The following is a 52,486-nucleotide window of genomic DNA, read 5'->3' on the forward strand; positions in this document are numbered from 1 at the left end:
GAGGTCTTCGAGCAGTCCATGACGTTCGTGGACGGGTACCTGCACCCGGGCGACAAGCCCGGGATCGGCGTCGAATTCAACGAGGAAGCCGCCGCAGCCTACCCCTACCAGCAGGCCTACCTGCCCTACAACCGCCTCGTCGACGGCACGGTGCACGACTGGTAAATCGTCTAGTCGCCGGCCAAATTTACAGGCGCAACGGTGTCGTGTTCTACCTTTGCCCCAAGTGTCTGTCGCTGTGCTCTGGGGTGTGCGGTGATACTGGCTGCGATGACTTCTCGGTTCACCACCGGTCCACAACGGTGGAACCAATTTTCTTGAATTCCGACGTACTATCCCTTGCTCTACTGCTGCTGGCAGAGCTCGTGCACCTAAAAGCTTTTGGGGTGACGTAGGACCTGGGTTGAAGACCACCAGGTTCATGACGTGGGCAGATATTCATTCTCGAAGAGAGCGGCGCGGCCGCGATCTCCGGCATACTGGAACGCATGACCATTCAGGGGGACCAGACCACAATGAGCGAATTGGCACAACAATTAGGAGCCACGAGACCGGCATTTGCCGCTTACAACGCCCGCGAAGACCTTCATGCCCACGATCCCAATGCACTTTTACTTTTCGTTGCGGAACTGCGTCTTGGCGTCGATGACATTGGCGTATTTGCGTCAAATGCCCTGACCGATCACTCGAATGATAAAAAATGTGACATGGTGGCGGTTACCCCAGAGCGCAACAAAGTCGTTGTGGCCCAAGGGTTTGAGGCGCTGGCCGAAAAGAACGGGGCTCCTGCAAATAAAGCCTCGGACCTGAACACTGCCGTTTCGTGGCTGCTCACAGGGCCGTTGAGCGAGGTTCCAGAAAAGTTACGGAGCGCCGCCACCGAGGTGAGAGCGGCGCTGAATGATAAAAAGGTCTCTGAGTTCGAGATTTGGTACGTCCACAATCTGCCGACATCGAAAAATGTCCAAGGTGAACTGAATCAAGCAGTCAAGTCGGCTGAAGCTGCACTGTCCCGATATTTTCCATCAGCGGACGTCGATGTGCGCGCGTTAGAAATCGGCCGCGATCAAATTGACGCCGACTATCAACAAAGCAATGCGCCTATTTTGGTGAGTGAGAGCCGGTCCTTCTCGATTCCGGGAGGTTTTGAAGTCCAGGGGGCCGGATGGAAGGCATACTCCACTGCTATCAGGCTCGTGGACATTAGAGACCTTTGGGCAAATCATGGTGTATCGCTGATGTCACCAAACGTCCGCGACTACCTTGGTGTGGTCAAAAAATCAGGCAACATTAACCATGGTATTAAGGAAACCGCCAAGAGCGAACCTGACAACTTTGCTATCTACAACAACGGAATCACCGTTTTGACTAACAACTACGAGGTGAATGTCGCTTCCAAGACCATTGTCGCAAATGGTGTCGGGATCGTAAACGGCGGTCAGACGACTGGGGCGGTTGGGGAGATGCCCGCTGCTGACGTCAAGGAACTCGAAGACGCGCGAGTCATGGCACGTTTTGTTACATGCACCGACCCCGTCGTGCTCGACAACATCGTTCGGTACAACAACACTCAAAACAAAGTTGAAGCCACAGATTTTCGGAGCGGGGACGCTGTGCAGACGCGGCTTCGCCAGCAGTTCGTCGATGTTCCGGACGCGGAGTACCGGGGCGGACGGCGCGGTGGGTCGACCGACGCGATTTCGCGTAGCAGGTCCTTGCTCAGTGACTCATCAGTCGCACAATCGCTTGCCGCATTTCACGGTAACCCTAACCTCGCATATAACGAGACGCGGACGATCTGGGAGTCTGACGGTGTCTACGCATCGACCTTCCGCGAGGGCTTGACTGCAAAGCATGTTGTCTTCACTCAGAGCCTTTTGGTCGCGGTAGATGAGGCAAAGCGAGTAGTTTCTAGGATCCCAGAGGCGGGGAGGACTGATGCGCAAAAGAAACAGGCCCAGTTCTTCAGCACCAGAGGATCGAACCATTTGGTCGTGGCTGCTGTTGCCGCGGGCTTAGAGACAATTGTGGGCGGACCTATAGCGGATCGCTACTCCTTGCGGTTCAAGGGAAAAGTCTCTCCGACGCAAGCCGCCACCAAGTGGGCGCCGATGCTCCAGGTCGTCCTGCCCTTCACCGGCCAACTTACCGACGCCACAGATCAGGGTCTGAAGTCGCGAGACAAGGTTGCGGCCGCAATAGCGAACTTCACAGCCATGGTCGAGGCTGTTCGGTCGGCAAACACTGGTCCGTTCGATAGCTTTGCCGCGGCCGTGGAGTGGGACGGCAAATAGGGCTTGTCCTGACGTGTTCTGTGGGCTTTTGCTGTGTCTACGGCGAACAGCGGACACAGCAAAGGCCTGCATCCCACCGAGCGGGCTTTTCGCGCGACTGAACTAAGGATCTATCTGCCAGAGGGTGCCTTTGGCTGTGCTGCCCTTTCGTGGCGTCGAGACAGCGGCGCCATACGGCGTCAACCAGTAGTGGTCACATAAAGCGGTTGATGCGCACTCTATTTATCGCCGTGAGTCACAATGCCCGGGCAGGTTGTTGCCTCCCGGTCTGAGGGTCGGAGCGCTGATTACCTTCCTGAGTGAAAAGAACCCAAGCCGCCTACTCCGCCGCGCCCCACAGTGCTTTGCGGAGCAGGCGCTTCAATTCCTGCGACTCCTCCCCGGACAGAACGGCCAGCTGGTTCAGCTCGGCGGCGTCCATGGCGGTGCGGGCCTTCGCGTGCATCTTCCGCCCCTCTGCAGTGGAGACGATGATCTTGGCGCGACGGTCCTGCTTTCCCTGCGCCCGTTCCACCAGGCCGCGACGTTCCAGGTCGTCCACAAGGGTGACCACCTGGCTGGGGTCCAGGCTCAGGAAGTCCGCCAGTTCCCGCTGCGTGGGCTCAAGCCCGCTGCACGCCAGCGTCAGGATGGAGAAGGAGCGTTCCCGCAGGCCGAAGTCAGCCAACGCCTTGTTGTTCAGCACCGAGCCGGCGGCGTGCAGCTTGGCGAGCAGCAGGCCCACATCACTGCCGATCCTGGCTGCCGCAAGGCGGGGGGTCTGAACTTCGGTGCCCAAGGTGGCCATCACAACTCCGGTGTAAAAAACAATCGTTGACTTTTTCAATGATCCGTAATTTCATTGATTTCAACAAGGATCTCACACCGCAGTGGGACCACCCCAACGGCTTCGGCCGGCGCATGCGAAGGAGCAGGCCATGAGCTTGAACGGCAAGGTTGCAATCGTCACCGGCAGCGGGCAGGGCCTCGGGCTCGCCTACGCAAGGGAACTCGCCCGCCAGGGTGCCGCCGTCGTCATCAACGACGTCAACTCCGACACCGCCGCGCAGGCCGTCGCGCAGATCGAGGCCGACGGCGGCCGCGCCACCGCCGTGGTGGTTCCGGTGGGCACCACGGACGCTGCCAAGGCCCTGGTGGCCGGAGCCGTGGACACCTTCGGCCGCCTGGACATCCTGGTCACCAACGCCGGGATCCTCCGCGACAAGTCCCTGCTGAAAATGACGGACGAGGACTTCGACCTGGTGATCAACGTCCACCTCAAGGGCACGTTCACCTGCGTCCGCGAGGCCTACGCCTACTTCAAGGAACACAACGTCCGGGGCCGCATCATCACCATCGGTTCACCCACCGGCCAGCGCGGCAACTTCGGCCAGACCAACTACGCCGCCGCCAAGGCCGGCATCGTGGGCATGGTCCGCACCTGGGCGCTGGAAATGAAGAAGGCCGGCGTCACGGTCAACAGCGTCATCCCCGTGGCCGCCACTGCCATGACCAAGACCGTGCCCTACTTCCAGAAGGCCGTGGAAGCGGACGAGCGCGGCGACGTCATGCCGTCCTTCTTCCGGCACGACCTTGGCTTTGGAACGGCCGACGACGTCTCCGGACTGGTTGCCTTCCTCGCCTCCGACGAGGCAGCCAACATCACCGGCCAGGCCATCGGCGCCGGCGGTGACCGGCTGCAGGTCTGGACCCACCCGGAAGCGGCCACCACCGAGTACCGCGAAGGCGGCTGGAGCTACGAGGCGCTGCAGGAAAACGCCGGCCACCTGTTCACCGCGGAAACGCTCCAAACGTATGGCGAAGAATTCCTTCCCCTGCCGGAGGACCTGAAGCCCGCACAGCCCGCCGAGGCCCGCTGACCATGGCCGACCGCTACGAACTGGGCATCGACCCGGCAAAGCTCGATGCCATCGACATGCACGTCCACCTCGAGGTGGACAGCTGCGGCCACGGCTCCCTGCCGGAGGAACTGACCGAAGCCTCGGCCAAGTACTTCAAGGCCGAGGACCGCACCCCGTCCCTGGACCGCATCGCCGAGGTGTACCGCGAACTGAACATGGCCGCCGTCGTCTTCACCGTGGACGCCCGCACCCAGCTCAAGCACGAGCCCAACAGCATCCCCGAACTCATCGCCGGCGCCGCCCGGAACAATGACGTCCTGATCCCGTTCGGCAGCGTGGACCCGCGAACCGGCGAGGACGCCATCGCCGGGGCCAAGCACCAGGCCATCGAACTCGGCGCCCGCGGCTTCAAGTTCCACCCCTCCCTTCAGGGCTTCGACCCCTCCAGCGAGCGCTTCTACCCGCTGTGGGAAACCCTCCAGGAACTGGGCCTGCCCGCCATCTTCCACACCGGACAAAACGGCATGGGCGCGGGCCTTCCCGGCGGCTACGGCATCAAGCTGGCCTACTCCAACCCCCTGCTGCTGGACGCCGTCGCCGCGGACTTCCCCGGCCTGCAGATCATCATGGCCCACCCGTCCGTGCCCTGGCAGGACGAGGCCAACTCCATCGCCACCCACAAGGCCAACGTCTTCATCGACCTCTCCGGCTGGTCGCCCAAGTACTTCCCGGAATCCCTGGTCAAGGCCTCCAACTCCTACCTCCAGGACAAGGTGCTGTTCGGCACCGACTTCCCGCTGATCACCCCGCAGAAGTGGCTGGGCGCCTTCGTGGACCTGCCGCTGAAGGACGAGGTCCGGCCCAAGATCCTCAAAGACAACGCGGTCCGCCTCCTCGGACTGGGGGCCTGAAATGGGCACGCTGACGACGGCGGAGGCCGCCCTGGGTGCCCGGCTTTACGAGGCAGCGGACTGGTATGACGCCGAGTCCCTCCTCACGCCCGACGAGCGCCAGGTCCTGTCCCGGCTGCGGTCCTTCCTCGATTCTGAAGCCAGGCCACTCCTGGCCGAGTACTGGGAACGCGGCGAGTTTCCGGAGCAGCTCGCCCGGCCGCTGATCGACCTGGACCTCATGGAACCAGCCGAACTCACCGGCGCCGCGGGTGCAGAACACAGCCCGGCCCGCGGCATCTACCAGGGCTTCCGGATCTTCGAACTTGCCCGCACGGACGCGTCCCTGGCCACCTGGTACACCGCCCAGGCCGGCCTGTTCCGGACCGCCATCCGCGTGGGTGCCTCGCCGGAACAGCAGGCCGAATGGATGCCCAAGGTCATCGACTTCTCGCTCAAGGGCGTCTTCTCGCTGACCGAACCGGAATCCGGGTCTGACATCGCCGGCGGACTCTCCACCACCGCCCGGCAGCAGCCCGACGGCAGCTGGATCCTCGACGGCGCCAAACGCTGGATCGGCGGCGCCGCCACCGCGGACGTCCTCGCAGTATTCGCCCGGGACACCGCGGACGGGCAGGTCAAGGCCTTCCTCGTGGACCGCACAGCCGACGGCGTCACCCTGGAGAAAATCCAGGGCAAGACCTCGCTGCGGATGATGCAGAACGCCCACATCACCCTCGCCGGTGTCCGCGTCCCCGAGGCCATGCGCCTGCACAACGTGAACTCCTTCCGGGATGTAGCGGCAATGCTCCGGGCCATGCGCTCGGACGTGGCCTGGATCGCCACCGGCATCGCCGCCGGCGCTTTCGAGGCCGCCCTCGCCTATGTCAACGAACGCCGGCAGTTCGGACGGACCCTCGGTTCCTTCCAGCTGGTCCAGGAGAAACTGGCCCGCATGCTCGGCAACGTCACTGCCAGCCTCTCTCTGGTGGTCAGGCTCACGGAACAGCAGGCAAAAGGCGTCTACCGCGACCAGGACTCCGCCCTGGCCAAGATGCAAACGTCCCTGTTCATGCGCGACACCGTAGCCCTGGCCCGCGAAGTGGTGGGCGGCAACGGCATCACCCTGGCAACCGACGTCGCGCGTTTCCACGCCGACGCCGAGGCCGTCTACTCCTACGAAGGCACCCACGAGATCAACGCACTCATCATCGGCCGCGCCCTCACCGGCGAGAGCGCCTTCACCCGCTAAAGCCCCTTCATCCCCAAATCTCAAAACCCACACACCAGCCCAGGAGGCAACGATGCCCAATCTCGTCGTCGATTTCGACACCCTGCTCACCCTGTCCGGCAAGGACCTCGGCACCACCGACTACCGCCAGATCACCCAGGACCAGATCAACCAGTTCGCGGACGCCACCGACGACCAGCAGTGGATCCACACGGACCCCGAGCGCGCCAAGGACGGCCCGTTCGGCGCCCCGATCGCCCACGGCTTCCTCACGCTGTCCCTGATCATCCCGTTCTGGGGCGAGCTGTTCGACGTCGAAGGCGTCACCACCAAGGTGAACTACGGCCTGGACAAGGTCCGTTTCACCTCTCCCGTGAAGGTGGGCTCCAAGGTCCGCATGCAGGCCACCATCGCCGGCGTGGCCGAGGTCAAGGGCGGCGCCCAGATCAAGGTCAACGCCACCATCGAGATCGAAGGCCAGGAACGCCCGGCCGTCGTCGCCGAATTCCTGGCCCGCTTCTACAAGTAGCCCGCTCCTAAAAGGAACAACAGTTCCCACCCCAGGCGGTACGCTCCGGCGCCGCCGCCTCAGGCAACCCCAAAAACCCCCACATTCCTCCGTCATTAGGAACAGCCATGTCCGGACACACCACGCTCGCACCCGCGGGCACGGCCGCCAAGCGCAAGGAAGCGCGTACGGTCATCCTGTCCAGCTATCTGGGCAGCACCATCGAGTTCTACGACTTCCTGCTCTACGCCACAGCGGCAGCAGTGGCCTTCCCCAAGGTCTTCTTCGCCGGCACGGACGAATGGGTGGGCGTCGTCGCCGCCTACGCCACCTTCGCCGCCGGATACGTGGCCAGGCCGCTGGGTGGAGTGATCTTCGGCCACTTCGGTGACAAGGTGGGCCGCAAGGGGATGCTCATCATCTCCATGGCCATGATGGGCATTGCCTCCACCCTCATCGGCGTGATTCCGGGCGCCGGCGTGATCGGACCGTGGGGCGCGGTCATCCTGGTGCTGCTGCGGGTCTGCCAGGGCATCGCCGTCGGCGGTGAGTGGGGCGGCGCCGCGCTCATGGCGCTGGAGCACTCGGACCCGAAACGGCGCGGCTTCGCGGCGTCGTTCGTCAACGCCGGCGCCCCCACCGGCGCCGTGCTGGGCACCCTGGTGATGGGCGCCTTCTCGGCCCTGCCGCAGGACGCCTTCCTGGCCTGGGGCTGGCGCGTGCCGTTCCTGCTGTCTTTCGTGCTCCTGATCGTTGGCATGTTCGTCCGCCTCCGGGTCTCCGAAAGCCCCATCTTCGCCGAGGCCGTGGCCAAGGAAGAAGCACAGGGCGCCAAGCGCATGATCCCGCTGCTGGACGTGCTCCGCCGGCCCAAGGCGCTGATCATGATCATGTTCGCCGGCGCTGCAGGGTTCGGCCTGCAGGTGGTGCTGCCCACGTTCTCGGTCACATACGCCGTGTCCAAGGGCGCACCGCAGCAGGGCGTGCTCTACGCCTTCGCCGGCGCCTCGGCCATCTCCATCGTCTTCGTCCTCCTGGGCGGCCGCCTGTCGGACCGGTTCGGCCGCCGCCCCGTGATGATCGCCGGCCTGGCACTGTTCATCGCCTACCTCTTCCCGATGTTCGGGATGCTCGGCTCTGGCAATGTGGGCATGGTGTTCGTGGCCTTCACCGTGGCGCTGATCCTGCACTCCTCCCTCTACGGACCCCTGGCGGCGTTCGTCTCCGAACAGTTCGGCACCACCTCCCGCTACACCGGCGCCGCGGTGGGCTACCAGCTGGCCACCCTCATCGGCGCCGGCTTCACCCCGGGCATCATCGCCGGCCTCTACAAGGACTCCGGCCAGAACATCCTCCCGGTAGTGGTGTTCCTCTCCGTCATGGCGCTGGTCTCGATTGTCTTCATCGCCCTGACGCGCGAATCTAAGAACAACGACCTCACCACGGTCCGTTAGGAGAACCATGGACAACAACGGAGTTGGCTCCTGGCTGCAGCGCCGCCGCCGCAAGTCGGGCACCAAGACGGCCCTGCTGTCAGCAGCGGGCACCCTGAGCTACGAGGAGCTCGCCGCCCGGGCGGACCGTTTGGCCAACGCGCTCCGGGACAGGGGAGTGGGCAAAGGGGACCGGGTGGCCTACCTGGGCGATAACCACCCCTCCTTCGTGGAATCCTTCTTCGCCTGCGGCCTCCTCGGTGCCATCTTCGTGCCGCTCAACACCCGGCTCGCACCGCCCGAGCTGCAGTTCCAGCTGCAGGATTCCGGAGCCCGGCTCCTGGTCAACGCCGGCGCCCTGGAGGCGCCTGCATCGGCCGCGGTGGAAGGGACGGCGGTGACGCACCGCCTGGTCGTCGCGGCCGACGGCGGGACGGAACCTTCCGGTATCACGTCACCCGCCGCCGTCGGACACTCCGTCACGGTGGAACGGTACGGGGAGGCGCTGCAGGCAGCAGCGCCGGAGCACCCCGACGTGCCCGTGGGCCATGACGACGGCGCCATGATCCTGTACACCTCCGGGACCACGGGCAAGCCCAAGGGTGCCCTGCTGACGCACGGGAACATCACCTGGAACTGCATCAACACCATTGTGGACATGGACCTGAACCGCAACGACGTGGCGCTGATGATCTCGCCGCTGTTCCACGTGGCGTCCCTGGACATGGGCCTGCTGCCGATGCTGCTGAAGGGCGCCACCGTGGTGCTCGAGGCCAAGTTCGATCCCGCCAGGGTCCTGGACCTGATCCAGGAGCACAAGGTGACCACCCTCAATGGGGTGCCCACCACGTTCCAGCTGCTCTGCGAAGATCCCGGATGGGCAACTGCGGACCTCAGCTCGCTGGACAAGCTGACCTGCGGCGGTTCCGCGATTCCGCGCCGGGTCCTGGACGCGTACGAGGACCGCGGCATCGGCTTCACCAGCTGCTACGGCATGACCGAAACCGCCCCCGGCGTCACCATGCTTCCCGTGGACCGGTCCAGGGAGAAAGCCGGTTCGTCGGGCCTGCCGCACTTCTTCACCGACCTGCGGATCGCCGATCCCATGGGCGGCGCGGTGGCACCGGGCGAGGTGGGGGAAATCCAGATCTCCGGCCCCAACGTGATCAAGGAGTACTGGAACCGGCCGGAGGCCACCGCCGCCAGCTACGCGGACGGGGCCTGGTTCCGCTCGGGGGACATGGGCTACCGGGACCAGGAAGGCTTCCTGTTCGTCTCGGACCGGCTCAAGGACATGATCATCTCCGGCGGGGAGAACATCTACCCGGCGGAGGTGGAGGCGGTCATTTCCGAGCACGGTGCCGTGGGCAGCGTGGCCGTCATCGGCGTCCCGGATGACAAATGGGGCGAGGTCCCGCAGGCGATCGTGACCCTGCGCGAAGGGGAATCGCTGACCGCAGAGCAGCTGCGCAGCTTCCTCGACGGCAGGCTCGCCCGCTACAAGATCCCCAAGTCATTGGTGGTGGTGGAGGACATGCCGCGCACCGCCAGCGGCAAGATCCGCAAGATGGAGCTCCGCAAGCAGCTCTGACGTCAGGGACATACAGCTGCCCGCCCCGGTTTCCGGGGCGGGCAGCTGTTTTTGAAACAACGGGCTGCTGTCAGGCGGCCTTTCCAAGGGCTGCCACCTGGACGGTGACTCCGAGACTGCGGTGGAAGGCAGCGCGCCACCTCGATTTCGATATCAGCGGAGCTTCCGTGGATGTCAACGACTTCGCAATCCAGACAACCCCAGGGGCGGCATGGGGCCGACAGCACCCCAGCTGACGACGGCGGGAGGAACCGCCATCGTCAGCTGGGGTGCTGGTTCACGTACCGGTGCGCTGGGGCGCTCCGCTGGATTGGCGTGGGATGAGAGTGGGCATGGACCGGCGGATGAGTGGTTCGATGCCTGGGTTGACGATGAGGTCGATGGCGGTGGCTGCTATCTGGTCCAGGGGAACGTGCACCGAGCTTAGGGGCGTCGGCAGCCGGGCGGACAATGGCGTGTCGTTGTATCCGACCAATGCCAGATGGTCGGGGATGCTGATCCCGTTACGGTGTGCTGCCGCCATCACACCCATGGCGATGTTGTCATTGGCGGCGAAGATGGCTGTCGGGCGGGATTGCGGTGCTCCTGCGAGGAGCGTTTCGCCGGCCGTGTAGCCATTTTCGATGCCGTAACCGGCAGCGATAAGCCATTCTTCGCGCGGCTGGATGCCTGCTTCATTCAGTGCTCTGCGTGCTCCCGCCAAGCGTGCGGTTCCGGTGGAGGTGAAAGCGGGGCCGGTAACGACAGCAATGTTGCAATGGCCCAGGTCGATGAGGTGACGTGTGGCGAGGTAGCCGCCGACCTCGTCGTCTCCGAGCGCAGAGGGACTGATGCCGTCAGTTCGGAGCACCAGCGCATGCGCTACACGGCGCTCACGCAGCAGTCGGGGGAGCTCGTCATCGAGCCGCGCCGTGGCGAGAATCAACCCATCGACGTTTCTATCGAGGAGTGTTTCGGCCGCGCTGCGTTCATCCACGGGGTCATCTCCACTGGTGGCGACCATCGCAAAGTAGCCCCGGGATGACGCTGCCTTTTCGAGTTCTTCGAACATCAGTGCCATAACCGTGTCGCTCAAACGCGGGACAAGGACACCAAGGGTGCGGGTCTCACCACGCCGCAAACTTGAAGCAAAAGAGTTCCGGCGGTACCCGAGTTCTTCCGCGATCTTCCGGACATGGGCTGCCGCCGCGGATCTGGAGGTGGTGCGTTCATCCAGCGCGCGGCTGGCGGTCGAGATGCTCACGCCACTGGCAGCCGCGACATCCTTGAGCGTGACAATCCCTGCGGGGGCGGGACGTTCCATCGCGGTTCTCCTCTTCAGCAAGGGTGTTACAGCCACTCTATTCCTCCTTCTTGCAAACGTTCTCTTGACAGTGAGCTGCGACACGTGCAAACTTGAAAACGTTCCCGCAAACGTTCTCATCATAGCGGGACTACCGACCATCAAAGAAGACAAGAAGGTAGCTGCAATGGCACTCGATCTCCGCGGACTCAACCCCGCACCTGTCACCCCGTTCACCGAAGATGGCGCCGTCGACTTCGCTGCAATCCAGCGCCTGGGTTCGTGGCTCGGATCGATTGAGGGCGTGAAGAGCCTCGTCGTTCTGGGGCACGCCGGCGAAGGGACGTTCCTCACCGAAGAGGAGCAGCTGGACGTGATCCGCGCGTTCGTAGCATCGACCGACGGCCGGGTACCGGTTGTAGCGGGCATCACGAAGGAGGGCAATAAGACAGCGGCCCTCGAAGCCAGAAAGGCCGTCGATGCCGGCGCGTCAGCTGGTCTCGTCTACCCCTCGCACGGGTGGCTGCGCTTCGGCTACCAGAAGGGCGCACCCCAGTCGCGCTATCAGGAGATTTACGACGAATCCGGTCTGCCGCTGATCCTGTTTCAGTACCCGGACAACACCAAGGCAAGCTACGACCTCGAAACCCAGCTGGAGATTGCCGGCCAGGAGGGAGTCTTTGCGACGAAGAACGGTGTCCGGAACATGCGCCGGTGGTACACCGAGATCCCCGCGCTGCGCGCCGCGTACCCCGAACTGCAGATCCTGTCCTGCCACGACGAATACCTGCTGCCGACCATGTTCGATGTCGACGGCCTGCTCGTGGGCTACGGCAACATCGCCCCCGAACTGCTCGTCGAACTGATCGAAGCCGGCAAGGCGCAGGACTACCCGCAAGCCCACGCAATCCATGAGCGGCTGCTCCCGGTAACGAAGAACGTTTACCACCGCGGCTCCCACATGGAAGGCACGGTCGCCCTGAAGTGGGGCCTTGTGAACCGCGGCATCCTGGACCACGCGACAGTGCGCACCCCGCTCCTGCCCCTCCCCCAGGGCGCCGAAACCGAAATCGCGGAAGCCTTCGCTGCCGCGAACATCGGCAAGGTCACCGTCAGCGCCTGATCCACGGATCCTGAGGATGGCGGGAGCAACTCCCGCCATCCTCCCCTAGGCTTTAGCCATCTCCACTCTTGGTCAATGAGGACCCCAGCATCGCTGCTGGAGAAGGAGGACTCGCCATGCGCGAGCCGAACAACACTAAAACTATGGCCGGCGGCGCCAATGCCGCCAGGATCAATGCAGAGCTGGTAGCCCGCCTCGAACGGCTCCCGCTCACGCGACGGCTGACCGTGATCCGCGTGGTCATCGGGTCAGCCACGTTCTTCGACGCCTACACCGTCCTGGCAATCGCCTTCGCGATGCCCCAACTGTCCTCGGAATGGCACCTGAATGCCGGGGAAATCGGCATGATCCTCTCCGCAGGGTACGTCGGCCAGATCTTCGGGTCCCTCTTCTTTGGACACCTCGCCGAAAGAATCGGCCGACTGCCCGTCCTGCTCTTTACGATCCTGCTCTTCGTCTCCATGGACATCGCCTGCCTCTTCGCGTGGGGCGCCACGTCCATGATCATCTTCCGCTTTATCCAGGGCATCGGCACTGGCGGCGAAGTACCGGTCGCCAGTGCCTACATCAACGAATTCGTCGGTGCCAGGAAGCGTGGCAGGTTCTTCCTCCTATACGAGGTAATCTTCCCGGTCGGCCTGATGTTTGCCGGCATCGCCGGATACTTCCTGGTCCCTGTCGTGGGCTGGAAAGCCATGTTCATTGTCGGCATCGTGCCTGCCCTGCTCACAATCCCCATGCGCTGGCTTATGCCTGAATCACCGCGCTGGCTGGCATCCAGGGGTCACGTCCACAAGGCCGAGACTGTCGTCTCAATGCTCGAAAAGGAAGCGGTCAAGGCAGGACATACACTCTCCGAACCCGTGGTTCGGTCCGTTGACCCCAAGGCCACGGCCCGTACCGACTGGCGTGAACTGTTCTCCGGGATATACAAAAAGCGCACCTTCATGATCTGGATGCTCTGGATCTGCGTATACATGGTCAACAACGGCCTGGTCACCTGGCTGCCGACGCTCTACAAGCAAACCTTCAACCTTCCCCTGCAAACCAGCCTCGCCTACGGCTGGGTCACGTCCGCTGTCGGTGTTGTGGCCTCCGTCCTCTGCGCGCTGCTCATCGACCGCGTAGGCCGTAAACGTTGGTACACATTCGCCTTCCTGGCCGCGACCGTCCCTCTTGTCATCCTCACAGCCCTCGGCGCCGTGTCGGCGACACAGGTCGTAGTATTCGCCAGCATCGCCTACGCCATCCTGCAGACCATCTCCTTCTCGCTCTACCTCTACTCCGCCGAGCTGTACCCGACCCGGCTCCGCGCCATCGGCACGGGCTTCGGCAGCGCCTGGCTCCGGGCAGGCTCCGCCATCGGCCCCATCCTGGTCGGCTGGATCGTGGACAACTACGGAATCAGCCTGGTGTTCACCGTCTTCGCAGCCGTTGCCCTGATAGGCGGCCTGGTGACTATCTTCTTCGCCATCGAAACCAAAGGCCGGGTCCTCGAGGAACTCTCGCCCTAACTCCCCAGCACCCGCCTCAATGGCAGCGCCACGAACCAGCTCCGGTCCGTGGCGCTGCCGTTGCCAGTCAAGGACTACCCTCGGACCATCGCTTCCCGTTCCGCCCAGATCCCAGGTGTGCCGTCGTGAGGACACTCGCTGCGCTTCGGCGGGCAAGGCGTCGACCTCAAAGGCGCATTGCCGTGGGGGCCCCGGCCTTGTTACCGCTCACGGTCATCAATTGGCGGAATCCTATAGGACAGTGCCACCATTATTGGATGCTTGAGGCAACTAAACCCCAGAAGTCCCCGGACGGGACGCCCGTCAACCCCGCGCTCGAAGCGGAAAGCAAAATCGCCCGCATCGCGGTGACGGTGTTCCCCATCCTGGTGGTCGTTGCCGGCATCCTCGGTTTCCTGCTCCCCGGGGTCTTCAAGCCCATGGCCCCCAGCGTGCCCTACCTGCTGGGCATCATCATGTTCTGCATGGGCCTGACCCTCACCCCGCCGGACTTCGCCGCGGTGGCCAAGCGGCCGTGGGCTGTGGCCCTGGGGATCCTGGCGCACTACATCATCATGCCCGGCGCCGGCTGGCTGATCGCGGGCGCCCTGAACCTCCCGCCCGAACTGGCCGTCGGCGTAATCCTGGTGGGCTGCGCACCCTCCGGCACGGCCTCGAACGTCATGGCCTTCCTGGCCAAGGGCGATGTTGCCCTCTCCGTGGCGGTGGCCTCCGTCTCCACCCTGATCGCACCGATCGTCACCCCGCTGCTGGTCCTGTTCCTGGCCGGCTCGTACCTGCAGATCGATGCCGCCGGCATGGTCCTGGACATCGTCAAGACCGTGCTGCTGCCGGTGGTGGCCGGCCTCCTCGCCCGGGTCTTCCTCAAGAAGCTCGTCGCCAAGGTGCTGCCCGCGCTGCCGTGGGCGTCCGCCGTCGTGATCTCCCTGATCGTGGCCATCGTGGTGGCCGGCAGCGCCAACAAGATCATTGAGGCCGGGGCCATCGTGTTCCTCGCCGTGGTGCTGCACAACGGGTTCGGGCTGGGCCTTGGCTACCTGGCCGGCAAGCTGGGCCGCCTGGACGACAAAGCCCGCCGGGCCCTTGCGTTCGAAGTGGGCATGCAGAACTCCGGCCTGGCGGCGACGCTGGCCACCGCCCACTTCACCCCGCTGGCTGCACTGCCGTCCGCGGTCTTCTCGCTGTGGCACAACATCTCCGGCGCCATCGTGGCCGCCTGGCTCGCCCGGCGCCCGCTGCGGGACAAACAAGCCTAAGGGGCCCGTTAACAGCCAGCCATTCCGGGTACAGGCTCCGGTAAGGACAGCGCCGTTTCGACGCTGTCCGCCAGTTCCTGTAAGGAGATGGACAGATGGCTCGGATTGACCGGATAGCTGAACCATGGGGGACACGGACGCCGTACGGCACCGGCGGTGACTGGCCCGTCCGGGTGGACACCCACCTGGCCGAAGGAGTGGCTCCGGAGGACGTGGACCGGTGGGTCCAGACGGCCTCGCTCCTGCACTCCAACGGCGACGCCATGGACATCGCCGTCAAGGACAACAGAATCGTCGGCGTGCGGGGACGGGCCGTGGACCGGGTCAACCACGGCCGCCTGGGCCCGAAGGACCTCTACGCCTGGCAGGCGAACGCCTCCCCGGACCGGCTCACCAAGCCCCTCATCCGCGAGAGCGGAAAGCTGGTGGAAACGGACTGGGACACCGCCATGCAGCGCATCGTGGACAAGTCCAAGGCGCTGCTCGCGGAACAGGGCCCCAGCGCCCTTGGCTTCTACACCACCGGCCAGCTCTTCTCCGAGGAGTACTACACCCTGGGCACGCTGGCCCACGGCGGCATCGGCACCAACCATGTGGACGGCAACACCCGGCTGTGCACGGCGACGGCGGGGGAGGCCCTGAAGGAATCCTTTGGCTGTGATGGGCAGCCCGGCTCCTACACGGACGTGGACCACGCCGATGTGATCGCCCTGTACGGGCACAACGTGGCCGAAACCCAGACCGTCCTCTGGACCCGGATGCTGGACCGGCTGGCCGGCCCCAACCCGCCCAAGATCATCTGCGTAGACCCGCGCATGACGCCCGTGGCCAGGGCAGCCACCGTGCACCTGGCGCCGCGGCCCGGCACCAATGTGGCCCTGATGAACGGCATCCTGCACGAGATCATCACCAACGGCTGGGTGGACCGGGAGTACATCCAGGCGCACACCGTGGGGTACCCGGAGCTCGAAAAAGAGGTCAAGAACTACCCGCCGGCCCTCGTGGCGGAAATCTGCGGCGTCCCGGCGGAGCAGATCACCGAGGCGGCCGGCATCGTCGGCCACGCGGAGCGGCTGCTGTCCACGGTGCTGCAGGGCTTCTACCAGTCCAACCAGGCCACTGCGGCTGCCGTCCAGGTGAACAACGTCAACATCATCCGCGGCATGCTGGGCAAGCCCGGCTGCGGCATCCTGCAGATGAACGGCCAGCCCACCGCCGAGAACACCCGCGAATGCGGGGCCGACGGCGACCTTGCCGCCTTCCGGAACTGGTCCAACGATGAGCACATCCAGGACCTGGCCCGGGTCTGGAACATCGATCCCATGTCCATCCCGCACTACTCGCCGCCCACCCACGTCATGCAAATGATGCGGTACGTGGAGGACGGGTCCATCCGGATGCTCTGGGTCAGCGGCACCAATCCGGCCGTCTCACTGCCGGAACTGGCACGCATCCGCAGCATCCTGGCGCAGGACCGCCTGTTCCTGGTGGTGCAGGACATCTTCCTGTCCGAGACCGCCCAGCTGGCCGACGTCGTCCTTCCCGCCGCCACCTGGGGCGAAAAGACCGGCACCTTCACCAACGCTGACCGTACCGTGCACCTCTCCGAGAGGGCCGTGGATCCGCCGGGCGAGGCCAGGCCGGACCTGGAGATCTTCATCGACTACGCGCACCGCATGGGACTGCAGGACAAGGACGGGCGGCCGCTGATCAAGTGGCACGATCCCGAGTCGGCCTTCGAAGCCTGGAAGGAATGCACCCGCGGCCGGCCCTGCGACTACACCGGCATCACCTACGACAAACTGCGCGGCGGCTCCGGCATCCAGTGGCCCTGCAACGAGGAGAACCCGGACGGCACCGAGCGGATCTACGCTGACGGCAGGTTCTGGGCGCACCCCGAGTACTGCGAGACCTACGGCCGCGACCTCATCACCGGTGCGCCCGTGGAACCCACGGAGTACAAGGCCCTGAACCCGGAGGGCAAGGCCATCATCAAGGCCGCCGAGTACATGCCGCCGCACGAACTGCCCAGCCAGGACTTCCCGCTCCAGCTCATCACCGGCCGCACGCTCTACCAGTTCCACACCCGCACCAAGACCGGGCGGGCACCGGAACTGCAGGCGGCCGCGCCTGACGTGTGGGTGGAGTTGTCAGCGGACGACGCCGGCGCGTACGGGATTGCCGAAGGCGACCTTGCGGAGGTGGAGACGCCCCGCGGGTCCGTCCGTGCGAGGGTGAGGATCAGCGGCATCCGCAACGGGGTCCTGTTCCTGCCCTTCCATTACGGCTACTGGGACACCGACGGGGGCCACCAGCCGGACGGGCCCGGCAGGGCTGCGAATGAACTGACCATCACCGACTGGGATGCGGCGTCCAAGCAGCCCATCTTCAAGACCGCGGCAGCCCGCATTACCCGTATTTCCGGCGGTGACGGGCCCTCTTCAGCGCCCACCACCACGGCCTCGGCTCCGGCCGGGGAATTCGCCGAAGGGGCCAGGACCAAGGGAATTTTGAGCGCGCTGGCGGATGAATCCATGGACGCGGCAGGAGGGGCACGATGAAATTCGGCCTGGTACTGGAGGAAATGCACCGCTCCGAAAACGACCTGGCGCACCACCTGCTGGTCATCTCCGAGCGGCACAAGGTGGACCACGAGATCTACCACCTGGCCCGGGACCTGGCGCGCTGGTCGCAGCAGCACGTCCGGGACATCGCGGACATCGCCAAGAACTACGGCCAGGACCTTGACCCGGAGCCCCGCGGTGAGGCCGGGCTGATGGAAACCATCCGGGAGAAGGGCAGCGAGATGATGGGCCGGCGTCCGGAAACCGGGATGCTGCTGCTGCGGGACCTCCGCGAGCTCTACCTGAAGGCCTGCGGGGTGTCAGCAGACTGGGAACTGCTGGCCCAGGCCGCCCAGGGGATGAAGGACAAGAACCTCCTGGCCCTGGCGGAGAAGTGCCACCCGCAGACCATCCGCCAAATGAAGTGGGCCAACGGCAAGCTCAAGGAATCCGCTACCCAGATCCTGGTCAGCTAAGCGCAGGCGAGCAGGGAACCCTCAGCGCGCCTCCCGGGCCGCCTGGAGGTGCGCCACCAGGGCCTGCAGCTGCTCCGCGGTCCACGGCAGGCCCAGGCTCAATTCGGTGCTGTTCTCGTTCCACATGGTGCGGGCGGCTTCCTTGGTGCCCTCGCCGCTGTGGAAACGCGAGCCCAGCTCATCCCAGCGGCGCACCAGCTCCCGGGCCTCGGTGCTGGTGGCTGGGACGCTGCCGTGGACCTGCCGCAGGCCCTCCTCCACCAGCCCCGCCCACTCAGTCCGTGACTGGTCCGTTGCCTCCTGCCCCAACCGGGCACGCTGCTCCTCGAGCTCCCGGCGCTGGTCCCCGGTGAAGTAGTTCTCGAACATGGTCATCCTTTCCAAAACAGTCATGAAATCGCCGGGCCCGGCGTGCCCGTGTCCGCTGAGGCGTGCCAGCAGCTCGCGGATGGTCTGCTGGAGCTGTTGCAGCTGCAGGGCCTGCTGGTCCAAGGCATCGAGCTGCCTTAGCAGCAGTCTTTGCAGGGACTCCGCATCCGCGCCCCCTTGGTCCAGCACCGGTGCGATCTCGGCGAGCGGCACGCCCAGGCTGCGCAGGGTCCGGATGCTGTACAGCCGCCGCAGGTCAGGTTCGGTGTAGCGGCGGTGGCCGGCGGCGGTCCGGCCGCTGGCGTGGAGCAGCCCGATGCTGTCGTAGTGGTGCAGCGCCCTGACGGTGACCCCCGTGGCCGAGGCCAGCTCGCCGATGCTCCAGCGGGGTTCTTCCGGTTGCTCCATACCGCCCACCGTAGGACCTGACGCCGCGTCAGGTTCAACCCCGACGCAAGCGACCCCGGCCAGGATCCTGTGTGGAGCGAACCAGTTTCATTCAGTGAAACTGGCGGCGCGTGCAGCACGGCCCATGGCACAGAGTTGAGTCCATGAACGAGGGGCCCGTTGCGGGCCCCGCCCAGCCCATTGAGCAGTTCACCAACGCTTCAACACACAGCACAGAAACGGCGCGCTACACATGGAGTCAACGATGACGGGACGGCGGATCCTCAAGAGGATCGAGTTCGCCCGGCCACAGAACGCGGAGCCGCTGCTGCTGGACCTCTACCTGCCCGCGGGAGCAACGCGCCAGGGCGGCCGGCCGGCGGTGGTCCACTTCCACGGCGGCGGCTGGCGGACGGGGGAGCGGTCTTCGCTTGGCCCCGCTGTTGACGGTTTCGGACTCAGCCCCATCGAGCAGCTGGCCGATGCCGGGTTCGTCGTGGCCTCGGCGGACTACCGGCTCAGCACGGTTGCCACGTTCCCGGCCCAGCTGCTGGACGCCAAGGCAGCTGTCCGCTGGCTCCGCACCCACGCGGCCGAATACGGCGTGGACCCGCACCGCATCTACGCCTGGGGCGATTCGGCCGGCGGCCACCTGGCCAGCCTCCTGGGCCTGACCGCGGATTTCCCGGTCCATGCCGGAAGCGACGCGCCGGACGACGACCGGGTTGCCGGCGTCGTGGCCTGGTACCCGCCCACGGACCTGCTCAGGATGGGTGGACAGGCACGTCCGGATGCCGTGGCCCGGGCGGATGATCCCGGATCCCGCGAAGCACTGCTGATCGGCGCGCAGCCGGCCGACGCCCCGGACAAGGCCACGGCCGCAAGCCCCCTCAGCTACGTCCACGCAGGCGCCCCGCCTTTCCTCCTCATCCATGGAACCGCGGACCGCTTCGTCCCGGTGGAGCAGTCCGCCTCGCTGGCCGGGGCGCTGGAAGACGCTGGCAACGCCGTCGAACTCCTCCTGCTGGAGGGCGCGGACCACATGTGGGGCAGCCCGGACGGCAACAGCGGTGCAGCGGAACAGGCCGTTGCCGCCACCATCGATTTCCTCCGCCGCCAGTCGGAACAGCACTGATTTCCCACCACCATGCCGGGGCAAGACCCGCACCCCGGACCAGACCGAAAGGCCTCCCATGCAGTTCATCGGCATCACTCACCACGGCGGACCCTGGGCAGCGGCGCTCGCCGGCTCCCGTGTCCTCCCGCTCACGCCGGCCGACGATTTCTGGGCCGACGCCGAGGGCTGGCAGGACAAGGTGGCAGCCCTGGTTGCCGGCGCGGCACACGCTGAAGCGTCCGACGGCGAGGGCTGGCTGGAACGCGGCAGCGTCACCGAGGTGCCGCTGGTCCCCGCCTCCGCGCGGGTGATCTGCGTGGGGCTGAACTACAAGGCGCACGTTGCCGAGGGCAGCTTCAAGGACCAGGAACTCCCGCCGTACCCCACGCTGTTCGCCCGGTGGACAGCTTCCCTGTCCGTGGGCAACGTGCCCGTCCCCGTCCCGACGGGTGAGGCAGGGCTGGACTGGGAAGGCGAAGTTGCCGCTTACATCGGCCGCCGGGTGGAGTCCGCCGACGAGGACACCGCCGCGGATGCCGTCTTTGGCTACTCCACATTCAACGACATCACCTCCCGCAGGGCCCAGAAGCTCACTTCGCAGTGGACCCTGGGCAAGAACGGCGATTTCAGCGGCCCCCTGGGTCCCGTCGTCAGCCGCGACGAGGTGGGCGACCTGCGCGACGGGCTCCAGGTCCGCACCCGCGTCAACGGGATCGAAGCCCAGAACGGCAACACCCGCGACATGATCTTCTCCGTCCCGGCCATCATCTCGCTCATCAGCGAAACCTTCACCCTGCACCCGGGGGACGTCATCGCCACCGGCACCCCCGAAGGCGTGGGCTATGCCCGCACCCCGCAGTGGCTGCTGCAGCCCGGCGATACCGTGGAAGTGGAGATAGAGAAGCTGGGCATCCTGACCACGCCGGTGGGCGACATTTCCCTTCGGAGCCGTGCCTGATGAACGCCTTTCATACCGCGGCGGACCTGCCGCCGGAGGCACAGGTCCTGATTGCCGGGGGTGGCCCCAGCGGACTCTTCCTGGCCCTGGATCTCGCCTCCCGCGGCGTGCCCAGCACCGTCATCGAACCGCGGACAGCGCTGGACCACACCCGGCCGCGTGCCAAGACCACCAATGCCCGCACCATGACGCACCTGCGCCGGCTGGGCCTCGCCGAGGTCCTCCGGGACGCCGCGCCGCTGCCGGTGGAATACGCCCAGGACGTCATCTTCTGCACCGGCCTCACCGGGCTTTCCGCGTACGAGCTGCGCCGGTTCCGCAACGCCTTCCAGCTGGTTCCCGGCCGCTACGGGCCGCAGCCGGAGTGCGGCCAGCAGGTACCGCAGCCCGTCCTCGAGGAGGTGCTCCGGGCCGCCGTCGAAAGCCACCCGCTGGTGACGTTCCTGGCCGGCTGGACCGTCACTGGCGTGAGCGTACCGGACGGCGGGGCCGCCACGGCAGCCTGCGCCGTCGTCGTTGCCGATTCCTCAGGTGCGTCCCGCACCATCGCCGCGGAGTACGTCATCGGGGCCGACGGCGGGTCCTCCGCCGTGCGCCGCAGCCTGGGGCTGCGGCTTGAGGGCGGCTCCGCCGAGCTGTCCAACATCAGCATCCTCTTCCGCTCGAAATCGCTGGCGTCCGCTGTCTCTTTGGATCCTGCGGTGCAGTACTGGGTGGTGGGCTCGGAGACCTCCGGCATGGTGGGACCCATGGACCGTGACGGCACGTGGTGGGCCATCGTCCAGGGCGTGGATCCGTCCGTGACGGTCACTGCCGGGGACGCGGCCGCGATGGTCCGCTCCCTGGTGGGCTCGGACGTGGACATCGAGGTGGTGGCCACGGACCCGTGGACGGCCCGGATGCTGCTGGCTCCCGAATACAGCCGCGGCAACGTCTTCCTGGTGGGGGACGCCGCCCACCTCAACCCGCCCTGGGGAGGCCACGGTTTCAACACCTGCATCGGCGACGCCGCCAACCTGGCCTGGAAGCTCGCCGCCACGATCAACGGCTGGGCCGGGCCCGGACTCCTCGCCAGCTACGGGGCGGAACGCCGGCCGGTGGCTGCGCGCACCATCCGCGACGCCGCCACCAACGGCAAGGCCCTGGCCTACCACTTCGCAGACCCGGACCTGGTTGCGGCCGGCCCTGCGGGGGATGCCGCCCGCGGGGCTGCGCACCTGGCCCTCGCCGTGAAGCAGAGCGAGTTCGATTCCCTGGGCCTGGTGCTGGGCTACGCGTACGGTCGCTCGCCCGTGGTGCTGCCGGACGGTTCTGCCCTCCCCGACGAGGACCCCATCCGGTACATTCCGTCCGCTGCTCCGGGGGCCCTGCTGCCGCACGCCTGGCTGGCGGATTCCCGGTCCCTGTACAGCGCCCTTGGTGCGGGCTTCACACTGCTGGCCGACGCCGGATCGCTGGGCGGGGTGGACGCCGCCGAAGTTTTCGAGCCGGTCCTGGCAGCCGGTGCCCGGCAGGGCATCCCGGTGACCGTGGCCGCCGTCGGGCCTTCCGACGACGGAACGCACCTTGCGGACCTGTGGGGCGCTGCTGCCGTGCTGATCCGTCCGGACCAGCACGTGGCCTGGCGCGGCAACTCCCCGGTGGAGGCCGCCGCCGCGCTGTCCGCCGCCGCGGGCTGGGCGACCGCTTTCCCTCCCGCACGTCCTGAAGAACCTGCACCTTCCATCGAGACCAGGAGCGCCCGTGTCGACGCCGTCATTCCGTGATTTCCTCTTCGCCCCGGACCACCCCCGCGTGGCGGACATCCGCGGACTGGATGCCCGCGAATACGCCGAGGCCGCCAAGGCCGATGCGTTCGCCGGCCCCATGATCGAGGGCTGGCGGAAGCTCTATCCGCAGCCATTCACGGGCATCACCAGCGACGGCGTCCGCCGGGAGGGCCTCTACCCGCTGGCACCTGCCCGGCCCGGGGAGGAAGCGCCCACCGCGGACATGGTGGCTGCGGCGCGGAAGCTGATGGGCACGGTCACCGCGGACCAGGCCGGGAAGCTCTGCTACGCCGTGGACGTGCCGGAATGGCAGAGCTGGGCCAACCCCGAATTCATGCAGCACGACACGGGGCTCCGCCTGGACGAGGTTGCCGGTCCCGTGCGGGATGCAGTGCTCGGCGTGGTGGAGGCTTCGCTGAGCCCGGCCGGGTTTCAGCTGGTGCGGAACCTGATGCGGATCAACGGCTTCCTGGGTGACCTGGTGGAGCTGCCGCTGCTCATGAACGAGTTCAGCTACAACTTCGCCCTGTATGGGGAGCCTTCCGAGACGCAGCCGTGGGGGTGGCAGCTGTTTGGCCACCACGCGGCGCTGAACTGCCTGGTGGCCGGGACGCAGCTGGTGGTCTCGCCGGTGTTCATGGGCGCCGAGCCGGACATGATCGACGCCGGCCCACATCAGGGCGTCAAAGTGTTCAAGGAGCGCATCGCCCTGGCCCGGCAGCTGATGGCCGCCCTGCCTGCGGACCTGCGGGACCGTGCTGTTGTTTATGCGGAGATGGTGGACCCGGCCATGCCCGCGGGGCGCCTCCACCCGGGCGACGAACGGCACTTGGGCGGCTGCTTCCAGGACAACCGGGTGATCCCGTACGAGGGCATCCCGGTCACCGACATGCCGCCCGGAACCCGGGAACTGCTCGACGCCGTGGTGGAGGACTTCATCGCCTACCTGCCGGACGGTCCGCGTGCCGCCCGTCTCCGGGAGATCCAGGAAAACTACGGTGAGACGTTCTTCAGCTGGATCGGCGGCTGGGAAGGGGAGGAAGCGTTCTACTTCCGGGTGCAGAGCCCTGTGGTGGTGCTGGAACTGGACCACCACACCGGCGTCTTCCTCAGCAACGACCAGCCCGCCCCGTTCCACATGCACACCGTGGTCCGCACCCCCAACGGCAACGACTACGGCCGCGAACTCGTCAGGCAAGCCACCCCCTGACCCTGACCCACCCACCATTCACCGACCCACCCACCCACCATCGATTGCTGAGTAACTGCCGTTTTGGGGCGCCATAACGGCAGTTACTCAGCAATCGATGGGTTTAAAAGACCAGAAGGCCCGGATTTCCTCTCGGAAGTCCGGGCCTTCGTATCGAACAAGACCTCATCGATTGCTCCGTAATTGTCGTTCTCAGTGCTCAAAACGACAATTACGGAGCAATGGATGTGGAGTTAGGGGATGTCCAGGGCTGCCCGGCGCTGCGGCGGAGGGCCGACGACGGTCAGGTCCATCTCAGCCTGGGCGCGCCCGAAGCCCTCCATGTCCATGTACGGCTCGCCGCCCTCGGTGTACATGTAGTCATCGGTGGGCGTGTTGAAGTACTCGAAGAAGCCGTTGAACACCGACGGCGTCAGGAAGCCCACCATCTGCGTGTTGTGCGCGTCGAGCGCGAACGAGTGGATGGTCCCGGCGGGGGCGTGCACGAAGTCGCCCTTTGTCAGGAGCATCTCCCGGCCGTTGGCGTAGAGCCACATCCGGCCTTCGGTGCAGAGGAAGTTCTCCGTGTGCTGGGAGTGGAAGTGCAGCGGGATGTAGGGGGTTTTGGCGCCTTTGGTGTGCACGGCGAAGTAGTTGGAACCGGTGTTGGCGGGCCGGGACAGGTAGGTGAACATGGTCTGGTAGCTGACCAGGCGCTCACCCTCCCCGGCGCTGAGGAAGTACGGGCTCTGCGTTGGCGGCAGCCCGGCGTCGTGCTTGAACGACGGCGCCACACGCTCAACGTCGGGGAATGTGATGCCAAACTCGGCGCCAACTTCCGCCTGCTCCTGCAGGCTGGCCCTGTGGCCGGGGCGCACCGGCGGGACGTGCGAATCGATGGGTGTGCCCACCCGCTCGTAGTAGGCCTCGCCGCCGCCGGGGGTCATCCAGTTCAGGAAGCGGGTGTAGTGGCTGGCCATCCGGTAGGCGTGCGGGGTGTTGGGCGGAATGACCACCGCGTCGCCGGGGGTGAGGATGCGGCTCTCGCCGGGCAGCCAGACGTGCAGGATCCCGTCGAAAACGTAGAGCGTCTTGTGCTCCACTTTGTGGCTGACGAACGGGGATTCGGCGCCCATGCCGCCGGAGATGTAGGCAGCGCTGAAGATGCCCCCGGTGTCGGCGGCGCGGGCGATGACCGTGACCAGCTGGCCGTTGATCTCGTAGCGCGCGCCTTCGCCCGACGCCATGTAATACGGGACCGCCTCACCGGGCAGCGCGTTGGCCACCGGGAGCTGCTTGTTCATTTCCTCAACGCTGAGGGACATGGTTTCCTTCTTTCCAGTCGGCCGGCCCTTGCCGGAGCGTGACCTACATCATGGCTGTCCCACGCCCCGGCCACGAGCCCTGATTCCATTAGTTGAAATCAGAACGTGGCCGGCCATCGTCCCCCTGCTACCCCTCACATTCCTTGCAGTACTTCTTGCCGTCCTTCTCACGCGCCAACTGGCTGCGGTGATGCACCAGGAAGCAGGACATGCACGTGAATTCGTCTGCCTGCACCGGGACCACCTGGATGAGGAGTTCCTCGTTGGAGAGGTCGGCACCGGGCAGCTCGAAGCTGTCCGCGAGGTCCGTTTCGTCCATGTCGGGAGCGGCCTCCCGGCGGCCGGACTTGTCGGACTTCAGCTCCTCCAAGGCGACGTTCGGCTCTTCCTCGGGAGTCACCCGCGGAGCGTCGTAGTCAACTGACATGTGGTGTGTTCTCCTGTCCAGCTGCTGATGTCCAGATTGTTCTGGACAGATCGACAACGCCGGATGGGCGCAACTAATTCCCATTCCGTGCGCAAAGTGAAGACCTCTTAGATGTTGGCTGTGTTGCTGCCGTCACTAAGAGGTCTTCACTTGTTCACAACGGAATCAACGTCGTGGCCCGTACAGCTAGTACGCGGTCATCGCAGGGGCGAAAATCTCTCACCTCTGCTTTTCGGGCTAGCCAGCGAGGCCGCGGGCAGCTGTGCTTGGTGACATGGCCGCGGCCGTGAGGACAGACGTTTCCTGCTCGCTCTGCTGCACCTCGTCGAGCTCCTTGAGGGTGTACTTTTTGGTCTCCTTGGCGGTGAGGGCTGAGATTCCTGCCAGGACCATGAACCCGAGAGCGACCATGGACGGTCCGACCCAATCTTTCAGGTCGGGGCCGGCGAGTGCTGTCGAGAGGACGGGGCCGATGACGCCCGAGATGGCGAAGCCGATCTGGGTGCCAAGGGCGAGCCCGGAGACGCGCAGCCGGCCGGGGAACATTTCCGCGAAGAATGACGGCCAGGACGCGTTCACCATTGAGTAGAACAGGGAGTAGTTGATGATGCCAAACAGGAAGATCAGCGACCAGTTGCCGGTGGTGATTGACCACAGGTAGGGCACCATGGTGACGCCTACACCGGCCGTTGCGATAAGGAACATCGTTTTGCGGCCGATCTTGTCCACAAGGAATCCTGCCAGGGGCGTAACTCCGAGGGCGATCACGGCCGAGACTGTGGTGGTCAGGAGCATGGTTGGCTTGTCCAGCTTGTACCCGGCGGTCCCGAATGCTACCGAGAAGGTCTGCATCATGTAGCTGGTGCCTGCGATGAGGGCACAGAATACGATCCGCAGCACCGCACGCCAGTGGAAGCGGAGAAGATGCCGGAGAGGAGCAACGTTCACGTTGGCGGCCTGGGCCTTTACGAACTCCGGCGGCTCCTGGACGTGGCGGCGGATCAGGTAAGCAGCGACGACCACGATGGCGGAGGCCCAGAACGGCAGCCGCCAACCCCAGCTCAGCAACTGCTCCGAGGGCATAGCGGCGATCGGGATGAAGACCAGCAGGGTGAGCAGCGTGCCTGAGGAGGAACCCAACGTGGTGAAGCTCGCGAGGAACCCGCGCCGGCCTTCGGAAGCATGCTCCAGGCTCATGGTGATGGCACTGGGCTGCTCGCCGGAAAGGCACAGTCCCTGGATGACGCGGATCAGCACGAGCAAGATCGGAGCAAGAGGACCGATTTGGGCGTACGTGGGCAGGCACCCGATGAGGAAGGTGCAGCCGCCGATACCGAACAGTGTGATCATCATGACGAACTTGCGGCCTCGACGATCGCCCAGCGGCCCCAGGATGAGGGAGCCGAGGGGGCGTACCGCGTAGCCGACCGCGAAGGTGATCATGGCGAGCAGCACGCTGAGGCCCTGGGGCAGCTCGGGTGAAAAGAAGAGCACGTTCAGAACCAACGCCGACGAGGTGCCATACACCGCGAAGTCGTAGTACTCCAACGTCGTGCCGATCCAAGCCGCGATTGCGGCCTTGACCGGGGTCTTCCTGGGAAGTGTTGTTTCTGTCATTTCGTCTCCGTGGGTGATGGTGAACACCGGTTGCCGCTAAACCTGGGCTCTCGGAAAGAGATCTTGAGTGGAATATCCGGCTGGTCCTGCTGTGAGCTCTCTCGCAAGTCGTGTTGACGGCTTTTGCGGACCGGCCCCAGACATCAAGTTAACGTTTGCGGTGTGGGTCACACAAAGTCCTCTTTTATGTACCTACATAGCGATTTGTTATGGCTTGGAGCCGAAGAACCGTAGACCCTGGACGATCATTGCGGATGGGCCGCACGCAAGCCGACGCCCCTGGTCATTTTGCGGATTTCGTCGGACTTCAGGCCGCTTGCCCCCGCGAGTTGGTGGTCGTCAAGGAGCCGGGATTTCCTGGCCAGTGCCAGTACCTGCGTTCGTTGTTGTTCCGCATCACTCCGGGCGCCTTCGGCTGCCGCCAGCTCCGAAGCCAATCCCGCAATGAGGTGAAGGTGCCCGCTTCGGGTTTGGCCGGACGGGTACAGCTCGCCGCGTGCCAGCGTGGCAGACCGGATACTGGCGGCAGGCTGGCCGGCGGCCTTCGCGACGGCGGAAATCTTCACGCCGTCGCACACGGCCTGGGCGAGGCAGTCACCCATCTCGGCGGTGAGGGCACGTACCCTGCTGGACCGAAGTGCGAGGGTCGTCCGCAGCTGGGCCAGCATGGCCAGGGCTTGTTGGGCGCGGGCCGTGGCGGGGTCTGGCTTCGGGACGCCCCGGTACCGGTACGCTGCTGCGCCGGCCCCGCCTGTCCCGGTGCCGGCTGTGCGCGGAGGTATCCGTTCCTGAATCTGTCTGCCGGGCACCTCTGCTCCTTGTCTCCGTTGGTGTTTCCATGCCCGCGCGGCTTCCCGCCGGCAGGCGTACCTCTCCCGCGGTTCGGGACGCTGGCCTGGAAGGCGTCGCGGCGGAGCTTGGCCTTCATTGGGCCCGTTATCCACCCTGCAGGTTACGCCGCCGGTAATCCGCTAAGGCAATACCGAAAGTGCGTGGAGCAATAGGCGAAAGTTTTGGCTGCTCCGTCATAAGGGCTGCTTATCTGTCCACGCACTTTAGGTCTTATCCAAGAGGGCGGCTCCTTCCCTAGGCTCGATGGAACAACCCTCATCCGTACCGGAAGCCTGGAAGAAACCATGCCTGAATTCGTGCCCGCATCACGCGTAACCCGTATCAAATCCTCACCCAGCGTTGCCGCGGCGGCCCGTGTCCGGGAGCTCAAGGCCGAGGGCCGCTGGATCCTGGACCTGACGGTCGGCGAGCCGGATTTCGACACGCCCCAGCACATCAAGGACGCTGCCATCGCAGCCATCGGCCGTGGTGAAACCAAGTACACATCGGTCACCGGGACGCCCGAACTGCAAAAGGCCATCCTGCAGACGCTGCATCGCAAAACCGGCCAGCAGTACGCGCCGGGCGAGATCACCATCGGAGGGGGCGGGAAGCAGGTCATCTTCACCGCGTTCATGGCCACACTCGATGCAGGCGACGAGGTTGTCATTCCCGCACCGTACTGGGTCTCCTACCCGGACATGGTGCTCGCCAACGAAGGCACCCCCGTCATCGTTTCCTGTGGTGAGGACACCGGTTTCAAACTCACCCCTGAGGCACTGGCAGGGGCACTGACGGAGCGCACCAAGTGGGTCATTCTCAATACGCCCTCCAACCCCACAGGGGCGGTGTACTCCCGCGAAGAACTGGCAGGCCTGGCCGCCGTCCTGAAGGACCACCCTGCCGTCTACGTCCTCACGGATGAAATCTACGACGACATCCACTTCGGCGAAGAGCCCATCACCAGTCTGGTGGCCGTTGCCCCTGAGCTTAAGGACCGTGTGCTGGTCACCAATGGGGTCTCCAAGGCCTACGCGATGACCGGATGGCGGCTGGGTTACGCCGGAGGGCCGGCGCCCCTGGTGGCTGCCATCAACAAGCTGCAGTCCCAAATGTCCTCCTGCCCGTCCTCTATCAGCCAGGCAGCTGCCGCCGCGGCACTCACCGGAGACCAGGCATTCGTCCGCGAAAGCGTGGAGGTGTACCGCGAACGGCGTGATGCGGCAGTCTCCGGGCTGAACGCGGTCAAGGGCCTGGAGTGCGCGACGCCGGATGGCGCCTTTTACGCGTACGTCAACTGCGCCGGGGTCATCGGCAAGACGACGCCCGATGGCAGGAAGATCACCAACGACGAGGACTTCACGCTGTACCTGCTGGAGGCAGCCTCTGTTGCCGTCATCCAGGGTTCGGCGTATGGACTGAGCCCCTACTTCCGGATTTCCTATGCCACCGGGCTGCCGGTGATCGAGGAATCCATCGCTGCCATCGAAAAGGCTGTCACGGCTCTGGCCTGACCCAACCACTACTTTGCCCAGGCTTTCCAAACAACAGGAGCACCACATGATCCACGTCAAGACGAAATTCGACCGGCCTTCCGAAGACGCCGTTCAGCGGCTTTCCAGGTTTTCCTCCGCCACGGTGCACGAAGCACAGGGCCGCAAAGGCGCCCTGAGCTCGAAGATCAAGCCGATCGACCGCAGCATGTCCTTCTGCGGCCCCGCCGTCACCGTGGTCTGTGCACCGCGGGACAATCTGATGCTTCAGGTGGCCATCCATTACGCCCAGAAGGGCGACGTTGTGCTGGTGGCAGCCGGTGAGTACGAGGAAGCCGGGACGTTTGGCGACGTGCTGGGCAACGCCATGAAGGCGAAAGGCCTGGCAGGTATGGTCACGGACTCCGGTGTCCGCGACACCAAGGACTTGATTGAACTCGGACTGCCGGTGTTCTCCGGCAGTGTCTGCATCAAGGGGACCGTCAAGGAAACCATTGGCCCCATCAACCACCCCCTGGTCTTCGGCGACGAGATTGTCTACCCCGGCGACGTCCTGCTGGGTGATGCCGACGGCGTGGTGGTGGTCCGCAAGGACGAGATCGAGGAAGTCATTAAGCTGTCTCAGGCACGCGTGGACGCTGAGGACGACCTCATCCGCCGCTACAAGGAAGGCGGCACCACCATCGAGTTGTGCAAGCTGACCGATGTGCTGAAGGCCAAGGGCCTGCTGGTGGAGGACGCCGAACTGGAACCCGCCCTGTAGCCCCACACCCCATCGATTGCTGGGTAATTGCCGTTTTGAGCCCTCATAACGGCAATTACTCAGCAATCGATGGGGTTAAACCCAGAGGCCCGGGGTTCCTTTCGGAACTCCGGGCCTTACCTGTTGCCGCTTTGAAGCCGATGCGCCGATCAGTTCATGCCGGGCAGCAGGTGGGCGGGCGGCCCCACCTGGGCGTCATCCAGGTACCACATGGTGGAGCCGCGTTTTCCGGGCGGCATCATGCTTCCCTCGAACACGAAGACCGGTTCCGTGGCGGGCGCGTCCTCCGGACGCCAGAAGCCGTTGGTGGGACAGTGGGAACCGGTGCCGGCTTTGAGCTGGATCCTTCTTTCAGCTGATTTCCGGTACTGCACGCTGGTGATCTTTTTCATGGCTGGGCTCCAGGGAAATTAATTGCCGGGGTTGCGCCTTTGGCGAACCTTTATGGCTTTTATCCTAGGACCTTCTGAATTACCTGAATAAGACTAAAGCAGAGTGACCTGATAAGGCGCCCTTATGGTGCCGCGAATGGCGTGGCAGGGGGCGCGGAATATTTACTCCGGAGTATTTCCTGCAGCATTTCCTTGAGTACCAGCAGAACGGCAGACGCGGCTTCGGACAAGGGCTCGTGGTCAGGGGTGCAGAGAGCGATCCTGCACTGCAGCGCGGGTTCGACGATCCGCAGCACCCGGAAGTCCTCCTCGTGGAACAGTGCGTCCGCAGCCGACTTGGGCAGGATAGTGGCTCCGAGGTCCGTGCGGAGCAGCCGGGTGAGGGATGGGACTGATTCCACCTCGCCCACCAGCTTCAACTTCAGGCCCCTGCTGTCGATGCCCGCCTGAACCACCTGCCGCAGCGTGTGGATCTGTTCCGGCAGGAAGAGCCCGACGTCAGCCACCTCGTCCAGGGTGATCGTGTCAGCGTCCGCCGCTACCGGGAGCTCCCGCCGGGAGTTCACGATCAGGTACAGGTCCTCGACGATGAGGGTGGTGAACTGCACCCCGCGAATTGGCCCCGGCTCGTAGATGAGTGCCATGTCCAGCCGCCCGTTCTTGATGGCCTCACTGAGCACGCCGCCGTAAATCTCGGTCAGGTGCAGCACGATGTCGGGGTAGCGCCGCCCCACCTCACTGATAATCCGCGGGGTCAAGCTGGACGCCATGCTGTAGGGGGCGATTGCTATGGAGACGCGGCCGGAAGGCGCCGCCCCTGAAGCTGCCACATCGATCCTGGCCTGGTCCACGAGCCGCAGGATGGTCTGCGCGTGCCGGTACAGGGTATGGCCGGCCGCCGTGGGCTCCACGCCCTGCTTGCTGCGGATCAGGAGCCGCTGCTTCAGCTCCGTTTCCAGGGCCGACACCTGCTGGCTCAGCGCCGGCTGGGCCACGTGGAGGGCGGCGGCCGCCTTCGTGATGCTTCCTGAGTCGACGATCTTCACGAAGTACGCCAGCTTCCGGGTGTCCATAGCACTCCTCTTTTCCAGCCGGGGACGGTACAGCATGCGGGGTCATACGTTGGCGCTATGGCGGGACAGGCATTACGTCTTTGTGTGATCCGAGTCTCGGGCATAGGTTAATTGCAGATGACTTTCCAATGACCAGAACATTCTATCCCCGCCCCGGCCATCACCGATTTTGATGGTGGCATATGTTATGCGCATAAGCAGGAAAACAGTTTATTGGAAGCACCATTCTTATAGTCACGAAATAAGGACCCTGCACATTCTTTGGACCGCCAATAGCGCCGACCGAGGTCATAACTGTTCCCTATAGCGTGATACCGCATTCGTCTTTGTGTGGCTCCTATCCCGCTGCCACACTGATTTACACCCGCAGTACCAGCAGAGGAAGGCCCGTAATGCCCACAGTCGATCTCGTAGCGGATCTTGGTGAAGGTTTTGGCGCCTACTCGATCGGTGACGACAAAGCCCTGTTGGAAATCGTGTCCAGCGCCAACATCGCCTGCGGCTTCCATGGCGGGGACCCTGACATCATGGACGCCACCGTGGCTGAATGTGTCAGGACGGGAGTCGGCATCGGTGCGCATCCGAGCTTCCCGGATCTCCGCGGCTTCGGCCGCCGGGCCATGGACCTCACAGCTGACGAAGTCCGCACCGACGTCATCTACCAGCTGGGAGCCCTGTCGGCGTTTGCGGCCTACCACGGCGGTTCCGTCTCCCACCTGGCACCGCACGGCCGACTGGGCAACCTGGTGGCCACCCGGGCGGACTATGCCGGAGCCGTAGCTGATGCCGCCGCCCGGGTGGACCCGAAGCTGATCATCCTGGCGCAGGACGGTGAACTCGCCACCGCTGCGGTAGAGCGCGGCCTGCGGGTGGCCATCGTTGGCATCGCGGACCGTGCCTACCAGGATGACGGCACACTGGTGCCGCGCAGCGAGCCGGGCGCCGTGATCCACAACCCCTCCGTCATCGTCCAGCGCACCGTACGGATGGTCACTGAAGGCCTCATCGAGACTGCCTCCGGCAGGGACATCGCCATCCAGGCAGACACGGTGCTGCTCCACGGCGACAACCCGGGCGCGGTCGAACTTGCCCGCCTGATCCGCAGCGAACTGATCGCCGCAGGCGTCACCATCGCACCGCTGGCACAGGTCCTTTCGGCAAAGCAAAAGGTTTCCTGACCATGTCCGCCACAACGACGACCAGCCAGACAACGCTGGACATCTACGAGTCAGGCGACGCCGCCCTGCGCGTGGTGGCACGGTCCGGTGACGCAGAAACCAACTGGGCCACCGTCCATTCCCTGGCAGGCTGGCTGGCAGCCGCCGGCGTCGACGGCATCCACGGCGCCGTTCCCACCTACGACTCCGTCCTGGTGGAATTCGACCCTTACCTCACCTCCGCCCGCCAGGTCCGGGCCTTCGTGCTCCTGGGCATGCGCCAGCTGGCCTTCACCGGCACTGCCCTGCGGGAGCCACGCCGCTTCGAAGTCCCCGTGGTGTATGGCGGCAGCTACGGGCCAGACCTGGACCGCGTGGCGGATCACCAGGGCCTGGACGTTGAGGACGTCATCGCCCGGCACACGGCCAAGACCTACGTCATCCGCTGCCTCGGAGCGCCGGCAGGTTCTCCGATGATGGACGGACCAGACTTCCCAGTCCCCGTCCCCAGGCTCAAGGACCCGCGGCTGTCCGTGCCCGCCGGTGCCGTATCCGTGGCCGGACGCCAAGCAGTGATCGCGCCCGCAGTGGCACCGGGCGGCTGGTGCGTCATCGGCCAGACCCCCCTGACGGTCCTGGACGCAGCACGCGAACCCCTGGTGCCCTACGTCCCCGGCGATGAACTGCGCTTCTACCGCATTCCCGCGGAGGACTTCGGAAACTACGAGGGGCAGTTCCTGGAGGCACGGCCATGACCGGGTCACTTGTCATCCTTCAGCCCGGCCACTCAGTAGTCACCGACCTCGGCCGGACGAAGGGGCCTGCATTCGGACTTCCCGTCAACGGGGCCCTGGACCAGTTCTCGGCCAAGGCCGCCAACATCCTGGCCGGCAACGGGGACAACGATCCGCTGCTGGAACTCACCGCCCTGGACTTCAGGATGCGCGCCACCACGGACCTGCTGATCGCCGTGACCGGCGCGCCCCTGGACCTCACGGTGGGCGGCCGCGACTGCCCCCAGTGGGAGCCCGTCTCTGTCCGGGCCGGCGAAACAGTGACGGTCCGCGGAATCCGCACGGGGCTCCGCGCCTACATCGCCGTCCACGGATCCTTCACCGTCCCCACGCTGCTGGGCAGCTGCGCACCGGACACGGTGGTGGGCTTCGGACTGAAACTCGTTGAGGGCACCCGGCTCGCAACACAAAAGACCACCGCACCCATCACGCAGCCGCATTTCGGCCTGCCCCTGTTCCGGCTGGGACTGGCAAAGCCGGAATTCACCACCCACCCGGTCATCGACGTCACCGACGGGCCGGACGTGGCCGAATTCGGCGACACCGCAGACCTGCTTTTCACCACGGAATACACCGTGAGCCCCCGAAGCAACCACATCGGACTCCGGCTCGGCGGCGCACTGCCCGAACGCCAGCTCACCTCCGAGGTCCTCTCCCGCGGTGTACCGGTGGGGGCCATCGAGGTTCCGTCCCGGGACGAACTGCTGGTCCTGCACCGGGGACGCGGCGTAACGGCGGGCTATCCGGTCCTGGGAGTGGTCACAAGCCGCGCCCTGGATGTCCTGGCGCAGTCCAGGCCTGGACACACCGTCACCTTCAGAAAGACATCCGTGGCTGAAGCAACAGCCATGCACCGCACAGCCTGCCTGGAACTGGACAAACTCCGGAACACCATGACCACAGTCTTCGGACTCCTCGGGATCGGCGCCGGCCAGCGCTGGTACGAACTCAGCCCGGCGTCAGGAGCCTGAACATCATGAATGCCCTTCCCGCCGCCCAGGACCGCACCCACAAACCGCTACGCAATCCCTGACCCCCTGCCAACCGGGGACACCTGCGCCCGGCCCCGCGCCGGACGCAGGAGCCCGTCCCTTCCCACTTTCTGGAGTACCAAATGCCTTTTTCCGACTACACCACAGCCCTCGTCACCGGAGCTTCCACAGGCATGGGCGCCGCCATCGCCGAACGGCTCGCCAAGCGCGGCCTGACCGTCCACGCGGTGGCCCGCAACGAGGAACGCCTCGCTGAACTGGCGGACCGCACGGGAGCAGTCCCGCACGTGGTGGACCTGACCGACACGGCCGCGCTCACCGCCGTCGTCCGCGACCTCAAGGTGGACGTCCTGGTGAACTGTGCCGGCGTGTCCCGGCCCGGCAACATCCTGGACTCCTCCGAGCAGGACATCGACGAATTGGTGGACGTGAACCTCCGCGGGCTGCTGCAGCTCACCCGGCTGGTGCTGCCCGGCATGGTAGAGCGGGACCGGGGCCACGTGGTGAACATCAGCTCGATCGCCGGCCTGTACAACTTCTACGGCCACACCGTGTACCACGCAACCAAGGCCGCGGTGCACCAGATCTCCCGCCAGCTCCGCAACGACACCGTGGGCAAGCGCATCCGCGTCACTGAAATCTGCCCCGGCCGGGTGGAAACCGAAATCTTCGGCCGCAACCTGGGCGGCAGCCCCGAGGCCATGGAAGAAGCCTGGAATACGTACTACGAGGGCTACGAATCGCTCACTACCGATGACATTGTCAACGCCCTTGATTACGCCATTGAGACGCCGCGGCACGTGAATGTTGGCATGCTTGAACTCATGCCCACCTTCCAGGTCCCGGGCGGCCTGACCTTCGACCGCCGCGAGCCCACCGCCTGACGTCCGCCCGCACTTCAACCACCACCAACCGATAGGTCCCCACCCATGCAGCATGTGCACACCGTCAGCTTTCCCGATTCCCGGCTCCTGGCCGACCTGTCGCCGCTTCCCGGCAGCCTGCGCGGGGTGGTGTGGGACATGAAGGAGGCCCCCGGTGGGGACCTGGGCAGCATCGACGGCGTCATCCTGCCCTACCTCAACGCCGGGGAAGTGCTGGGTTCCCTGGGCAAGGTCCCGGACCTCAAGTTCGTGCAGACGCAGTCAACAGGATACGACGGCGTCTGCGAGGCGGCCGGTCCGGGCGCCGCGGTGGCAAACGCCTCGGGCGTCCATGCAGCTGCCACCGCGGAGCTGGCCGTTGGCCTCATCCTCGCCAAGCTGCGCGGCATCGACCAGGCCGTCAAGGACCAGCAGGTTGAAAGCTGGAAGCCGCAGCGCCGCCAGTCCCTGGCCGACCGCAAGGTGCTGCTGCTGGGCATCGGCGGGATCGGCAAGGAACTGGCCCGCCGCCTGGAACCCTTCGAGGTGACCATCACCCGGGTGGGAAGCACGGCCCGCACGGACGCCGACGGGCAGGTCCACGGCCCGGATGAACTGTTGGCCCTCGCCGCCGACCACGACATCCTGGTCTCCGTCCTGCCCCTGAACGACAACACCCACCACCTGGTGGACCGGGACGTCCTGGCCGCACTGCCCGACGGAGCCCTGGTGGTGAACGTGGGCCGCGGCGCCGTCATCAGCACCGAGGCCCTGACCCGCGAAGTGGTCTCCGGCCGCCTCCAGTGCGCCATCGACGTTGTCGATCCCGAGCCGCTGCCCGCCGGCCACCCGCTGTGGTCCGCCGGGAACGCCCTCATCACCCCGCACGTGGGCGGCAACGCCTCGGCCTTTGAGCCCCGGATCCTTAAACTCCTGAAGCAGCAGCTCGAGGCCCTGGCCGCCGGCCAAACCCCGGCCAACCTGGTGCAGGAAGGACCCTTCGCATGAGCGCGTTGTTCGATCTCACGGGGCGCGTAGCCCTGGTCACCGGTTCAAGCAGGGGCATCGGTTCGGCCCTTGCCAGGGCGCTGGCCGACGCCGGCGCAACAGTAGTGCTGAACGGCGTCAACCCGGAGCGGCTCAAGGACGCCGAGGCGGCCATGGCGGCAGACTTCCCGCCCGGCCGGATCCACAGCGTGGCCTTCGACGTCACCGACGACGACGCCGCCCGCAGCATCCGCTGGATCGAGGACAACGTAGGTCCGCTGGAAATCCTGGTGAACAATGCCGGCATCCAGCACCGCGTCCCCATGCTCGACCTGGATGTGGCGGACTGGGAACGCGTCCTCTCCACGGACCTCACCAGCGCCTTCCTGGTGGGCCGCGAAGCCGCCCGGCACATGATCACCCGGGGCCGTGGCAAGATCATCAACATCTGTTCTGTCCAGACCGACCTGGCCCGGCCCACTATCGCCCCGTACATCGCGGCCAAGGGCGGGCTGCGGAACCTCACCCGTGCCATGACCGCAGAATGGGCAGCCTCTGGACTGCAGATCAACGCCGTGGCACCTGGCTACATCCACACCGAAATGACCCAGAACCTGGTGGACGACGAGGAGTTCAACTCGTGGATCCTCGGCCGGACACCGGCCCACCGCTGGGGCACCGTGGAGGACCTGGCCGGTCCGGTGGTGTGGCTGGCCTCGGACGGCTCCAACTTTGTGAACGGACAGACCATCTTCATTGATGGCGGAATGACGGTGGTGGTCTGATGGCAACGCCCCTTGATGTTGCATTGCCCGCCACCGGCCCGGCACTGGTGGCGCACGCCGCCGGCGACCTGCGGATCGACGAGGTCCCGCTGCCCCGGCCCGCAGCCGACGAAGCAGTGGTCGAGGTCCTCTACGGCGGCATCTGCGGCTCCGACCTGCACTACTGGCTGCACGGCGCGGCAGGGGAGTCCATCCTCAAGGCGCCGCTGGTCCTGGGCCATGAGATCTCCGGCACGGTGGTGCGCCAGGCGGCGGATGGCTCCGGGCCGCAGGCCGGGACCGCCGTCGCCGTCCACCCCGCAACGCCCGGTCCAGGCGCCGCGCGCTACCCGGCGGACCGGCCCAACCTGTCACCTGGCTGCACCTACCTTGGCAGCGCCGCCCGCTACCCGCACAAGGATGGCGCCTTCAGCCGCTACGTCACGCTGCCCGTCCGGATGCTCCGCCCGCTGCCGGACAGCATCGACCTGCGCACCGCGGCACTGATCGAACCCGCGTCCGTCGCCTGGCATGCCGTGTCCAGGGCCGGGGATGTCCGGGGGAAGACCGCGCTGGTCATCGGCTCCGGCCCCATCGGCGCCCTCGCGGTCGCCGTCCTCAAGCGAGCCGGCGCAGCGCACATCACCGCCGTCGACCTTCACCCCAAGCCGCTGGAGATCGCCACGGCCGTGGGCGCCGACCAGGTCATCAACGCCGCGGACACCGAAGCCATCGCCGCCGTGGAGGCCGACGTCGTGATCGAATCCTCCGGCAACCACCACGGGCTGGCCTCGGCCATCCGCGGCGCGGTGCGCGGCGGCACCGTGGTGATGGTGGGGCTGCTGCCCACCGGCATGCAGCCGGTGCCCATTTCGCTGGCCATTACCCGCGAACTGCAGCTGCTCGGCTCGTTCCGCTTCAACGACGAGATCGATGACGTGATCGCAGCCCTCGCCGACGGGTCCCTGTACATCGAGCCCGTCATCACCCACGAATTCCCGCTGGCCGACGCCCTCCACGCCTTCGAGGTAGCCAAGGACTCCACCAGCTCCGGCAAGGTGCTCCTCTCCTTCGGCGACGCGGGGCAGGCCCGATGAGCGGGCACCTGCCACCGCTGGTGGTCATGGGAGTCTCGGGCTGCGGGAAGTCCACCGTCGGCGCCCTCCTGGGCCGGCGGCTGGGCAGGCCGTTCCTCGACGGCGACGACTTCCATCCCGCCGCCAATAAGGAAAAGATGGGCGCCGGGATTCCGCTGACCGACAGCGACCGGGAACCATGGCTCGCCGTCCTGGGCGGCCTGCTGGCGGGACGGGACGGGTTGCCTGGAGCGGCGCCCGGGTTGTTTGAAGGAACGGCCGACGGCGGGCCAACAGTGCCGCCGATCGTCGCCTGCTCCGCGCTCAAGCGCCGGTACCGCGACCTGCTGCGCAGTTACGCGCCGGACCTGGTGTTCGTCCACCTCGCCGGCAGCGCGGAGACCATCGGCGCGCGGATGGATGCCCGAGCCCACGAATTCATGCCGCGCACGCTGCTGGAGTCCCAGTTCGCCGCGCTGGAGGAGTTGGCAGCGGACGAGGCCCACGTTCTTGGCGACATTACCCAGCCTCTCGATGTCCTTGTGGAAGCGGTGGCCAGGCAGCTCGAGGCAGGCGCTCCCTGGGCCCCGGCTGCCCCCGGGTCTGTCCCGGAGGCTGTCCACTCGGCCTGAGGACTTCTCCTGGCTCAGGTGGTAGGTAGACTGGTCTACCTACCACCTGAGCGAGGAGTGAACCATGGCTGCTGCCGGCCTCTCATCACCTGTCAGCCCGACCCCTGCGCGCCGCCCCGCCCGGGAACTGCTGCTCGACGCTGCGGCGCGGCTTTTCTATGCCAACGGCGTCGCGGCCACCGGTATCGACACCATCACGGCCGAAGCCGGAGTGGCCAAAAAGAGCCTCTACAACAACTTCAGCTCCAAGGCGGATCTGGTGGCCGCCTACCTTGAGGCGAGGCACGAGGAATGGCTCGGCCTGTACCGCAAGCGGCTGGCAACGGCGCCGACACCGCGCAGCCAGGTCCTGGCCGTCTTCGATGCCTACCTGGACCACGCCAACTTCGCCTACCAGTACGGCTTCCGGGGATGCGGCCTGCTCAACGCCGCGGCTGAACTGCCGGCCGGCCATCCCGGCCGGGACGCTGTGCGCCGCCACAAGGAGGAAGTCCAGGAACTCCTGGCCGGGCACGTATCGCCGTTGCTGCAGGGCCGGGAAGAACAGGTCCCCGCCATCGCCGCGCATCTGGCGTTCCTGCTCGAAGGCGCCATGGCCCGCGCCGGGCTGGAAGGCAATGACGGTCCGCTGAAGGACGCCAGGCGCATGGCCGGTCAGTTGCTGGACGCCCTGTGAGCAGCGAACGCCACCACCCCAAGGCCCAACGCTGGGGAGCGATGTCCGTGGTGGCTGCCTCCGTCCTCTGGGGCACCACCGGGACCGCGGCCACCTTCGCCGCAGGCGTGAGCCCGCTGGCCATTGGCGCCGTGGCAATGGGACTGGGCGGCCTGCTGCAGGCGCTCTTCGCAGCACGGCACATCGGCCGCCAGGCGGGCAGCCTGCTCGCACGGTGGCGCCTGGTCTTGCTCGGTGCCGCGGCCGTGGCCACCTACCCCCTGGCCTTCTACAGCGCCATGCATCTCTCCGGCGTAGCCGTGGGAACCGTCGTCTCCATCGGCTCGGCCCCCGTGGCGGCAGCCCTCATCGAACGCTTCGCGGACAGGAAACCGCTGAGCAGGCAATGGATTCTTGGGGCCCTGCTGGGAGTCGGCGGCGCCGCCATGCTCTCCTTTGCCGGGCATGCCCCCGCGGGGTCACCACCGGTCCCGGCTGCGCCAGCCGCTGCGGGGGAGGCCACGGATTGGAGCCCGACGGCGGGAATCCTCCTTGGGCTGCTGGCCGGTGCCACCTATGCCCTGTATTCCTGGGCGGCGCACCGCCTGGCGGGGACCGGGGTCACGGCCAGGGCTGCCATGGGCAGCATCTTCGGGCTGGGCGGTCTCCTCCTGATGCCTGTCCTCGCGGTGACGGGCGGCCCGCTGCTGGAGTCCTGGGGCAACGCGGGCGTGGGGGCCTACATGGCTGTGGTGCCGATGTTCGCCGGGTATGTCCTGTTCGGCTGGGGCCTGGCCCGCGTGGGGGCAAGCACCGCCACCAGCATCTCCCTGCTGGAAACCGTGGTGGCTGCTGTCCTGGCCGTTCTGGTGGTGGGCGAAAGGCTCCCGGCACTCGGCTGGCTTGGCGCCGCCGTCGTCCTGGCCAGCCTGTTCATCCTGACCCCACGCACCCGTCCGGCATCATCACCTGCAGAGGCACAGCCGGGGGCGAAAGAACAGCCTGCCGCAGGATCAGCCGGTGTGCTGCCGCCCCGCGCTCCGGGCCAGCAACGTGGGACCCAGGAGCAGGCAGGCGCCCAGGCCCAGCAGTAAAATCCCTAGCACCACCGCACCCGGTGCAGGGACTCCGGCCCCTGCCAGGATGAGCACCACGCCGATCAGGGCCGCCAGCATCCCCGGGAACAGGCCTGCGGGGAAACGCCGCGCCGGATAGCCGGACAACAGTTCCATGGCCAGGTGGGGATCGTCCGCGATCAGCCCCAGTTCGAGCTCTTTGAGCAGGCGTCGCTCCTCATCGGACATTGGCATGGCGGGCCCCTGTTTTCCCTGGGAGGCGGTAACGGTATCGACCGTAGGAGCCTTCTACCGGTTAGTCAATAGGTCCAGTGGCGCTGCACGGCCGTCACTCCAGGACGTCGTAGCGCAGCTCATTTTCCGTTACCCGTACGCCTTTGGTGGGAACATGCGGAACTGCCTTGGCCAGCGGCATCAGGTGTTCAACGGGCAGGCCCGCCAGCAGGACGCTGTGGTCCGCGATGAGGCGGCGGTGGCAGCGCCACCACAGGGTTTCGCTGCACATGATGGCGGTGGTTGCCGCCTGGGAGCCTGCCACCAGTTCTGCGGCTGCCGCCAGGAAGTCTTCACTGCGCATATAGCCTGCGTAGGCGCGGAACGACTCGTTGCGGAGGGCCGTATCCGGAGAGTCCGGGAGCAGCTTGCGGAACCCGCCCAGCCGCTTCTCCCAGCGGTAGCCGATGCCCGCCTCCGGAAGCCACAGGGCCAAACGGTCCTTGCCGAAATGCGGGTACTTGCGGCTGCCCGGCCCGATCCGGACATCCACCAGGGACGTCACTCCGGCGCTGCGGAGCAGCCCGGCGAAGTCTTCCTGGGAAGCGGTGCCGTGACCTACGGTGAACAGGGCCTTCATCAAAGCCATGATAGGCGCGGGGCGGGGTGGCCCGCAGAAGCCGGCTACCGTCGTCGTAATTCGGCGAACTCGATGGACGGCACGATGGCGCCCGCATCCCGTTCCACGAAGTTGGTGCCCGGGGGCACCAGGTCGTCGATGGCGTCCAGCACTGCCTCGCCCAGCTGGACGTCGGCCGCGCGGAGGTACGCCTGGAGGTGTTCTTCGCTGCGGGGGCCGATGATCACGCTGCTGATGGCGGGGTGGGTCAGGGCGAATCCCACGGCCAGGTCCACCAGGGACAGATCCAGCTTGTCCGCCAGGCGGGCCAATGAGTCTGCGGCGAGCAGCTTCCGCTCACTGGACGGTCCGGACAGGTCGTACCGGCCGGGAAGCGTATGGACGCGGGTGGGCGGCTTGCCCGATTCCAGCACGAAGCTGCCGGAAAGCCAGCCGCCCGCCAGGGGGCCGTAGGCAAGGACACCCAGGCCGTACTGCTGGGCAATCGGCAGCACGTCGCGTTCATTGCCGCGGACCAGCATGGAATACGGGACCTGGTTGCCCAGCGGCGGGATCAGGTGGTTGGTGATGGCCAGCCACTGTGCCTCCACCAGCTGCGCCGGCGTGAACACGGAGGTGCCGTAGTACAGGATCTTGCCCTGGCGGATGAGGTCGTTCAGGGTGGTGATGGTTTCCAGGACGTCGGTGTTGTAGTCCGGCCGGTGGGCTTGGTAGAGGTCGATCCGGTCCGTCTGCAGCCGACGGAGGCTGCCCTCCACAGCCTGCGTGATCCAACGCCGGGAGTTCCCCGAATGCGCGGGGTTGGGGCTCATCTGGCCGTGGAACTTGGTGGCCAGGAAGACGTCGTCCCGGCGTCCCCGGAGTGCACGGCCCACCACCTGCTCCGATTCGCCCTGCGAGTAGACGTCGGCGGTATCAACCGCTGTGATGCCGGCGTCCAGCGCCGCGTGGATGATGCGGATGCTCTCCTCAGCGCCGGTGGGTGCACCCTGGCCGTTGCCGGTCCCCTCGCCGAAGTTCATGGTCCCCAGGGTTAGGGGACTGATGGGGGTTCCCGACCGTCCGAACACCCGCAGTTCGCTCAGGCTCATCTCCGGTCTCCTCCATTCAGTTGCCGTGCCCTGGATCGTCACGACGCTACACAGATCCGGCAGGCGGCCGCAGATTTCCGTTGCACTCCTTCTCTTTTCGTCGCATGGAGTAACCGGGGCAGCGGGGATGACGTTTTGTGGCGCGCAAAGAGGAGTGAATTACGCCTATATTGAGGGCATGGGCATCCTCAGCAGCGATGAACAGTTCGTCCAGTTGCACGACCTCATCATTGGCAGCAGCAACGTAGCTGACTTCCTGTCCGAGCTTTCCGTTGTGGCCGCGTCAACGCTCAGCGATGCAGCGGGTGTCTTCATCGAATGCGGGGTCACGCTCCGCCGCCGCAAGCGCAGCGCGACCATTGCCGGCAGCAGCGAACGGGCCGCCGTGCTGGACAAGCTGGAACAGGTCCTCGGGGAGGGGCCGTGCATCGCATCCCTGGACGCAATGCAGCCCATGGTCCTCTCCGACGTCCACACCGATACCCGCTGGCCCGACTACCAGAAGGTGCTGGCCGAAAACGGCTGCCGCAGCGTGCTGGGCGTGCCCTTGGCACTGGACCGGAACCAGGCCGCCGCGCTGAACTTCTTCGCCGCGGAGCCTGATGTCTTTGCCCCCAACGTCATCCGCACGGCGGAGGGATTTGCGGACCTTGCCGGCCGGGCGCTGAGGCTGGCCCTGCGGATCGCGGACGCACAGAACCTGGCGGATGACCTGAAGGCCGCCATGGCGAACCGCACTACTATCGACCTTGCCTGCGGGGTGATCATGGCGCAGAACCGGTGTACCCAGGATGAAGCCATGGCCTTGCTCACGAAAGCGTCCAGCCACCGGAACCAGAAGCTGCGGGACCTGGCCGCTGAAGTCCTTGGCCGGGTCAGCGACGGGCCGGTGACCACGCACTTCGATCCGTAGCCGGCCGGATCCACCCTCCAACTTTTCCCCGCCCGGCTGCATGTCGCCTGGGTTTCGCCTCTGCGCCGCCCTGCAATAATCTGAACCAACGGTTGTGCACGGGGGTGTGAGCGCCCGGCACGACAGGCAGCACTGCAAGTTCCGGGACCATCACAGACGAGGCGGACACCCATGACGGCTTCAGACCAGCAGCACGCAGCACGGCCAACGAGGCCGGCAGACCCTCCTGCCGCTGCCCCGGGGCCGGTGGATCCGCACCTGCTGCAGCGGCTGGCCGACGCGCATGGCGTGGGCACGTCCTTCCAGGGCTGGGACGGGCTTCCGCATTCCGTTGCCGAAGCAACCCTGATCAAGGTGCTGGCAGCGCTCGGAGTCGAGGCGCACACCAACCAGCACATCGAGGCCGCCCTCGCGGAGGTGGAACTGGCGCCCTGGCGACGGATGCTGCCGGCCGCCGTCGTCATCAAACAGGGTGAACCGGCGCAGGTGCCGTTCCATGTGCGGGACGGTGCCACCGCGAGCCTCACCATCGCCCTTGAAGGGGGAGCCGGATCCCGGGAGGCGGTCCAGCAGGACATCTGGATCCAGCCCCGGGAGGTGGACGGCGTCTCCACCGGACGTGCCACGTTCTCCCTTCCCGAGGACCTGCCGTTGGGCTGGCACACCCTGCATGCGGAATCGGAGGGCGCCACGGCCAGTGCCGTCCTGGTGGTCACACCGGCCCGGCTGGGCACGGCCAAGCCCCTTGAGGAACGCCGCGGCTGGGGGCTGGCCACGCAGCTGTATTCGGTCCGGTCCAAGCGGTCATGGGGCATCGGCGACTTTTCGGACCTGGCGGACATGGCGGCCATCAGCGGCGCGCGCGGGGCCGACTATGTGCTGGTCAATCCGCTGCACGCGGCGGAGCCTGTCCCGCCCGTCCAGCCCTCGCCCTACTCGCCGTCCACCCGCCGGTTCTTCAACCCCCTGTACATCCGCATCGAGGCCATCCCCGAGCTGGCGTACCTCCGGCCCCGGAAACGGGCGGCGCTGGAAAAGCTGCACGAGGAAGTGGCCGGCCTGAACAGGGACGGTGCCCGGCTGGACCGGGACGCCGTTTACGCAGCCAAGCTGCAGGCACTGGAGATGCTGTACCACACGCGGCGTTCGCCCTCCCGGCAGGCGGCCTTCGAGGAGTTCTGCCGCATCTCCGGCAGCGGCCTGGACGATTTTGCGCTCTGGTCCGCCATCCGCGAGGACCTGGCGCCCGGTGATCCGTTGTGGGTGGATCCGGCGTGCGCCATCGGAACCCCGGAAGCGGAGGCCCTGCGGGAGAAGCTGGCGGACCGGATCGGTTTCCACCGCTGGCTGCAGTGGATCTGCGACGAGCAGCTGGAAAGCGCCCAGCAGGCGGCCCTCCGCTCCGGCATGCGGCTGGGCGTGGTGCACGACCTCGCAGTCGGCGTGGACCACAACAGTGCCGACGCGTGGACCCTGGGCCGTGTGCTCGCCCCAAACACCAGCGTGGGCGCGCCGCCGGACATGTACAACCAGCAGGGCCAGGACTGGGGCCAGCCGCCATGGCACCCCGCCCGCCTGGCCGAAGCCGGCTACGAACCGTTCCGCAACATGCTGGCCAACGTGCTGCGCCACGCCGGCGGCATTCGCGTGGACCACATCCTGGGCCTGTTCCGGCTGTGGTGGATCCCCATGGGAAATGCGCCCGGGGACGGTGCCTACGTCCGTTACGACCACGAGGCCCTGATCGGCATCCTGGCCCTCGAGGCGCACCGCGCCGGTGCCGTGGTGATCGGCGAGGACCTGGGCACCTTCGAGCCCTGGGTGCGTGATTACCTCGCGGCCCGCGGCATCCTGGGCACGTCAATCCTGTGGTTTGAGTACGACGGCGATTCGCCCCTTGCGCCGGAAAAGTACCGTACGCAGGCGCTCGCCAGCGTGAACACCCATGACCTTCCGCCCACGGCCGGTTACCTTGCCGGCGACCATGTGGGGCTGCGGAGCCGGCTGGGGCTGCTGGAGCGGTCCGAAGAGGAAGAGCGGGCCAAGCACAACGCGTCACTGGAGAAAATGTTCGCCCTGCTGCGCGAACGCGGCTACCTCTCCGAGGGGACGGCCGCCGGGCCCGGCCAGCAGTCGGCGGAAGAGCACACCATCGAGGCGCTGCACCTCCTGCTGGCCCAGTCGCCTTCTGTGTTGCTGGGGGTGGCGTTGGTGGACGCGGTGGGGGAGCGGCGGCTCCAGAACCAGCCCGGCACCACCGAAGCCCTATACCCCAACTGGCAGGTTCCGCTGGGCGGCCCGGACGGCAGGCCCGTCTACCTGGACGACCTTCCCGGCAACAAGCGGTTCAACGGGCTGCTCGCCGCCGTGGAGGGATCCCTGCACGGGTCCCGATCGGCTGATTAAGCACCAAGGCCCCGTCGCTTCCTCAAGCGGCGGGGCCCTGGTGCTTGTTCCGCCGGCCTAGCCTGCGGTGATCACGTGGGTGAAGTGGTCGTACCGGAAGGTGACCGGGCCGCCGTCGTGCTCAAACACGATGTTGGCCCCAGGCGTTGCCCCGCCGGCCCCGTAACTGACGTCCCACGACTTGTTGAGGGCAGCCTTGAACTCGTAGCTCCCCGCCGGCAGGTCAGGCACGGTGAGCTTCCAGACGAGGTCTGCCGGGTCCAGGACCAGCTGGGCCTGCTGGCAGGCCGGCTCCCAGTCGGTGGCGCAGCCCAGCTCGCTGTCCATGCTTCCCGCCGCCGCCACGGCGGACGGCTGCTGGGACGCGTAGACGGCGCTGAGCAGGTGCGTGCTGTTGTCGTAGCGGAAGGTGACCGGTCCGCCGGGGTGGTCCAGCACGATATTTTGGCCATTCAGCTGGCCGTCCGCACCGTAGTTTTCATCCCAGCCGCCGTTGAGCGCGGCCTTGTACTCGTACTTCCCGGCCGGCAGGTCGGCGGTCAGCCGCCAGATGCGGTCCGCCGGGTCCAGGACCATTTTGGCCTGCTGGCACGTGGGATCCCACTGCGCCGTACAGCCCATCGCCTGGTTCAGTGATCCGGCCACCGTCACCGAATCGGGTTGCGGTGCCTGGCCGACCGTGACGGTCCTGGTGCCGCTGGTGACGCTGAAGCCCGTGCCGGCCATGACGGCCCGGTACTGGACTTTCGTGCCGTCGGCCAGCGTGGAGACATCATCGGTTGCCGAGTACACGGGCGACGACGAATCCGTGCCCACCGCCGTCCAGTCTCCGCCGTTCACGCTGCGCTCAAAGGACACTGCGTAGCTGGCCTTCTCCGGATCGGCGGTGGCGCTAAGTTCCACCTTTCCTTCCACGCTGCTGCCTTCGGCCGGCTTCTGCAGGGTCAGGACCGGGGCGGGGACGCTGGCTTGGCGGCTCTGGCTGGTGGCGGTGTGGCCGCCGTTGTCCAGCACCGTGGCGCGGTACTCCAGGGGCGTCCCTGCGTCCAGGGCCGCGACGTCATGGAACACCTGGTAGGGGGCGGTGTCGTCCGTGCCGATCGGCTGCCACTGGCCGCCTGCCGTGCGGGCCTCGAAGGTGACCTCGTAGAACGAAGAACCGTCGACGTCGGCCGTCACGTTGATGCGCCCGTTGTCACTGGGGGCTGCGGCCGGCTGCTGGAGGGCGACGGCGGGTGCAGCCTTTGAGTGCGGGATCCGCCCCGAGGATTCGTAGACGACGGCGGAGAGCGGCGGCACAGTGACCGTCAGCTTGGCGTCCTCCGAGGTTTTGGCTTCGTCGGCCCCTTCGCCGTAGATGCGCGTGTAGCTGCGCTTGGCAATGTAGGTGGGGACTTCGGCCGTCTGTGGCTGGGCGCTGTTGTTCAGGGCCACCACGTATTCGCGCTGGTCCTGGGCGTCCGTGCGGGAGAAGGCGTAGATGCCGGGGCCGTCCGAGGCGTAGCGGTGCTGGTGGGCGCCGTTCCGCAGCGCCGGGTGCTCTTTGGTCAGGGCAGCCAGCTCCTTGATCTTGGCGTACAGGGGGTGGCCCGGGTTGAAGTTGTCCGTGGCGTGCGTGGCATCGGTGCCCAGCAGGTCATCGTCAAGGTACTCCGGCACCTTGCTGGCGAAGAGCGTCTGGCGGGCGTCCTGGTCGCCGCCGGGGCCGGTGAAGCCCTGCTCGTCGCCGTAGTAGACCACCGGGTTGCCGCGGGAGAAGTACATCAGCTCGTGGGCCAGCTCGTCCCGGGCCACCTTCTCGGCGTCGCCGGCAGCCGGGTTGTCCTGGGCAATGAAGCTGCCGATGCGGCCCATGTCGTGGTTGCCCAGGAAGGTGGGGAGCTCGTAGACGTTGGAGTCGGCGTCGGTGTACCAGTCGTCGCCGGCGAAGAAGGTTTGCAGCGCCTTGGCGTCCTGGCTCCTGGACGCGAAGTTGCGGGCCGCATCCTGGAAGGGGAAGTCCAGGACTGCCTGCATCTTGTTGCGGGTGGTGAACTGGGACGTGAAGCTCTTGGTGGTGTCGAAGACCTCGCCGAACATGAAGTACTCGTCCTTGCCGTGCTCTTTGGCATAGCTGAGGACGTTGGGGCCGAATTCCTGCCAGAATTCGTTGTTGACATGCTTCATGGTGTCGATCCGGAAGCCGTCCACGCCGAAGTCGCCGATCCAGGACTTGTAGATGTCCTCCATGCCGTGCACTACTTTGGGGTTTTCGGTGAACAGGTCATCGAGGCCGAAGAAGTCCCCGTACATGGAGTCCTCGCCGGTAAAGGTGGTGTCGCCCCGGTTGTGGTACAGGGTGGAGTCGTTCAGCCAGGCCGGGACTTTGAGGTTTTCTTCGCCGGGTGCCAGGACGGGCTTGTAGGGGAATGAGGTGTTCGCGTCCAACTGGGGGAAGGTCCCGGTGCCGGCGTAGTCGCGGTCATCGAAGGGTTCGCCGGAGGCCGTCTTGTATGGGGCGGCGTCCTTGGACACGTAGCCCTTGCGGTCGCCCTCCTGGTAGCCGATGACGTCAGCCGTGTGGTTGGTGATGATGTCGAAGTACACCTTTATGCCGCGGGCATGGGCCTCGTCGATCAGGGCCTTGAGTTCGTCATTGGTTCCCAGGTGCGGATCGATCTGGGTGAAGTCGGTGACCCAGTAGCCGTGGTAGCCGGCTGACTTGTCCTCCGGCTGGACTGCCTTGTTCTTGAAGCTGGGCGTCAGCCAGATCGATGTGGTGCCCAGGCCCTGGATGTAGTCGATCTTGTTGCGGAGGCCTGCGAGGTCACCGCCGTTGTAGAAGCCCTTTTTCGTGGGGTCGAAGCCGGAGACCATGGGGTCGGGTCCCAGGCCGCCCTGGTCGTTGGCGGTGCTGCCGTTGCTGAACCGGTCCGCCATGACGAAGTAGAAGTTTTCATCCGTCACGGGACCGCGCAGCGAATGCAGGGCGGGCGCGGCTCCCTGGTTCCTGCTGGCGGGGCCGTTGGAACCGGGACCGTTGGAGCCTGGACCGTTGGGGGCGGCCTGGGCCGGGAGGACTGCCGCGGAGACGGCGACGGCGGCTGCAAGTAGACCGGCCGCGGATCGGGCTGCAATGCGCTTCCGGGTTGGCCTGGTTACTGAAGGGTGCGGTGTTCCGGCTGGACGTGCCGGCAGGTGGGCGCGTGGGGGCGCGCCGGGAGGGGTGCGGAATAACAAGGGTGAGACCTTCCTGGGAAGCAGCGCTGCTGTACAGGCTTGCCGTTGAATGGGGATGCGGCAGGAGGGTTCGAAGAACAGCATGCTGTCTTGTGAACCAAGTCACAACTGTAAGCGCTTGCACTGAATTACTCCAGTGTTTAGGGAGCGCGCTGGCGCGCGAAGTTTCCGCCGGGACCTGCAGTGCTAGCCGGCGGCTACCAGCGCGGTGGGCGAGGCGGCATGCAGGGTGTGCAGCACCCGTCCGGGAAGGCCGGTGATGGGATCCAGCTCAAAGGTGGCGATGTTGTGTGATCGTTCGTGCGCCACGTGGAGCCAATTTCCGCGGACCACGTGGTGGCGCGGCCAGTTCCCGCCGCTGTCAAAGTCCTTTACGGGGATCAGTTCGGTGCCATCCCCGGCAACCTCCAGGACGCTGATGAGGTTGGAGCCGCGCACGCCGGCATAGGCGAAGTTCCCCCGCGGGCCCAGGCAGATCTCGGCGGCGGAGTCGCCTTGCTGGCTTCCTCCCGTTGTTGCAGGTCCGCGGAATACCAGCTCGTAGGTGCCGGCCTCGGGACGGACCACAAAGACTTCCACGGAGTACTCCGACACGATGAAGACGTTCCCGTTCGGGTGCCCCACCAGGTGCCGCGGGCCGCAGCCGAAGGGGAGGACCACCTCGTGGTCCGCCACCAGCCCGGCGCCCGGCTGGTAGGTCCAGATGCGGAGGGTGTCATGGCCCAGGTCTGTGGTCATCACGCGGCCGTCCTGGAGCATCAGGCTGGCGTGGGCGCGGCTTTGCCGCGGGCTGCCGGGAGAAAGGGCCGCGTGGGGATCAACCGACGGTGCGGCGGGGAACCGCCCGGCCATGCCGCCGTCGGAATCCAGCTCGTAGAGGAGGACCTGCCCGTCGCCCCAGCACGCGGCCGTGACAAAGCGGCCGTGCGGGTCAACGGCAACATGGCAGGTGGCCTCACCGGCCGGCTGCGGTTCCCCGTAGGGTTCCAGGGCGGCCTCGCCGTGCCGGCGGTAGGCCCGGACCTTCCTGCGCTGCTCAGCCGCCGCGTACACCACAGGAAGGGTCGGGTGTACAGCAACGAACGACGGCGATTGAGCCTCGACAGCCGTTCCCAACCATTCCAGGCTGCCGTCCTGGTGCTCGCGGACAGCGCCGATGCCGTCCGCACGGCCGCCGCCGTCGGGGGTATACGTGCCGATCCACAGGATGTTGCTGGCCTGATTGTTAATGGCTGCATTGTTGATGGCTGCGCCGTTGGTCATGGTCCAATCCTGCCAAGCTTTCGCCCCTATTCCCGTACCCCGGGCCGCCGATTAGCATGGGATTTCCGGCAGTGGCAGAAGGGAGGCGGGCGCGGTTATGGCTGCAGCTATGTCGATTTTCCCCACCCGGGGCCCTTCGGAGACCTGGGCCTAGCCCGCGTGGAGGTGTCCGTGGGCTGGCGCGAGGGCGGCGTTCAGCGTCCTCGTGGGTTGCCAGCTGTTCACGGCCAGTCCCCGCAGCTGGGCTATGACCAGATCGTCTCCCTGTTGCGTTCCGCAGGCTGTGTTTTCGCCGAAGATGAGGCCCGGCTCCTCCTCGCTGAGGGCGCCGGCCCTGCGGAACTGTCACGCAATATCCAGCAGCGGGTGGAAGGCGTCCCCCTGGAGCACATCCTGGGCTGGGCTGAATTTGCCGGCGGCCGCGTGGTGGTTGAGCCCGGCGTTTTCGTGCCGCGGCGACGCACGGAACTCCTGGTCAACGAGGCCCTGGACCTGCTGGCGGAGGAGGCCCTGGCCCTCCCGGCGGATGCCGCGCTGCCGGCGCCTCCGGTGGTGGTGGATCTCTGCTGTGGATCCGGGGCCGTGGGAACGGCCATCCTTCGCCATGTGCCGCAGGTGGAGCTGCATGCAGCGGATATCGAGCCTGCTGCCGTAAGGTGTGCCCGGCGGAACCTGGAACCCCTGGGCGGCCATGTCCATGCGGGTGACCTGTTCGCAGCCCTCCCGGCCGCGCTGCCCGGCCGGGTCCGGGTGCTCGCGGTCAATGCTCCGTACGTCCCTACGCGGGCAATCCGCACCATGCCACCGGAAGCCCGCCTGTACGAACCCGCTGCCTCGCTCGACGGAGGCCCTGATGGCCTTGACTTCCACCGACTGGTCGCCGCCGAAGGCGTTCACTGGCTGGCTCCCCACGGTCATCTGCTGATCGAGACCAGTGAGCAGCAGGCAGCCGGGACCTCCGGCATCCTGGCCGCAGCCGGGTTCGCGGTTCGTACTGTGCGGTCGGAAGAACTGGACGGGACGGTGGTCGTCGGACGCCTGCCGGCCCAAGGTGTGGGCGCGGCGTAAGGCAGTGGCTTTCCGTGGGCCGCGCCCACCTATCGCTGCCGTTTGTGAAACCTGCTAGCGGCCGTTCCTGCTACCTCTCCAGCTGCCGTTCCTGAAAGTGCGCGTGTTGGCAGATCTTGCCAGGCCTCAAAGTGCGCACCGAATGGCCGAAGCAGTGCCTCAAGCAACGTCTTTCCAGCCAGCCTTCATTATTGCCGAGGGTGGGGTGGCGGGGGTGGTTTGAAGTAGTGGTTTTGTTGGGGTGTTTGGGTGGGGTCGATGTGGGGTGGGGGGATGAAGGCCGGTGTGCCGGGGGTGGTGGTGATGGTCCATTGTTCTTTGTGGACGAGGTGGTGGTGGTGGCTGCAGAGCAGGACGCCGTTGTTGGTGGTGGTGGGCCCGCCGTGGGACCAGTAGGTGATGTGGTGGGCTTCGCACCAGGGTGCGGGGATGGTGCAGTTGGGGAAGGCGCAGCCTTGGTCGCGGGTGGTGAGGGCGGTGCGTTGGGCGGGGGTGAAGAGGCGGGTTTTGCGGCCGAGGTCGAGGATTTCGCCGGTGGTGCCCAGGAGGGCGGGGATGATGTCGGCGTCGCAGGCGACTTTGCGGAGCGTGGCGGCGGGGACGGGTCCGGTGAAGGCGAAGGTCCCCGTACCTGTCACTGTTTCTGCGCTGTGGTCTTTGCTTGTGGGTGTGGCGGGGTTGGGGGGGAAGAGGTCTTGGTAGTTGATAGTGGCGATGATGTGGGGTCGGTTGCCGCCGGTTGTGGGCAGGGTGTTGGTGGTGAGGGCTGTTTTTGCGGCGGTAATGAGGCCGTCGAGTTGTTTCTGGGCGCGGGTGCGCCGGTCCAGGTCAATCCCGCCGGGTTGGCATGCTGCTGCCTTGTCCCCGGCGGTGCGGGGGTTGGTGGCGGTGTTCATGACGGTGAGGAGGTGTTCGTATTGGTCGGTGGTGGCGAAGATTTCGAGGTGGTGGAGGCCGTGGCGGG

Annotated in this window: 46 protein-coding genes and 1 pseudogene; 32 read left to right on the forward strand and 15 right to left on the reverse strand. The window is 66.1% G+C overall.

The features are described from left to right. Positions 1-165 (forward strand): annotated as a pseudogene (locus AB0280_RS20480) (bifunctional D-altronate/D-mannonate dehydratase); the annotation flags it as partial. A 323-nt stretch (positions 166-488) separates the two neighbouring features. After that, the gene (locus AB0280_RS20485; protein WP_366368569.1) at positions 489-2,294 is read left to right on the forward strand and encodes an AIPR family protein; all 1,806 of its coding nucleotides are present in this window, start codon (positions 489-491) and stop codon (positions 2,292-2,294) included. A 319-nt stretch (positions 2,295-2,613) separates the two neighbouring features. Here AB0280_RS20485 and AB0280_RS20490 read toward each other — a convergent pair whose 3' ends face one another. Next, positions 2,614-3,081 (reverse strand): MarR family winged helix-turn-helix transcriptional regulator, encoded by a 468-nt coding sequence (locus tag AB0280_RS20490; protein ID WP_224027260.1) that lies wholly within the window; start codon positions 3,079-3,081, stop codon positions 2,614-2,616. A gap of 130 nt (positions 3,082-3,211) precedes the next feature. Between AB0280_RS20490 and AB0280_RS20495 the strand changes: the two genes are divergently transcribed. The 6 genes from AB0280_RS20495 to menE all read left to right on the forward strand — a co-directional run bounded on the left by AB0280_RS20495 (position 3,212) and on the right by menE (position 9,788). Beyond that, on the forward strand, positions 3,212-4,153 hold the full coding sequence (locus AB0280_RS20495; protein ID WP_366368571.1) for an SDR family NAD(P)-dependent oxidoreductase: 942 nt from the start codon (positions 3,212-3,214) through the stop codon (positions 4,151-4,153). Positions 4,154-4,155: 2 nt separating this feature from the next. Beyond that, the gene (locus tag AB0280_RS20500; protein ID WP_366368573.1) at positions 4,156-5,046 is read left to right on the forward strand and encodes an amidohydrolase family protein; all 891 of its coding nucleotides are present in this window, start codon (positions 4,156-4,158) and stop codon (positions 5,044-5,046) included. A 1-nt stretch (position 5,047) separates the two neighbouring features. Further along, positions 5,048-6,277: an acyl-CoA dehydrogenase family protein gene (locus AB0280_RS20505; RefSeq protein ID WP_366368574.1), complete on the forward strand. Its 1,230-nt coding sequence runs from the start codon at positions 5,048-5,050 to the stop codon at positions 6,275-6,277. Between the two features lie 52 nt (positions 6,278-6,329). Continuing rightward, positions 6,330-6,785: a MaoC family dehydratase gene (locus tag AB0280_RS20510; protein WP_366368575.1), complete on the forward strand. Its 456-nt coding sequence runs from the start codon at positions 6,330-6,332 to the stop codon at positions 6,783-6,785. A 107-nt stretch (positions 6,786-6,892) separates the two neighbouring features. Continuing rightward, positions 6,893-8,218 (forward strand): MFS transporter, encoded by a 1,326-nt coding sequence (locus AB0280_RS20515; protein WP_307487501.1) that lies wholly within the window; start codon positions 6,893-6,895, stop codon positions 8,216-8,218. Positions 8,219-8,225: 7 nt separating this feature from the next. Beyond that, positions 8,226-9,788 (forward strand): o-succinylbenzoate--CoA ligase, encoded by a 1,563-nt coding sequence (menE, locus tag AB0280_RS20520; protein ID WP_366368577.1) that lies wholly within the window; start codon positions 8,226-8,228, stop codon positions 9,786-9,788. A gap of 277 nt (positions 9,789-10,065) precedes the next feature. Here menE and AB0280_RS20525 read toward each other — a convergent pair whose 3' ends face one another. Next, positions 10,066-11,091, reverse strand: a complete 1,026-nt coding sequence (locus tag AB0280_RS20525; protein ID WP_366368606.1) for a LacI family DNA-binding transcriptional regulator — start codon at positions 11,089-11,091, stop codon at positions 10,066-10,068. Positions 11,092-11,257: 166 nt separating this feature from the next. On the opposite strand from AB0280_RS20525, the gene AB0280_RS20530 reads away from it, so the two are divergent. The 5 genes from AB0280_RS20530 to AB0280_RS20550 all read left to right on the forward strand — a co-directional run bounded on the left by AB0280_RS20530 (position 11,258) and on the right by AB0280_RS20550 (position 18,003). After that, positions 11,258-12,193 carry a dihydrodipicolinate synthase family protein gene (locus AB0280_RS20530; RefSeq protein WP_307487507.1) on the forward strand — a complete coding sequence of 312 codons (936 nt, stop codon included), beginning with the start codon at positions 11,258-11,260 and terminating at the stop codon, positions 12,191-12,193. A gap of 116 nt (positions 12,194-12,309) precedes the next feature. Beyond that, complete coding sequence (locus tag AB0280_RS20535; protein ID WP_307487510.1) at positions 12,310-13,707, forward strand: MFS transporter; 1,398 nt, start codon at positions 12,310-12,312, stop codon at positions 13,705-13,707. A gap of 257 nt (positions 13,708-13,964) precedes the next feature. Beyond that, a complete protein-coding gene (locus AB0280_RS20540) occupies positions 13,965-14,963 on the forward strand; it encodes a bile acid:sodium symporter family protein (protein WP_307487513.1) in 999 nt (332 codons plus the stop codon). A gap of 95 nt (positions 14,964-15,058) precedes the next feature. Beyond that, positions 15,059-17,524 carry a molybdopterin oxidoreductase family protein gene (locus AB0280_RS20545; protein ID WP_307487515.1) on the forward strand — a complete coding sequence of 822 codons (2,466 nt, stop codon included), beginning with the start codon at positions 15,059-15,061 and terminating at the stop codon, positions 17,522-17,524. Beyond that, positions 17,521-18,003 (forward strand): hypothetical protein, encoded by a 483-nt coding sequence (locus AB0280_RS20550; RefSeq protein WP_159633993.1) that lies wholly within the window; start codon positions 17,521-17,523, stop codon positions 18,001-18,003. The genes AB0280_RS20545 and AB0280_RS20550 overlap by 4 nt, the downstream gene beginning before the upstream one ends. A gap of 21 nt (positions 18,004-18,024) precedes the next feature. On the opposite strand, the gene AB0280_RS20555 is transcribed toward AB0280_RS20550, so the two are convergent. Then, positions 18,025-18,780 carry a MerR family transcriptional regulator gene (locus AB0280_RS20555; RefSeq protein WP_307487517.1) on the reverse strand — a complete coding sequence of 252 codons (756 nt, stop codon included), beginning with the start codon at positions 18,778-18,780 and terminating at the stop codon, positions 18,025-18,027. A 244-nt stretch (positions 18,781-19,024) separates the two neighbouring features. On the opposite strand from AB0280_RS20555, the gene AB0280_RS20560 reads away from it, so the two are divergent. From AB0280_RS20560 to AB0280_RS20575, 4 genes are read left to right on the forward strand one after another with little or no spacing between them, the layout of a single operon-like run. Next, positions 19,025-19,894 (forward strand): alpha/beta hydrolase, encoded by an 870-nt coding sequence (locus AB0280_RS20560; protein WP_307487520.1) that lies wholly within the window; start codon positions 19,025-19,027, stop codon positions 19,892-19,894. Between the two features lie 58 nt (positions 19,895-19,952). Beyond that, on the forward strand, positions 19,953-20,834 hold the full coding sequence (locus AB0280_RS20565) for a fumarylacetoacetate hydrolase family protein (protein WP_307487522.1): 882 nt from the start codon (positions 19,953-19,955) through the stop codon (positions 20,832-20,834). Next, the gene (locus AB0280_RS20570) at positions 20,834-22,600 is read left to right on the forward strand and encodes an FAD-dependent monooxygenase (protein ID WP_307487524.1); all 1,767 of its coding nucleotides are present in this window, start codon (positions 20,834-20,836) and stop codon (positions 22,598-22,600) included. The genes AB0280_RS20565 and AB0280_RS20570 overlap by 1 nt, the downstream gene beginning before the upstream one ends. After that, entirely contained in the window at positions 22,578-23,813 is a 1,236-nt protein-coding gene (locus AB0280_RS20575) for a DUF3500 domain-containing protein (RefSeq protein WP_307487526.1), read from the forward strand. Before AB0280_RS20570 ends, AB0280_RS20575 begins: the two co-directional genes overlap by 23 nt. A 233-nt stretch (positions 23,814-24,046) precedes the next feature. Here the strand turns inward: AB0280_RS20575 and AB0280_RS20580 are convergent, their stop codons facing one another. The 4 genes from AB0280_RS20580 to AB0280_RS20595 form a co-directional block, all read right to left on the reverse strand. Continuing rightward, positions 24,047-25,117 (reverse strand): quercetin 2,3-dioxygenase, encoded by a 1,071-nt coding sequence (locus AB0280_RS20580; protein WP_307487527.1) that lies wholly within the window; start codon positions 25,115-25,117, stop codon positions 24,047-24,049. A 127-nt stretch (positions 25,118-25,244) separates the two neighbouring features. Continuing rightward, positions 25,245-25,544 carry a DUF4193 domain-containing protein gene (locus AB0280_RS20585; protein ID WP_018772148.1) on the reverse strand — a complete coding sequence of 100 codons (300 nt, stop codon included), beginning with the start codon at positions 25,542-25,544 and terminating at the stop codon, positions 25,245-25,247. Positions 25,545-25,781: 237 nt separating this feature from the next. Beyond that, positions 25,782-27,161, reverse strand: a complete 1,380-nt coding sequence (locus AB0280_RS20590; RefSeq protein ID WP_307487529.1) for an MFS transporter — start codon at positions 27,159-27,161, stop codon at positions 25,782-25,784. Between the two features lie 245 nt (positions 27,162-27,406). After that, positions 27,407-27,970, reverse strand: a complete 564-nt coding sequence (locus tag AB0280_RS20595; protein WP_307487531.1) for a hypothetical protein — start codon at positions 27,968-27,970, stop codon at positions 27,407-27,409. 327 nt (positions 27,971-28,297) lie between these two features. On the opposite strand from AB0280_RS20595, the gene AB0280_RS20600 reads away from it, so the two are divergent. After that, a complete protein-coding gene (locus AB0280_RS20600; protein ID WP_307487533.1) occupies positions 28,298-29,506 on the forward strand; it encodes an aspartate transaminase in 1,209 nt (402 codons plus the stop codon). Between the two features lie 46 nt (positions 29,507-29,552). After that, the gene (locus AB0280_RS20605) at positions 29,553-30,248 is read left to right on the forward strand and encodes a 4-carboxy-4-hydroxy-2-oxoadipate aldolase/oxaloacetate decarboxylase (protein WP_307487535.1); all 696 of its coding nucleotides are present in this window, start codon (positions 29,553-29,555) and stop codon (positions 30,246-30,248) included. Positions 30,249-30,397: 149 nt separating this feature from the next. Here the strand turns inward: AB0280_RS20605 and AB0280_RS20610 are convergent, their stop codons facing one another. Together AB0280_RS20610 and nac are read right to left on the reverse strand one after the other, a co-directional pair. Further along, positions 30,398-30,640, reverse strand: coding sequence for a hypothetical protein (locus AB0280_RS20610; RefSeq protein WP_307487537.1), 243 nt, complete (start codon positions 30,638-30,640; stop codon positions 30,398-30,400). Positions 30,641-30,762: 122 nt separating this feature from the next. Beyond that, entirely contained in the window at positions 30,763-31,713 is a 951-nt protein-coding gene (gene nac / locus AB0280_RS20615; RefSeq protein ID WP_307487539.1) for a nitrogen assimilation transcriptional regulator NAC, read from the reverse strand. A 392-nt stretch (positions 31,714-32,105) separates the two neighbouring features. Between nac and AB0280_RS20620 the strand changes: the two genes are divergently transcribed. The 10 genes from AB0280_RS20620 to AB0280_RS20665 all read left to right on the forward strand — a co-directional run bounded on the left by AB0280_RS20620 (position 32,106) and on the right by AB0280_RS20665 (position 40,727). Beyond that, positions 32,106-32,891: a LamB/YcsF family protein gene (locus tag AB0280_RS20620; protein ID WP_307487541.1), complete on the forward strand. Its 786-nt coding sequence runs from the start codon at positions 32,106-32,108 to the stop codon at positions 32,889-32,891. Positions 32,892-32,893: 2 nt separating this feature from the next. Then, on the forward strand, positions 32,894-33,625 hold the full coding sequence (locus tag AB0280_RS20625) for a 5-oxoprolinase subunit B family protein (protein ID WP_307487544.1): 732 nt from the start codon (positions 32,894-32,896) through the stop codon (positions 33,623-33,625). Beyond that, on the forward strand, positions 33,622-34,635 hold the full coding sequence (locus AB0280_RS20630; protein ID WP_307487546.1) for a biotin-dependent carboxyltransferase family protein: 1,014 nt from the start codon (positions 33,622-33,624) through the stop codon (positions 34,633-34,635). The genes AB0280_RS20625 and AB0280_RS20630 overlap by 4 nt, the downstream gene beginning before the upstream one ends. Positions 34,636-34,778: 143 nt before the next feature. Then, positions 34,779-35,540 carry an SDR family oxidoreductase gene (locus AB0280_RS20635; protein ID WP_159633952.1) on the forward strand — a complete coding sequence of 254 codons (762 nt, stop codon included), beginning with the start codon at positions 34,779-34,781 and terminating at the stop codon, positions 35,538-35,540. Positions 35,541-35,585: 45 nt separating this feature from the next. Next, positions 35,586-36,527 (forward strand): 2-hydroxyacid dehydrogenase, encoded by a 942-nt coding sequence (locus AB0280_RS20640; RefSeq protein WP_366368585.1) that lies wholly within the window; start codon positions 35,586-35,588, stop codon positions 36,525-36,527. After that, positions 36,524-37,291: an SDR family oxidoreductase gene (locus tag AB0280_RS20645; RefSeq protein ID WP_366368586.1), complete on the forward strand. Its 768-nt coding sequence runs from the start codon at positions 36,524-36,526 to the stop codon at positions 37,289-37,291. Before AB0280_RS20640 ends, AB0280_RS20645 begins: the two co-directional genes overlap by 4 nt. Continuing rightward, on the forward strand, positions 37,291-38,367 hold the full coding sequence (locus AB0280_RS20650) for an L-idonate 5-dehydrogenase (RefSeq protein ID WP_366368588.1): 1,077 nt from the start codon (positions 37,291-37,293) through the stop codon (positions 38,365-38,367). The genes AB0280_RS20645 and AB0280_RS20650 overlap by 1 nt, the downstream gene beginning before the upstream one ends. Next, positions 38,364-38,978, forward strand: coding sequence for a gluconokinase (locus tag AB0280_RS20655; RefSeq protein WP_366368590.1), 615 nt, complete (start codon positions 38,364-38,366; stop codon positions 38,976-38,978). Before AB0280_RS20650 ends, AB0280_RS20655 begins: the two co-directional genes overlap by 4 nt. 64 nt (positions 38,979-39,042) lie before the next feature. Continuing rightward, complete coding sequence (locus AB0280_RS20660) at positions 39,043-39,654, forward strand: TetR/AcrR family transcriptional regulator (protein WP_366368591.1); 612 nt, start codon at positions 39,043-39,045, stop codon at positions 39,652-39,654. Positions 39,655-39,695: 41 nt separating this feature from the next. Beyond that, complete coding sequence (locus AB0280_RS20665) at positions 39,696-40,727, forward strand: DMT family transporter (protein ID WP_425328630.1); 1,032 nt, start codon at positions 39,696-39,698, stop codon at positions 40,725-40,727. Here AB0280_RS20665 and AB0280_RS20670 read toward each other — a convergent pair. The 3 genes from AB0280_RS20670 to AB0280_RS20680 form a co-directional block, all read right to left on the reverse strand. Further along, the gene (locus AB0280_RS20670) at positions 40,647-40,943 is read right to left on the reverse strand and encodes a DUF3040 domain-containing protein (protein ID WP_366368594.1); all 297 of its coding nucleotides are present in this window, start codon (positions 40,941-40,943) and stop codon (positions 40,647-40,649) included. The genes AB0280_RS20665 and AB0280_RS20670 overlap by 81 nt on opposite strands. 94 nt (positions 40,944-41,037) lie before the next feature. Beyond that, on the reverse strand, positions 41,038-41,562 hold the full coding sequence (locus AB0280_RS20675) for a DUF488 family protein (RefSeq protein ID WP_366368596.1): 525 nt from the start codon (positions 41,560-41,562) through the stop codon (positions 41,038-41,040). Positions 41,563-41,606: 44 nt separating this feature from the next. Continuing rightward, positions 41,607-42,653, reverse strand: coding sequence for an aldo/keto reductase (locus tag AB0280_RS20680; RefSeq protein WP_366368598.1), 1,047 nt, complete (start codon positions 42,651-42,653; stop codon positions 41,607-41,609). A 178-nt stretch (positions 42,654-42,831) separates the two neighbouring features. Here AB0280_RS20680 and AB0280_RS20685 point away from each other — a divergent pair, with 178 nt between their 5' ends. Together AB0280_RS20685 and malQ are read left to right on the forward strand one after the other, a co-directional pair. Further along, the gene (locus AB0280_RS20685; RefSeq protein WP_159633931.1) at positions 42,832-43,566 is read left to right on the forward strand and encodes a GAF and ANTAR domain-containing protein; all 735 of its coding nucleotides are present in this window, start codon (positions 42,832-42,834) and stop codon (positions 43,564-43,566) included. 171 nt (positions 43,567-43,737) lie between these two features. Further along, positions 43,738-45,972 carry a 4-alpha-glucanotransferase gene (gene malQ / locus AB0280_RS20690; RefSeq protein ID WP_366368600.1) on the forward strand — a complete coding sequence of 745 codons (2,235 nt, stop codon included), beginning with the start codon at positions 43,738-43,740 and terminating at the stop codon, positions 45,970-45,972. Between the two features lie 57 nt (positions 45,973-46,029). Here the strand turns inward: malQ and AB0280_RS20695 are convergent, their stop codons facing one another. Both AB0280_RS20695 and AB0280_RS20700 read right to left on the reverse strand, forming a co-directional pair. After that, the gene (locus AB0280_RS20695; RefSeq protein ID WP_366368602.1) at positions 46,030-49,191 is read right to left on the reverse strand and encodes an alpha-amylase family glycosyl hydrolase; all 3,162 of its coding nucleotides are present in this window, start codon (positions 49,189-49,191) and stop codon (positions 46,030-46,032) included. Between the two features lie 186 nt (positions 49,192-49,377). Next, positions 49,378-50,454, reverse strand: coding sequence for a lactonase family protein (locus AB0280_RS20700; RefSeq protein ID WP_307487569.1), 1,077 nt, complete (start codon positions 50,452-50,454; stop codon positions 49,378-49,380). 210 nt (positions 50,455-50,664) lie between these two features. On the opposite strand from AB0280_RS20700, the gene AB0280_RS20705 reads away from it, so the two are divergent. Next, positions 50,665-51,522 (forward strand): putative protein N(5)-glutamine methyltransferase, encoded by an 858-nt coding sequence (locus AB0280_RS20705; RefSeq protein ID WP_275182159.1) that lies wholly within the window; start codon positions 50,665-50,667, stop codon positions 51,520-51,522. Positions 51,523-51,710: 188 nt separating this feature from the next. On the opposite strand, the gene AB0280_RS20710 is transcribed toward AB0280_RS20705, so the two are convergent. Next, positions 51,711-52,486 (reverse strand): HNH endonuclease signature motif containing protein (locus AB0280_RS20710; RefSeq protein ID WP_366368605.1); only part of this gene is annotated, 776 nt, incomplete at its 5' end.

The organism is Pseudarthrobacter sp. 902506025, assembly GCF_040702325.1.
Lineage (GTDB): Bacteria > Actinomycetota > Actinomycetes > Actinomycetales > Micrococcaceae > Arthrobacter.

Excerpts from the sequence above, each read along its gene's own strand:
- AB0280_RS20485 (WP_366368569.1), top strand. The coding sequence starts at position 489 with ATGACCATTCAGGGGGACCAGACCACAATGAGCGAATTGGCACAACAA.
- AB0280_RS20490 (WP_224027260.1), bottom strand. The coding sequence starts at position 3,081 with ATGGCCACCTTGGGCACCGAAGTTCAGACCCCCCGCCTTGCGGCAGCC.
- AB0280_RS20495 (WP_366368571.1), top strand. The coding sequence starts at position 3,212 with ATGAGCTTGAACGGCAAGGTTGCAATCGTCACCGGCAGCGGGCAGGGC.
- AB0280_RS20500 (WP_366368573.1), top strand. The coding sequence starts at position 4,156 with ATGGCCGACCGCTACGAACTGGGCATCGACCCGGCAAAGCTCGATGCC.
- AB0280_RS20505 (WP_366368574.1), top strand. The coding sequence starts at position 5,048 with ATGGGCACGCTGACGACGGCGGAGGCCGCCCTGGGTGCCCGGCTTTAC.
- AB0280_RS20510 (WP_366368575.1), top strand. The coding sequence starts at position 6,330 with ATGCCCAATCTCGTCGTCGATTTCGACACCCTGCTCACCCTGTCCGGC.
- AB0280_RS20515 (WP_307487501.1), top strand. The coding sequence starts at position 6,893 with ATGTCCGGACACACCACGCTCGCACCCGCGGGCACGGCCGCCAAGCGC.
- menE (WP_366368577.1), top strand. The coding sequence starts at position 8,226 with ATGGACAACAACGGAGTTGGCTCCTGGCTGCAGCGCCGCCGCCGCAAG.
- AB0280_RS20525 (WP_366368606.1), bottom strand. The coding sequence starts at position 11,091 with ATGGAACGTCCCGCCCCCGCAGGGATTGTCACGCTCAAGGATGTCGCG.
- AB0280_RS20530 (WP_307487507.1), top strand. The coding sequence starts at position 11,258 with ATGGCACTCGATCTCCGCGGACTCAACCCCGCACCTGTCACCCCGTTC.
- AB0280_RS20535 (WP_307487510.1), top strand. The coding sequence starts at position 12,310 with ATGCGCGAGCCGAACAACACTAAAACTATGGCCGGCGGCGCCAATGCC.
- AB0280_RS20540 (WP_307487513.1), top strand. The coding sequence starts at position 13,965 with ATGCTTGAGGCAACTAAACCCCAGAAGTCCCCGGACGGGACGCCCGTC.
- AB0280_RS20545 (WP_307487515.1), top strand. The coding sequence starts at position 15,059 with ATGGCTCGGATTGACCGGATAGCTGAACCATGGGGGACACGGACGCCG.
- AB0280_RS20550 (WP_159633993.1), top strand. The coding sequence starts at position 17,521 with ATGAAATTCGGCCTGGTACTGGAGGAAATGCACCGCTCCGAAAACGAC.
- AB0280_RS20555 (WP_307487517.1), bottom strand. The coding sequence starts at position 18,780 with ATGGAGCAACCGGAAGAACCCCGCTGGAGCATCGGCGAGCTGGCCTCG.
- AB0280_RS20560 (WP_307487520.1), top strand. The coding sequence starts at position 19,025 with ATGACGGGACGGCGGATCCTCAAGAGGATCGAGTTCGCCCGGCCACAG.
- AB0280_RS20565 (WP_307487522.1), top strand. The coding sequence starts at position 19,953 with ATGCAGTTCATCGGCATCACTCACCACGGCGGACCCTGGGCAGCGGCG.
- AB0280_RS20570 (WP_307487524.1), top strand. The coding sequence starts at position 20,834 with ATGAACGCCTTTCATACCGCGGCGGACCTGCCGCCGGAGGCACAGGTC.
- AB0280_RS20580 (WP_307487527.1), bottom strand. The coding sequence starts at position 25,117 with ATGTCCCTCAGCGTTGAGGAAATGAACAAGCAGCTCCCGGTGGCCAAC.
- AB0280_RS20585 (WP_018772148.1), bottom strand. The coding sequence starts at position 25,544 with ATGTCAGTTGACTACGACGCTCCGCGGGTGACTCCCGAGGAAGAGCCG.
- AB0280_RS20590 (WP_307487529.1), bottom strand. The coding sequence starts at position 27,161 with ATGACAGAAACAACACTTCCCAGGAAGACCCCGGTCAAGGCCGCAATC.
- AB0280_RS20600 (WP_307487533.1), top strand. The coding sequence starts at position 28,298 with ATGCCTGAATTCGTGCCCGCATCACGCGTAACCCGTATCAAATCCTCA.
- AB0280_RS20605 (WP_307487535.1), top strand. The coding sequence starts at position 29,553 with ATGATCCACGTCAAGACGAAATTCGACCGGCCTTCCGAAGACGCCGTT.
- AB0280_RS20610 (WP_307487537.1), bottom strand. The coding sequence starts at position 30,640 with ATGAAAAAGATCACCAGCGTGCAGTACCGGAAATCAGCTGAAAGAAGG.
- nac (WP_307487539.1), bottom strand. The coding sequence starts at position 31,713 with ATGGACACCCGGAAGCTGGCGTACTTCGTGAAGATCGTCGACTCAGGA.
- AB0280_RS20620 (WP_307487541.1), top strand. The coding sequence starts at position 32,106 with ATGCCCACAGTCGATCTCGTAGCGGATCTTGGTGAAGGTTTTGGCGCC.
- AB0280_RS20625 (WP_307487544.1), top strand. The coding sequence starts at position 32,894 with ATGTCCGCCACAACGACGACCAGCCAGACAACGCTGGACATCTACGAG.
- AB0280_RS20630 (WP_307487546.1), top strand. The coding sequence starts at position 33,622 with ATGACCGGGTCACTTGTCATCCTTCAGCCCGGCCACTCAGTAGTCACC.
- AB0280_RS20635 (WP_159633952.1), top strand. The coding sequence starts at position 34,779 with ATGCCTTTTTCCGACTACACCACAGCCCTCGTCACCGGAGCTTCCACA.
- AB0280_RS20640 (WP_366368585.1), top strand. The coding sequence starts at position 35,586 with ATGCAGCATGTGCACACCGTCAGCTTTCCCGATTCCCGGCTCCTGGCC.
- AB0280_RS20645 (WP_366368586.1), top strand. The coding sequence starts at position 36,524 with ATGAGCGCGTTGTTCGATCTCACGGGGCGCGTAGCCCTGGTCACCGGT.
- AB0280_RS20650 (WP_366368588.1), top strand. The coding sequence starts at position 37,291 with ATGGCAACGCCCCTTGATGTTGCATTGCCCGCCACCGGCCCGGCACTG.
- AB0280_RS20655 (WP_366368590.1), top strand. The coding sequence starts at position 38,364 with ATGAGCGGGCACCTGCCACCGCTGGTGGTCATGGGAGTCTCGGGCTGC.
- AB0280_RS20660 (WP_366368591.1), top strand. The coding sequence starts at position 39,043 with ATGGCTGCTGCCGGCCTCTCATCACCTGTCAGCCCGACCCCTGCGCGC.
- AB0280_RS20665 (WP_425328630.1), top strand. The coding sequence starts at position 39,696 with ATGTCCGTGGTGGCTGCCTCCGTCCTCTGGGGCACCACCGGGACCGCG.
- AB0280_RS20670 (WP_366368594.1), bottom strand. The coding sequence starts at position 40,943 with ATGCCAATGTCCGATGAGGAGCGACGCCTGCTCAAAGAGCTCGAACTG.
- AB0280_RS20675 (WP_366368596.1), bottom strand. The coding sequence starts at position 41,562 with ATGAAGGCCCTGTTCACCGTAGGTCACGGCACCGCTTCCCAGGAAGAC.
- AB0280_RS20680 (WP_366368598.1), bottom strand. The coding sequence starts at position 42,653 with ATGAGCCTGAGCGAACTGCGGGTGTTCGGACGGTCGGGAACCCCCATC.
- AB0280_RS20685 (WP_159633931.1), top strand. The coding sequence starts at position 42,832 with ATGGGCATCCTCAGCAGCGATGAACAGTTCGTCCAGTTGCACGACCTC.
- malQ (WP_366368600.1), top strand. The coding sequence starts at position 43,738 with ATGACGGCTTCAGACCAGCAGCACGCAGCACGGCCAACGAGGCCGGCA.
- AB0280_RS20700 (WP_307487569.1), bottom strand. The coding sequence starts at position 50,454 with ATGACCAACGGCGCAGCCATCAACAATGCAGCCATTAACAATCAGGCC.